This is a genomic window from Parasphingorhabdus sp. (genome assembly GCF_036963805.1).
Classification (GTDB): Bacteria; Pseudomonadota; Alphaproteobacteria; order Sphingomonadales; family Sphingomonadaceae; genus Parasphingorhabdus.
On the sequence record NZ_JBALUN010000006.1, the window covers coordinates 1 to 57,671 of the forward strand.

The following is a 57,671-nucleotide window of genomic DNA, read 5'->3' on the forward strand; positions in this document are numbered from 1 at the left end:
TACAGTCACTGCGATAAAACCAAAACACTCACTTATTTTATGCAACCAGTCTGTCTATTGAATGCTGACGGCGGACAGTCTGCGTTGGCGCAGGGCAAGCTCAGGCACCGCGTGAACGAAGATGTTACCGGGCCGCTTTCCCAGCTGCATCTCGACTATAACGAAGTATTACAAAAGCTCTTTCATACGATGCAAGAAATTATGGACGAATTCCATATCATCAAGAGTGGTTCTAACGAAATTGTTCATGCTTCATCGGACTTATCTGTACGCACAGAAAAACAGGCAAAATCGCTGGCTGATACAGCGATCACTCTAGAGAAATTTAGTCAATCTGTGCAAATCGCAGCGGACAATTCGAAGATCACGAGCTCCCGATTAACGCGCGCTCGCTCATCGGCAGAAAATGTCGATGAGACCGCAAAATGTGCCGTCGTAGCCATGCGAAACATCGCTTCTTCTTCTAAAGAAATGAATGAAATTATTACAACTATTGATGGACTAGCGTTTCAAACTAATCTCTTGGCACTCAACGCCGGGGTTGAAGCAGCCCGCGCAGGCGCATCAGGCGCTGGATTTGCAGTGGTTGCCAACGAAGTTCGCAGTCTTGCGCAACGTTCGGCCGAAGCTGCTAATTCCATTCGAGAACTAGTCTCAAAGTCTGATGCTATGATAAACAAAGGCGTTACTTTGGTTGAAAACAGCGGAGAAGCATTGCAGACGATCGTTTCGGAAGTTGGCGAAATATCTGATTTGATGGACGAGATAGCCGTGGCTGCTGCTGGGCAGGCCACCGGGATCTGCGAGATATCTGCCATGGTAGCGTCAATGGACAATACCACTCAACAGAATGCCGCAATGGTTGAACAGAGCACGGCCTGTTCGCAAAATCTTTCCAATGCAACAGAACGCTTGTTTAACCAGCTCTCCTTTTTCGATTTGGGTGGAGACAGATCAAATATCCGTTTATCGCTAGTTTCATAGCTCACGGGACCCGAACTATTTCAGATCGCTGTGTCCCGTGGTGCTATAAGCTGTCGATGGCCCATCATATTGGACAGGCTAACTGGCAAGTAAAAGACGCGCTCAATTCATTTTGCGTTCGTCTAGGCCCAGTCCGCGTCCGATGATTTCAAGCATGATCTCGCTGGTTCCGGCGAAAATCCGACTGATCCGTGCATCGGTATACATCCGACTGATCCGATATTCCTCCATATAGCCCGCACCGCCGTGGAACTGGACACATTGGTCCATGACACGGCCTTCCAGCTCGCTAGTCAGCAATTTGGCGGCGGAGGCATCCTCTGCAGAAAGCGCATTGTCGTTCAGAAGCAACACGCATTGATCGATATAAGTCTGTGCCATGTCCAACTCTGCACGCATTTGCGCCATCTTGAACCGTGTATTCTGAAAAGCACCGATGGGTTTGCCGAATGCTCGCCGTTCTTTTACATAATACAATGTCAGGTCGAAGGCCGTCTGCGCCGTTCCCAGAAAACAAATGGCTGCTATGAGCCGTTCCTGCGCGAGCATCTGGGCGAGATATTTGAACCCCTGCCCCGCTTCGCCAAGCAGATTGGCTTTGGGTATTTTCACGTCGTTGAAAAACAGCTCTGCTGTATCCTGACTTTTTAGTCCCATTTTTTCAAGCTTGCGACCGCGCTCAAACCCTTCCATTCCGCGCTCAACCAGAAACAGGCTGATCCCATGCGGTCGGTCGGGGTCGGTGCGCGCAGCGACCACAATCAAATCACCCAAAATGCCGTTGGAAATATAAGTCTTGGTTCCATTGAGTATCCAATGATCGCCTTTGTCCACTGCGCGGGTCTTCATGCCTGCGAGATCGCTGCCAGTACCCGGTTCGGTCATCGCTACCGCTAAGATCGTCTCACCGGAGACAATCCCCGGCATGAAGCGATCCTTTTGTTCGTCGTTGCCTAATTTGTGGATGTAGGGCGCGACCAGGTCGCTGTGCAGGTGGATATAAAAGCCAATATCACCGTGCCGCATATTCTCTTCGATAATGATCTGGTCGAAACGCACATCCTTGATTCCTGCGCCGCCATATTTCTCGTCCGCAAAGACGCACAGCAGGCCCTGTTCACCTGCCTTGAGGAATGTTTCGCGATCAACCATGCCCTCCTTGCGCCAGCGATCAGCGTGCGGCGCGACTTCGGCCTGCATGAAGCGCCGGACGCTGTCGCGAAACTGTTCGTGTTCTGGTTCAAAGATTGTGCGCTGCATAGAATTTAGACCTTTGCTGGAGCAGGATAGAAGGGTTCACCCTTTTTCGCTTTGGCTCGTAGCCATGCGGAGGGAGCGAAGCGCGCGCCATAAGCCTGCGCTAACCGATCAGATTCGCGAACAAATTCCTCGATCCCGACAGTATCGACAAAGCTCAGCGTGCCGCCAGTCCAGACTGGAAAGCCCCACCCCAAAATAGATCCGAGGTCGGCGTCTTCGACCGTTTCCAGCACACCTTCTTCCAGACATTGTGCCGTTTCATTCGCCTGCGAATAGAGAAAGCGCTTCTTGAGTTCTTCCTGATCGGGCTGTTCGTCGGACGAAGGAAATTCCTTCGTCAATCCGTCCCAAACATGTTTGCCGCCTTCGGCCGGGTAGTCATAAAATCCTCCGCCTGCCTTACGGCTGCCGCGACCGAGTTCGATCATCCGCGAAAGTACCTTCATGCCATTTTCAATTGTGTATGTGTTGCCTTCATGACCCTCGCCTTCCGCGATAATCTTGACCGGCAATTCCATGGTGACTTCGTCCAGCAACGCCAGCGGGCCAATCGGAAATCCAGCCGCCTTTGCTGCATTTTCGATCCGGGCAGGCTCGACGCCATCTTCCAGCATCGCCACACCTTCGAAAATGAACATGCGAAAAACACGGCTGGTATAAAATCCGCGCGCGTCATTGACAACGATTGGTGTTTTCCGGAGCTGTGCAATAAAATCGAGCGATTTGGCCAGCGTCTCGGGTGACGTTTCCTTACCCATGATCACTTCGACCAGACCCATCCGGTCAACGGGCGAGAAGAAATGCATGCCGATATATTGATCAGGCCGCACAGATGCCTTTGCGAGTTCGGATATTGGCAAACTCGAAGTGTTGGTTGCGAAAGTCGCTGTAGCCGGAATTACCGCCTCGGCTTTTTTCGTGGTTTCAGCTTTGATGCCTAAATCCTCAAACACCGCTTCGACAACAAGGTCGCAGCCTTCCAGCTTGGCGAAATCATCAGTTGGAGTGATTAGAGCAAGGATCGCATCCGCCTTGTCCTGTGTCATTTTGCCTTTCGCAACCAGTTTGCCAAAGCTCTTCTCACTATAGGCTTTGCCCTTTTCGGCAGTAGCCGTGTCACGGTCGATCAGGACCACTTCGACGCCGGCTTTAGCAGACACCAGAGCGATTCCCGCTCCCATCATGCCCGCACCCAGAACGCCCACTTTGGCTATTTTGGATTTAGGCACGCCAGCCGGACGCCTTGCGCCTTTTTCAGCAGCCTGTTTGGAAATGAAAGTCGTGCGAATGATATTGCGTGCTACGGGATCGGTCAGCAGCCGGGCAAAATATTTGCTCTCCACTGACAGTGCCTTGTCAAACGGCAGCTGTAACCCTTCAAAAACACAGGAAAGAATCGCCGTTGGCGCAGGATAATTATATCCCGATTTACCAACTACGGTTGCGACATTAATAGAATAGCCCAATGAAACTTCGGGTATGATCATGCCGCGCATTTCGGGCATGAAAAAACCTTTTTCATCCCATGCGCGCGTTGCAGATGGGCCGGAGGCGAGCCATTCGCGGGCCTTGGCGACGACTTGATCGGCTGGAGCGAGGACATCGACAATTTTAAGATCAACAGCCTCTTGCGGACCAACCGAACGGCCCGAAAGCAACAAGTCTAGCGCTTTTTTCGAACCAAGCATACGCCCTAAACGCTGAGTGCCTCCTGAACCGGGCAGCAAGCCAAGATTCACTTCCGGCAGACCAACGATCGCCCGGGGGTCATCCGCAAGCACACGGTAATGGCAAGCCAGTGCTAATTCAAATCCGCCGCCTAGCGCCAGACCGTTCATTGCGCAGGCCACCGGTTTACCCATCGTCTCCAGTGCTCGGTGCATCGCCGTGGCTGTTTGACTAAACGCATAGGCTTCGGTTCGCGTTAACCTGCCATAGCCTTCAACCATTTGCTTCAAATCTGCGCCAGCCATAAATGCAGGCTTACCGGAAGTGACGATCACCCCTGTAACAGCCGCATCATCCCGCAAATCAGCGATGGCGGTATTCATTTCCGCCAGCCAGTCATCGGAAACAACGTTCATGCTTTCATCGGCATTATCGAGGGTTAGAATTGCGACGCCGTCAGCGCCTTTGTCCAGTTTAATATGTCTCATGGTCTCGCTCATCGGGTTAGACCCGTTCAATAATAGTAGCAGTGCCAAGGCCGTTTCCGGCACAAAGCAGTGTCATGGCAGTGTTCAGGTCACGGCGTTCAAGTTCATCCAGAACGGTGCCGAGGATCATCGCGCCGGTCGCCCCAAGTGGATGGCCAAGCGCAATAGCGCCGCCCGCGACGTTTGTTTTAGCATGATCCACGCCAAGATGGTCCATGAACCGCAGCACCACACTCGCAAAGGCTTCGTTCAGCTCGTACAGATCAATGTCATCCTTCGACATACCGGCATTTTTCAGTGCTTTTTTTGCCACGGCTACTGGTGCCGTGAGCATGATAGTCGGCTCGGACCCGATGGAGGCCCAGGCCTTGATACGCGCACGAGGCTTGAGCCCGGCGGCTTTGCCGAATTCTTTACTGCCGAGCATCACAATCCCCGAACCATCAACAATGCCGCTGGAATTACCGCCCGTGTGAACATGTGCTAGTTCGTCGACTTGAGGATATCGTTCTTTCACGACCCGCGAAAAACCCAAATCAGCAAAACCAGGAAAGGCCGCTTTCAGACCTGAGAGCGATTCCAGCGTTGTCTGCGGACGGCGATATTCATCATTGTCGAGAAGGACTTCGCCCATCACGTCCTTAACCGGCACGATAGACTTGTCGAAATTGCCAGCATCCCATGAAGCAGCAGCGCGGCGCTGGCTTTCCACCGCATATTTGTCGACGTCTTCGCGGCTATACCCCTCCAACGTGGCAATGAGGTCCGCGCCAAGCCCCTGAGGGGTATAATAGTTATGTAGCGCTACGCTGGGATCTGCAACCCAGGCCCCACTGTCAGAGCCCATGAGCACACGGCTCATGCTTTCGACGCCTCCGCCGATCCCGGCGCTCGCCATGCCCGTCCCGATCTGCGCCGCAACATTGTTGACGGCTTCGAGACCGGATGCACAGAAGCGGTGTAACTGCTGGCCACCAACAGACTCAGCGTAATTGGCATTTAGAACCGCGCCGCGCGCAAGCACGCCGCCTTGTTCACCGACGGGCTGAGCACATCCGATTACAACATCATCAAGCAGACGGGTATCGAGCCCGTTCCGATCGCGGATCGTTTCAAGAAGCTGGGTCACCAGTTGAATCGCCGGAATTTCATGCAAGGAACCGTCCGGCCTGCCGCGGCCACGCGGTGTGCGGACATGGTCGTAGATAAAAACATCCTGCATTGCAGCGCATCTCCAAAAAAATTGAACCAGCCCCTAACCGACCGGATTGATATGGTCGCCCCTCCAACACCGAACCCCGCCTCAACACCTATCTGGTGGTAGGGTAATCACCTTCGCATGCGCCTCGAGCCTATCGACCCAGCGGCGATACCGATGAGAGGCAACATCGAAAGGCCATCTCCAGCGATCGGGATTTTAAACCACTGCCTTAAAAAGCTCGGCCAGAAGCATCCTCACCTGAGCGGATTATTTTAGAATATGGTAGCGAAGGATATTTTAGCCCTCCTGCCCAAGATTGCCTGTGTGTCTTTTTGGCAACGTTTGGACACAAGTTTATAAGCACTCTGCCTTCCCTACCCTTCGATAGGAATTTAATTTATGCGGCAAACTACAAAGACCCAAGCAAGTTCGCAAAAGCGGATGATGTGAGATTTCTGGACTCGAATGGTTCAGGGTCCAATTTGGGAGGATATATCAATGAATTCATTTAAATTAAAAGCAGCGCTAGCTACATCGGTAGCCGCAGCAACACTGTTTCCATCAGTCGGCTATGCGCAATCAACGACCGAGACTGCTAACGAGAATGATAATGTAATTATCGTTACTGCGCGCCGCACCGATGAAAATTTGCAGGACGTACCCGTCGCGATCACTGCATTCGATACCGGCGCGCTGGACCGCAGCACCATTCAGGAATTATCCGACGTGCGCACCATCGCAGCCGGTTTAAATTTCAACTCTGAAGGCGGCAAAAACACCATTAATGTTAGCTTGCGCGGCTTGGGCCAACTTCCAGTTGGTTTAGCTACGCCAGGCGTCGTAACCTATGTTAATAACGTCGCTATTCCTAGTCTGGGATCGAGTGTCCCGACTTTTGACATTAGCAACATTCAGGTTTTGAAGGGCCCACAAGGAACATTGTTCGGCAAGACCACTCTTGGCGGTGCGATCCTGATCAATACTGCGCCAGCCACCGACGAATTTGAAGGCTACGTAAAAGGCACCTACGGCCGCTTTGATTATCGCGCAATTGAAGGCGCGATCAACCTGCCGATTATTCAAGACACAGTGGCTCTGCGCGTTGCGGGTCAGGTTCGCCGTCAAGATTCGCGTACACCAGCGATTGACAATATCTTGTCCGACTCAACCCTGTATCCTGGTTTTGCTGGCGTCGCTGGCGTGAGTGCGGATTATCCAGGGTTTGACGACGTGCATCAGGATTCTGTCCGTGCAACACTGAAAATTTCACCTGGCGACCGGATAACCAACACCACTGTATTCGAATATTTCAAGGCAAACGAACTGGCTTCATCGCTATATGCCTTTGGGCGAGGCCCCGGTTTTGGCATTCTTGGATTTAGTCCGTCTGCTGTTGCGAACTTCACCCCAGTTTTCGGTGGATCCGCTGGCTTTAACCAATTTCTTGCCAACGGTGTTACGGCGCAAGAGGTTTCAGAAGCCAATCCCCGGGGAGCGTTTGACGGAGGAGTTAATGGTGGTCGGGCAAACCGAAAAACCGTTGGCGTTGTCAACACGTTCAAGTTTGAACTTAACGACAATCTCTCGTTCCGGAACATATTCGGCTATCGGAAAACAAAAAGCGACCAGCTCATTAATACGTCAGGACTGCCCTTCTTGGATAATGGCGGCATCGACCTCGATCCTCGGCCATCTCCGAATGATCTGATAACCCAACCTTTGGTAGTTTACTACGCATCGCAGGTTTATCGCCGGGATTATATCGATTCAGAATCCCAACTATTTTGGGAATCTGACGGTCTGAATGCGATATTGGGCTTTTATTATAGTGTTGATGGTCCTGATGGCGCTTCGGGCAGTGCGTTCACGCAATTTTCTCCATTCGGTCTGAACAACTTTACGACAGAACATGTGAAAAATCGCAATGTTGCAGTCTTTGGGCAGGTTGGCATTGATCTCACCGACAAGCTGACCCTCAATATTGGTGGACGATATAGTTGGGATAAACAGTCATTCTGCTATCTCCCCGCAAACGCTGCCGGTCCCTTCACATATGACGACTGTAAATCCGACGTTGCTGCGTCGAACCTTCTGCCAGGGGCAAATACAGATGCCAAGAGTGTCGGATCGATTAAAGACTCGGCACCAACATGGACAGTTGGCCTAGACTATAAAGTCCATGACGACCTGCTGGTTTATGTCACCAGTCGCCGCGGCTATCGTCCTCGGTTAACGAACTATCCGATCTATGAATCGCCTCAGGCGACTGGCTCGCCAACTGCTTGTGGTGGCTTCCAATGTGCTGATCTGCGGTCCTTCCAGACTGTGAAGCAAGAACGAGTAACCGATATTGAAATTGGCGAAAAGCTGAGTTTTGACCTGAGTGGCGCACGGGGACGGCTAAACGTTGCCGCATTCTACTCCAAATATGAGAATGCAACGCAATTTGTGTCGAACAGCAGCATTCCCGCTCTGAACTTCGCACCGGACAGATCACCAGCCGCCTTTATCGCTAATGCTGCTGATCTATCTATCTACGGTTTGGAAGTCGATTTCAGCGTTTCACCAACCCGCAACTTCACTTTCGGGTTTAACGCTGCTCTTACGAAAACCAAAGTCGATAAGCTGTTGCCAATTGATACAACCCTCCTTCCCGGCTTTGGTTCTTTTACAGAAGCCAGCGTGAACAAGTTGACGCCGACATTCTCAGGTACAGTCAGCGCATCATGGACATTGCCGGTTCGTCCAGCCGATGGCGATTTGGTCCTGAACAGCGACCTTTACATGACCGACGATTATGGTGGGCAGCAGGGCTTCCAATTGAAAGGCTATAAGTTGGCTAACGCACGTCTTGATTGGCAGGGTATTGCAGGAAGCGGACTTGACCTCGGTGTTTATGTCAAGAACCTGTTTAATGAACAGTATGAGTCAGGCGTTTCCATCCTTCTGCCTAACCAGCCGTTTAACTCTCTATATATCGGCGCTCCACGGACTTGGGGTGTGGAAGCAAAATACAGCTTCTAATCACAAGCGACGAACGTCGTTAATGGATAGCAAGAAAAAGGCCGGGCAGCGATGCCCGGCCTTTTTTCGTTGATATTATCAATTTTCGAACGCGGCTTCATCACCCTTCGATTATCCGGTAGGTAGTTTTCCAACCGATCTAAGTCCGGTCCGCAGGATTGCCTGCCATAATAGGATACTTGTCCTTCGGAATGCGAACACACATAAAATGAATCTGCGGAAGAATAGCGATTTTAACAACATAGTTGCAAAAAACAAAAAAGGGATTTGCTGTGAATACACGTCATCTGGTCGACCCGGATTTACTTCCCATAGTCGATAATTTCCCAGCCTTGGAAATGAATTCGGAATCGCTGCGAGCTATACGAAACATGTTCTCGGCCCAGCTTTCGGGACAGGAACTGCCGGACTTAGCTGTTCAATGCAGCGAAGTTCAAATTCCATCGGGTGAAGACAATCGGACCATTCGTTGCCTGATGATCCAGCCAAAATCCATGGCGCCATTATCACCGGCAATTCTACATTTCCACGGCGGTGGCCATGTGCTGGGGGCGCCGGAAATGAACCAATCGGAATTGATGCACTGGGCTGCAGAGCTTAGCTGCTTAGTCCTTTCTGTAGATTATCGATTGGCTCCCGAAACAGCGTTCCCCGGACCGATGGATGACGCCTATGTCGCGCTGCGCTGGTTAAATGAACAGGCCGAAACTCTTGGAATCGACCCTGACCGGATAGCGGTTGCAGGGGCAAGCGCAGGGGGCGCTATGGCCGCCTGCCTGTGCCTTATGGCCCGTGACCGCAATGAATATCGGATTGCCTTCCAGCTACTCGAAGCCCCGCGACTCGATGATAAGATTCAACAACAAGAGAGTGGAAACCCGTTTACCGGTGAATTCGTCTGGACGCGCGAAGCAAGCAGCTTTTGCTGGAACGCTTATCTACCCGGCGGTTCAACGTCACCCTATGCAACGGCCGCCCGGGCGAAAGACCTGTCGAACCTGCCGCCCGCTTTTATCGGGGTTGGTGCACTTGATCTTTTTGTAGACGAATGTCTTGAATATAGTACGCGTCTCATCCGTGCGGGCATATCGACTGAGCTGATCGTCTATCCGGGTTGCTTTCACGGCTTTCAAATGGCACGCGAAGCCGCCATCACCCGCCGTTCGCAAGCAGACAGTTTGCTAGCGCTTAGGAATGCATTGACCAAATGACTGATAATTTGAATATCGAAAAACTAATGGCCTATAAAATTCCGCAGGCACGGGATGATTATGATCCGCGCGACGCGATTCTCTATGCACTGGGCGTCGGCACCGGGCTGAGCGACAAGATTGACGAAACCAGCCTGTTGTTCGAGCGTGACCTGCAGGTGTTGCCGACGATGGCACTGGTTCTGGGCACTCCCGGTTTTTGGCCGATGGACCCCGGATCGGGGCTGGATTGGCTGAATATTCTCCACGGCGAACAGCGGCTGAAGATCTTCGATCCACTGGACCCCTTCGGAACAATGATTGGCGAAACGAAAGTCACAGATGTTGCCGACAAAGGCACGGGTAATGCTGCCTTGATACGGGCTGTAAAGGAGTTGCGAACCCCAAGCGGCCTGATCGTTGCAGAAGCCAGCGAAGTCTGGGTGGCTCGCGGCGCTGGTGGATTTGGCGGAGCACGTGATTTACCCGGCGATCCGCTACCGCCAGTTCCTGACCGCGATCCCGATTTCGAAGTATTATTGCCGACATCGCTTGCGCAGGCAGCGACGTATCGTCTGTCCGGTGACCGTAACCCGCTACATATTGATCCAGAGATCGCGCAAAGTGCGGGGTTTGGTCGCCCGATATTGCATGGGCTTTCAACCATGGGCCTTGTCGGACGGGCCTTAATTCATGCATGTTGTGGCAGTATCGCGAAAAACTTGCATGAAATCGGCGTACGCTTCACAGCACCCGTCTATCCCGGTGATACGATCCGAACCCATATTTGGCAGGATAATGACATCATCCAATTCCGCGCCGAAGCAATCGAACGCAAGCAGCCCGTCATTGATAACGGTCTGGCCAAAATTAGCACGGTGGCTGTTTGAAGCAATAGGCGCAGATCTTGTTACCATCAGGATCAAATAAATAGGCTCCAAAGGCATGCGGCACGGCTCCCCGGATTCCGGGTTTGCCGGCATCGCTGCCTCCAGCCGCCAGTCCGGCTGCATGAAATGCCGCAACCGCCTCCCGGTCTGGTGCTTTGAAGCCAATGGTTACACCGTTGCCCGGAGAAGCCCCCTCCCCGTCAACCGGTTGGAGGACCAGAAATTCGGCTGCCCTTGCACCATAGGAAAGCCCCTGATCGAGAAATTTCCCGAGCCGTCTTATGCCCAAAGGTGCCAGCGCGGCATCGTAAAATTTACCTGCTCGCTCCACGTCATTAGTTCCCACACAATTATGCGTAAAAATTCCCATCAGTCGCCCTTCGCTGGTTTTGGCATTTTCAGAAGCAGGATCGCAAAAATCGACAAGAGTGAACCGATCGAGATGATCGTTGAAACATCGTCCATATTCAGGCCGCGCGCAAACAAAATTCCCGCCAGTGCCGGTCCCATCGCGGCGCCTGCGCGTCCGAAGCCGATACCAAAGCCCGTCCCTGTCGCACGAACGCGTGAGGGAAAAGCCATTGCCAGCAGGGCATAAAAACCTACCGCTGCGGCATTAGAGAAAAATGCGGTGATCCCGGCAATCCAGCCCAGCATCGCGATATCTGCAGGTGCCCGGCCAAAGATATTGAGCATCACAAATGCGCCGGCCAATGAAATCACTGTAGCCTTTCGTATCCCGATTTTCAGCGAGACGACCCCTAGCAATCCACCGCCAATGGCTCCACCAAGCATCGCCAGTGTAAGCACGCCGCCGCCAGCGCTTGCATCGAAACCCATATCGACAACCAATTTTGGAATCCATTTCACGAAATAATAATAGGCCGTGACATGCGTAAGATAGGCCAGCGTCAACAATATCGTGCGCGTGAGCAAAGGCGGCTGCAAAATCTCCACCAGTGGCGCGCGGGCCTGTTTTTCCGGCGGATCTGGCAACTGCTTCAGTTGCAGCAAATCAAATCGCTGCAAAACCTTGTTAATTCGCTCAAGCGCTCGTTCGGGCCGCTTTTCATTGAGCCAATCGGGCGTTTCCGGAACTAACCATAGCGTTAGCGGTATGCATGCTATTGTCAGGGCGGCACCAAGGTAGAAGACTACCCGCCAATCACCACCAGCCAGCCAAACACTCGCGAGCATGCCGCCAAAAAATGCGCCGAGCGGATAACCGATCAGCATTAATGGCAAAACCAGATTGCGGTACCGCGCATTGGCAAATTCCGCAACGGTAGCATTTAATGCCGCAAGCATTCCGCCAATGCCCAAACCCGTCAGCAACCGCCACAGCGATAATTGCGTAACATCGGTCGACGACGGAGCCAGAAGCATGCCCGTGGTCATCACAACAAGACAGCCGATGATAGTCGGACGGCGGCCAAAGCGATCAGCCATACCGCCCAGCAGGATCGATCCTACAGCCATGCCGATCAATTCCATCGACAGCACCCAGCCGAGCACATCCTTAGGAACCGCCCATTCTTCGGCAATTCCGGGAGCGGCAAAGCTGATCGACATCACATCAAAGCCATCCAGCGCATTGAGCACAATCGTCATGGCCAAAGCAGCAATCTGCCACTTGCCTAAACGTCCTTCGTCAATAATATCACGCGGCGTTTTCGCCATTATTTTTCTCCCCCAACGCACTTTTCAGTGTCTTGATTTCCGGTCCTTAGCGGCTCTTTACATCGCCGTCTCATTAGCAATGTGTCGCACCGGCTCCATCTGAGCAAGGGGGATATAGCCCGTCGATGAATTCTTTTCCGTAATGATCAGGCAATCGCACGTGGCTTATGGTGCGATATCTGCCATCGTGCTTTTCTCTAGGAGCAGGTTTTTTAGCAAAACTGGAAAAGATTTTTTAGCCGTCGTCTTTCTGATCGACCGGCGTCATGTTGCTCATGAAGGCATAGAAATCCGGCCCAAGTTCAGGCAGTTCCATTTCCAACCTTTCGGCCAGATAAAGCGTCATGAAATTGGCATTGAGTGATTTATTTTCCGGCGGAATATTGCCGATACCAACCTGCCGGTCAAATGCCCCTACAGCAACCAGTGCCATACGTAGTGCTACAACAACGTCGTAATATTCCAGATGCTGTGCCTTGCGCCCGGTTTCGGCTTCCCAAATACCAATCGTCTCTTCTCGCGACGGCAAGCCTTCCAGCCGTTCAACGCCGAAACGGCGGCTGAACAAATCATCAAAATAGAGCCACCATGCAAGGTCGAGTTCCGACGGACCAAGCGCGGCCAATTCCCAATCGATCAGAGCATTGACACTGCCATCATCGGCGAACATCACATTGGATGGTGTACTGTCACCCCAAAGGACATTGACCTCTGTATTTTCCGGCTGTTGCACGCGAATATATTCGATGGCCCTATCGACATAGGGCATCACCCGGTCTTTGCGGCAGCCATGATACCACGCCTCAATATGGCCGAGATACTGATCTAGTCCTGGTGCGCCCCATTCGGCCCGCGCAAGGAACGAAAATCCATCGCTCTGCCAGTCAATCCGGCTCATCCTCGCATAGGCTTCGACGGCGTTCTTCCAGCTTTGTCCCCGCTGGGCCGGGCTCATTTCAGCCAACCAGCCTTTGGAATTATAGTTGGGATTCTGTGTCGCCGACTGCCCCTCTACTCGCCCCATCACCAGAAACGGCATATCGAGGATTGATGAGTCCAGTTCCATCCCAACCCATTCGGGCACCGGTGTTACCTGCAAACGATCCAGCGCTGCCATCATCCGGCCCTGTAATTCCAAACTCGACCCCAGCACAACTTCCAGATCACCCGGCTGTCGGCGAACAACCAAAGTGCGTGATTGCGATCCCGCTGTATCCTGAAAATCGACATTCACAAAAAATATCTCTGCGGAAAAACCCGAGCCTAGTGCAACTTCGAGCGGTCGAAGCTGAACGTCGGACCAACCTTCGACATTGGTTTCAAGCCAGTCGCGCAGACGGACCTGCACCTCAGCAGCGGACAATGTCATTAAAGCCCCCTTGCCGCCAGCGCGCGCTGCAATTCTGTGGTCAGCGGCCCCATGTCAAAGGGTGATGCGCCGTGCAGAAGTATTTCGTCAGCGCCGGCATCAAGATAGTGCATCAACTGGTCAGCACAGATAGCCGCAGTCCCGACAGCAGCCCCTTCATCAATCCATTGTTGCGGCAAAAGCTGCCCGACATCGACCAGTTCCTGACGAGTATAGGCCTGATCAGCCGGTTTTCCATTCAGGTTCGCAATCTTTGGATGGGCGCGGACTTTATCCAAAACACCCTTGTCCCATTCGTTAATCTCGACGATCAAATCCCCAAAGCCGGGCAATTCGAAATAGGTAATAGCCCGGCCGCGCACAACGGCATCTTCCTCGTCCTTTGGCAAATCGGGCGCGACAATGATATTGTGATAAATGCGTACCGACATCGGGTCGCGCCCCGCCTTTTCCGCAGCGTCCCGAACGATTTTCGTGCTGTTCCGAACTCCGGTGGGTGAAATGAACGGGTGAAGCAAAACGCCGTCGCAATGCGTTCCAGCAAAGGCGAGACTCTTCGGGCCAATCGCGGTAAAAATAATTGGTGGACGCGGACCATCGTGAAAATCAGTCAGCTTGAGCATCGGGAACTTACCCAAAATTCCATCATATTCGACGGCCTCACCGGCCCATAAACGTCGGAAAATGCTGATATAATCGGCAAGACGATCCATTGTAATTGCCGGTGCACCCATCATTTTCATATAAGCGGGAACCGCGCGGGCAAACATCACTCCAAAGCGATTGCCACTCATAGCCTGCATCATGTTAGCAACGCTCGCTGTGACCAACGGATGCCGCATCGTCGCGTAAAACGTGCCATTGATACGAATTTTCGAGGTCGCCTCGCTCACAGCACCGGCCAGAACCGCGGGCTCCTTCAATGCGAAACGTTCGGAAATCCAGATCGCGCCCAGTCCAATGCGCTCGGATTCCAGAGCTTCCTCGATACCGCGGCGTGGATCATCCACCCGGCCGGGCAAAATATAGGTTCCGAACCTGTCGAAAAGTGCCTGTGCGCCTGGCTCTTGCATTATTACGATTTCCCTCACCTAATCATCAGCATTGGTCGTCACAATCGGTTACCATGAGACGCGATCAACCTGCCAGAAGGCAGGGTGCCGCGAGTAGGGCGTTAAGGCAGAAAAACTGTTCAGGAGACAGATATGGATAGTTTGCAAAATTTTCAGGCCATTGAAGATATCCGCTTGGTGAAAGCCCGCTATTGCCGCTTCCTCGACACCAAGAACTGGGAAGGCTTCGCTTCCCTATTCACCTCTGACGCTGTGATGGATGTCCAAGAAGACACCGGCAATCCACCGATCACCGGCGTTGAATTGATCGTGGAACAAGTCAGATTTGCGGTTGAACATGCGGCATCAAGTCATCAGGTCCATACGCCCGAGATCACGCTGGACGGACCTAACACGGCGCAAGGCGTGTGGGCCATGCAGGACCGCGTTGTCTGGCAAGCAGGCAAATCACCAATAAAAGGCATCGCCTCGATTACCGGCTACGGCCAGTATCACGAAAATTATCGCCGTGAAGACGCCGTGTGGAAAATCGCCGCCTTGCGCCTGTCACGCTTCCACGTGGATATGCACTCGGCCTGACAAGTGAACTAGACATTTAGGCCGGGGACCAATCAGACATCCCATTCCATCTCAAGCTTCGGCACATGCAATATATTGCCCGCGTGATATTCGATTTGAAAACCTTCAGCCACGCGGAAGGGCGGCACGAGTGTGAGCCATTGTTCCAGCGCAGTATGCATTTCCATCCGGGCCAGATGCATGCCCAGACATTTGTGAATACCAAATCCGAGAGAAATATGCGGTGCCTTGCGGTCAAAACGGATTTCTTCGGGGCTATCATAATATTCAGGATCATAGCCTGCAATCGGAGTGGAAATACCGACATAGTCACCCGGCATGATTTTCTGCCCGTGAATCTCGATTTCTTTGGCCGCGATACGGAATACACTGACCGGAGCGAAAGCGCGCAAAAATTCTTCAACTGCCAATACAATTTTTTTCGGATCGTCACGCAACTCCTGCTGTTTGTCGGGATTTTTGGCAAGATAGGTAAAGATATTGCCGAGCATCGACGTCACCGTATCCAAACCGCCAATGAACAAGTTAAAGCAATGACCAAATACTTCCTTGTCATTCCATTTGCGACCTTCGACTTCATAGTCAAAAATTCCACTGACATAATCATCACCCGGATTGGCGCGCCGATCCGCAATCATCTCTCTAAGGTAATCCGCCACTTTGCGAACTGAACGCGAACGCAGATCAAAATCATTGGTGTGAAAAATATCTTTTTCCCACTGTAGGAATTCTGCCATCCGCTCCTGTGGCAAGCCGAGCAGATCGAGTACGATATAGATCGGGAATTTTGACGAAAAATCCTCGACAAATTCACAATGTCCACGGTCTTTAAATTCTTCAATTTGCCGGGTCGCGCGCTCCTGCAGTTCATCGCGCATTTTTGCGATTTTCTGCGGTGCAAAAAAGGGATTAAGCGCCTTGCGATATTCACCATGGATGGGCGGATCGGTTTCGGTTGGAATTACGAGCCAGTCTTCCCCTATCGACTGGGCAAATTTTCCCATCCCTTTTTTTGTGTAATTGTCGGGATCCCGCAAAACCGTGTGCATGTCGTCAACCTTGGTCAGCAACCAGCCGCCATGATCGCCCGGAAAAATATTGCTGCACCATGTAATGGGTCCAAGAGTGCGGTGAATCTCCGGGATCATGACTTCCTGCGGGCAGATATCGAAATTTTTGCGCGCAAAAAAATCAAGCCGGACGACTTTGTCAGCCGGAACATGAGCCGGAAGTTCTTTGGTCGGTGCAGAAGCCATTATCATTCTCCGAATTTTAGATATTATCTACTTACCAGATAATACGCATTTTCGCAGCCAGTCTGCGGTTGCGAAGCGCAATGGCGCGTTGCTGCGGACTGACCTACTTGGTTGACTCAGGCAAATGCTCCAAGACACCGGTCAGTTGGACCTTTCTTAAGGTAGGCAGTGATGCCAGATCACCAAAATCGATCTGACCCAATTGCGGATGATGTGCGGATGATGCTTGCATGTGCGCAATATAACCGCGCTCATTTGCGGCAATTTCCGCAAACCCGTCTCCCGGCAGGTGAGCGAACAGCGCCGCCAGCCAAACTAAACGCTTCAAGAAGGAACGGCATAAAATGAAATCAACCGACATGTGGCTAAATGTGACCCCCATGACTGGCTTGAGCCAAAAGACAGAAATTGCCGCCACACTGCACCTACCCGACGAGATACCGGAAAACGACTTGCAACTGATATTCGCCATTCATGGCGGCGGATATCGACGCCTTTACTGGCATCCGCCCTTTGCCGATGAAAGCTACAGCTTTGCACGCTGGTTTACAGGCCATGGCAAGGCGGTACTCGCCATCGACATGCTGGGCATGGGGGAAAGCAGCAAGCCGGAACCGGAAAGCCTTCTCAGCAGTGCCATTATTGCCGCCGCCCATGCCGACGCACTGGCCCAGGTGATTGCCAAGCTGGACCGCCCCGTTAGCGTGACGGGCCTAGGCCATTCCATGGGCGGCATGATGATCATTGCGCAGGCCACGGCCCATTCCGTATTTGACCGTGTCGCTGTGCTTGGCTGGGCGAATGAACCGATGGTGCTCGGCGACACCGATGTCGCCAGCCTGCAAGGGGACTTCATCCCCAGTGGTTATCTCCCCACGCCGCGCAAACCGATGCGTCAACTCTTTTACTGGCCCGATGTTCCATTAGAGTTGATTGAATCCGACGAAGCCCATGCGTCGACAACGCCTGCCACTTTAGGCCGCGATGCTCTAACGCCCGGTATCGTTCATGAAGCCGCCGCACGCATCGCCGTGCCGGTGCTCGTCGTGCAAAGCGAAATAGACACTAGCCCCGCCCCTGAAAAGGAACCGGCCTATTATAGCGCTTCGCTCGCGGCCGAATTGCAAATCGTAAAGGACGCTGCCCATTGTCAGAATTTCGCAGGCACGCGCAGCAAGCATTGGGGCGACCTCAATGACTGGATTGATCGAACCAGCTAAAAAGCCCGACCGCGCATTGCGGCCACCACGCCGTTAGTCATTGTGCGCGGCCATACCGTCATGGCCCGCCCCGACGATCACCGCATCATATATATCGCTCATTCAGCCGTCTCCTCAATCGCGGCAATTTCTCCGGCTATTGATCGCGCCGCGAACCAATAGCAATATATTGCGACCAGCAGGAACAGACCGAGCAGCAGCAAAGCCTGTTGCAGACCCGTACCCGCCGCCACGCTGCAAGTCGCGCCAACAGAAGTTTTTCCAGCGACGAGGCAATCATCGGCATAGGACGCCCCGTAATTTACTTTCGCTAGCCAATCGCTCATGAAACCAAGGAAAGCCGACCCTATACCAAGGCCGAAACATGTCTGCCCGAATGCATGGATCGCGGCGGCCGTCGCCCGCATTCTTGGCTCCACCAGCCGCTGTGTCACTGTCATGATTGTCGGCAAAAATGCGTAGAGACAAAAGGTGGCAGCGAAAATCAGGCCCGCCAACAAACGCCAGTCATCTTGATAGATTGCAGCAAGATAAAGCGGCAAAGCCAGCGATGTTGAGATGATCGGTAAAATGCCATAGCGCCGATGGTTATGGCTCGCGAAACGATCGGCTAGCATTCCGCCGATGACGCCGCCTGATGCAGTCGCAAGGCTAAACGCCAGTGCGAAGGTAAGTGCCGCCTCCCCTAGCGCGAAATCGAAACGCCGAATCAACAACGGGATCAAGAATATGTTTAGCCCGAAGCCAACCAGCGCGACCATCCCGCTACCGATGGTGAAACCGAGAAAAGCGCGCGAGTGCCGGACCGTGCGAATGACTTGAGCGAATGGTGGTGCCTTGGCCCCTGCATTTCGGCGTTCCGGTTCACTAACCGTTAGCCATAGCAACAAGGCCAGCAGCAATCCCGGGGCGCCCATCACCAGAAAGGCCATCCGCCAGCCATGCTCCTGCGCGATCCAGCCTCCACCCAATGCACCAATAGCGCCGCCAACGGAGACTCCCACGGCGATCATCGAAAACACCGTGGCCCGTTTTTCAGGCTCAAACCGGTCGGCAATCATCGACACCACTGGCGGAGTAAAGCCCGCTTCGCCGATGCCTACACCCATGCGCGCGAGCAGCAATTGACCATAGCCCATTGCCGCGCCCGACAGCATTGTCATCGCGGACCAGACAGCAGTCGCAGTCGCTATAATCCCCACACGGCTGATCCGCTCGGCCAGCCGTGCAATCGGAATACCGATCCCGCCATAGAAAATCGCGAAAGCCGCGCCGCCCATGATTCCGAGCTGAAAATCACTCAGCCCGAATTCCTGCCTTATCGGTTCTCCGACGACCGCAATGATCATCCGGTCGATAAAGTTAAACGCGTAAATTGTCCCCAGCAGAACAATGAACCACCAGTCTCGCCCGGAAAATCGCATCAGTCCTTTGAACCTTGTCGCAACGCCGCCATTTGCGCGATGACATGAATAGCGATCATGCACAGCACCATAGTCGCGGCCCCAGCGGCCCATGTCAGCGGCGTAGACCAAGCTGAGTTAAGCGCCAGCGATACAGGCGCTGTCGTCGACCCAAGAGTCGACGCATAGGTGAAGCTCGGTAAGATCAAAAGCCATAGGCGCTTGGAACCTTCCAAATAGGGCAACAGCTTTGCGAGCGCCGCGCCAAGCACAAAACCGCCTGTTGCATCGCAGAAGGAAAACCAAACAGGTGATCCGAAAATATGGAATGGCTGATTGCCGTAAAAAGCGCTTAATTCCATCCATTCACAAATCGAAACGGCGAGCCAATCGACCACGGCAGTGGCAAAAAACAATTGCCAGATTCGCCCTGCCGAGGCACCGGCGGCAATCACCCGCCAGACCAGATAGGCCGTACCGCCAAAGAACCAGGCATAGCCAAGCGGGACATACCAAGGGATCGTCCGTTCAAAACCGCGAAAAAAGGCCAGACTATTTTCATCGGGATACCAATAGAGCAGTGTATTGTCATAAATCGGTTCGATCATCACGGCCGACAAAGCGGTTCCGGCAAATACTAGCGGTAAAATCCAGCCGTGTCGCTTGCGCTCGCCGCCAAAGGCCCACCACAAAAGAATTGCTGTCATGATAATGGTTGTACCGACAAGAAAAATTGTTCCTGCGGGCTCGGGTGCGGGCATTACCGGCATAGATATTATGGTATTTTCCAACTAATCTCTCCCCTGATTCAACTGCAAGCGTTAATCACAGCCGTCAAGCTTGGACCTTCCAATCGGCAGGTCACCTCATTCGCTCATTGTTGCGATCAGCCAGATTGAAAGGACTTACACATGGCAAGACGACTCGAGGGCAAAATAGCATTGATTACCGGTGCCGCCGGCGGTATCGGCATGGCATCGGCAAAACGGCTTGCCGAGGATGGCGCAACCGTCGTGCTTGCAGATATTGATTTGGCCGGAGCCGAAGCGGCCTCGGAGCAGATCAAAGGCTCGGCCGCTTATAAAGTCGACTTGACCGATGAAACAGCCGTTAAGTCGCTTTGCGAAGCAGTGACAGCCCGTTTCGGCACAATCGATATCTTGCATAATAACGCTGCGATCCAGAATGATGCCCAGCGCCAGACCGATCTTGATGTCGTGAACCTCGACGTTGCGGCATGGGACATGGCCATGGCCGTCAATGTTCGCGGCGCTATGCTTATGACCAAATATGTTGTCCCGCATATGATCGCGGCAGGCGGTGGTTCAATTATCAACAGTGCGTCGGGCTTCGGCGTTCAGGGTGAAGCCACGCTGACCGCTTATGGCACGTCAAAAGCGGCATTGATCCAGCTTAACCGCATGATTGCGACGCAATATGGCAAGCAGAATGTGCGTTCCAATTGCATGGTGATCGGTTTTGTGCTGACCCCGATGGCAGTTGAATCTACGCCCGATATGGTAAAGGATATTTTGCTGTCCCATCATCTGACGCCTGAACTGGGCCAGCCTGAGGATATCGCAAATCTCGTTGCTTTTCTTGCTAGCGATGAAAGCAAATTCATCACCGGCGCAGCGATCCCGATTGACGGCGGCGTTACCGCGCACCAACCTAGCTATGCCGATTTCCAGAAAATGTTTGCCGCAATGGGCAGCGGAAAGCTCTAGCCAGCGAGTTCCGGCAACCGGTCAATGCCGCGTACGGGGTCGGTAACGCCGTCCCACTCGGCATGGGCTTTTTCCATCAGCGCAAGCGAACCCATTATGGCGTCCGACATTTCCATCAATTCGGTATAATAGCCATGAGCCGCAAAGGTATCGAACAGGCAAAAGCGCTCACCCGATGGCATCTGCCCGCTATAGGCGACGGGGAACCCCGCTTTGATCAACCGCGCATGGCCCGATTCAAAGTCGGTACGCGGCATGACATGATGCAGCCCCGGTCCTCTATCGGCCAGAAAATCGAGAAAGGGCGATTTACCCTCATTGGTCTGGGCGAGCAATTCGATCAACTGACCGCCGGAAAAACCAAAACCAACTTTCAGCGCGACCTCGGTTGGCTCGCCATAATAAAGCTGCCCGGGCAGGACGGGCACATCGAACACAAAAAAAGGCCCCGCCCCCAGATCGCGGGTCCAATGTTCAACTGCCGCGTCGAAATCCTCGACTACATGGCATAGTTCAATAATTGACCCGTCAGGTTGCATCGTCCCACCCTTCCTTACTCGTCCGTTGGGCAAAGGAGCGCGCCCGCGTCGCAATTTGCGCACGGCGGCCCGTGAGATCAACCCGTGGAATATCATCCGGAATATTGTCTATTTTCACTAGACGTACATTGCGGATCATCTGGTCTATCGGCGGCCCCTCCGGTACGCCCTGCCAGCGGGTGAGCATCCAGCCTTCCTGTAGCCCGCATGTATCGATCCAGTTGGCAACGCCCGGATCGGCAAGCGCTATCGCATAGGTTACCGTGCCGTCGGCATTGGGCGTCACCTGCCCCTTGTTCAGGCTCGCCAGCCGCAACATGGGATCCGGCGCGATGGTCCAAGGATCGGTAATTTGAAATCCTGTATAATAGCTGCCCACCGGATCAAGAGTTACCAGCACCACCTCGTCATCGGCCAGTGCGAAACGCCCTCCCGCAAGATATCCCCAATTGCCATCGCGGCCATTTGGTCCGACAAGTTTATTGGGTTCGGGAAAGCCGAGAAAATCATCCTTGAACCCGCGCCAAAAGCCGACCCACGCAGGCATATCGGTAATGATCGTGGCGGCAATCTTATCCTCGGTTCGCGGTTTCCACCCGGCGGGTGGATCGAGCCGGCGCACATGAACCTCGGCGGGCGACTGGTCCCAATCCACCTGACTATCGCGCGTGTAAATTTGAATCCGGCCCGGTTCTGATTGGAGGTGGAGCGCACCGCCTGCGGCTGGCCCGACCGTGACTGTCACCCGGCCCTCCGCATCGCAGTGCGGGAGCAAATCCTGCAATGTCAGCGCACCAATATTGCGCCCCAGCCCGGCATGATGCTCCGGCTCCATTTCAATCACCACGCTGAATTGTGGCGGATTTTTGGAAAAGCGCAAATCAATCTCGTAATTTCCCACGCCATCAATCGGAATTTCCCGGTTGAAATTGTCAGGATTGTCCACCGCCACCGCAGCACCATGATAGACATGACCAAACCAGTTTCGCGGCGGGTTAGACACGTTCCATGCCACGCGAGGGTCAGCGGTATCACCATTGGCCTCGCGCATCGCCAGTGCCAGTACCCACTGGTCAAGCGCATAGTCCAGTCCCAAATTACCATCTACACTCGCCGCCGCAGAATCCTTGAGCATACCGAGGCGTGCCTGTTCCCGCGCTGTGCGGATATCCGCTCGCTCGATCAGGCGCAGCGCAAGTTTTTCGGCCGCTTCCTGATCCTGAGTATAGAGCGGATTGGTCATGAGATTGTACCTACCCGTCCGCCTTCAACAAATATCGTGCTGCCCGTCGTATAGCTGGACGCGTCACTGGCGAGCAGGATTGCTGCACCTACTGCTTCATCCGCCGCACCGAAACGCTTGATCGCGTTGCGTTCAGCCAAGCCGAGACCTTTATGAATTTCCGCCTCCTGCCCATCAGGACTCATTGAACCTACGCACAGCGCATTGACGCGGGTATGGGGAGCGAGAGCCTTAGCAAGCGAACGGGTGAGAAAAGCTAGCGCGGCCTTGCTCACCCCATAGGCCACAGCAGGCGGAATAGGTGTGAATCCGCCGCAGCTTTGCACGGAGATGATCACGCCCTTACCATGCGCCTCCATATCCGCCGTGGTCAGTTCCGTCAGCCGCCATGTCGCCAAAACATTGACGTCCATCGCGGTTTTCCACACTTCATCCGTATTTGCCCAAAGTCCACCATCATGGGAATAGACGACGCCCGCAGCGGCATTGTTGAAGATAATATGGATTGGCCCAAAGGCCTCACGCGCTTTGTCTACCAGGTTTTCAAGATCAGCTTTCTCGCCGGCATCCGTCGTCACCGCCAGCGCCCTGCCGCCGCCTGCCGCGTTAATCTCTGCCGCTATCCGCTCAAGACGATCCGGCGAACGCGCCGAAATCACCACATTGGCTCCCAGTTCAGCATAGGCTTTGGCGACATGCTCCCCCACGCCAGGACCAACGCCGGTCAAAATAGCGGTCCGGCCATCCAGCCGGAAACGGTCAAGGATACTCATGGATTCACTCCTATATCGGGCCTGCCCAGTAAATGGCCGAAACGTTCATAATAATCGGACATCCGGCTGCGCACTTCATCGATATCGATGCCATATTGTTCAGGTGAATGTTTGTGTTTACCCAACCGTTTTGCTGCGGGATTTTCGATCAGAAATCTGTCGATCCTTGTTTTATGTTCGTCCGAAAAGTCCAACCCAAATTTGTCGTAAATACGCTGGACCGCGCCCTTTGGATCGGCGACCACATCTTTATGCGCAAGGTCAATTATCCGTCCTTCAATCGCCGGATCGGCTCTTGCCGCAAGTGCCCGGTTCATCCCGGCCATCCATGTTTCGACAACATCCCGTCCAATCGCAGTCTTGTCCTTGTCGCCGCCAAAGGCCGCCAGAAAGCCTGCGATCATGCTCGACAGCGAAGAGAATGTAAGCGCCGGGTCACGGTGAGTCCACACCAGCATAGCACCGGGATAAGCCTCCAGCAGCGCTGGCAAATCGAATAGATGCTGCGGGGATTTCAATGTCCAGCGGCCCTTTGGTCCCTTCCACTGGAAATTCTGAAGCATGCGTTTGTGAGAAATATATTGCCCGGACGCTTCACTGCCACGTAGCCATTCGGCATAGTCGGGAACGCCAAGTTCTGCAGGGAAATTGGTGCTGGCAAAATGATATTGCATGCCGTGATTACATTCGCCCGGCTGGGTGCAATCGAAGCGCTGAATGTCCAGCAATTGCGGGGCATGCTCCAGCCAATTGTCATACATTGTCGTGACTTGGGCAATGCGCGGGTCACTGTCAAAACTCGCCTCTTCTGGCGGAGGCCAAGGGATATACCATTCCCACTCACGCGGAGCGCGGGCCTCTGGATCGAGGCAGAGCAGGTCATAGCAGATCGTCGTGCCGGTGCGCGGTAAGCCGATCACGATTAGCGGGTCGCCAATATCTTGCTTGGCAATTTCAGGGTGCTGTTTGTCATCCTCTACAAAGCGCAGTCGCGTTGAAAGTTGGCCCACAATATTTTGCGTTGCGAGATGCCCTAATTGGTCATTCGGTTCCATCGCCTCGACCGCTGCAACGAGACGCTCAAAACCTTCGCGCCATCCCGTGTCAGGCCCGAAATCATCCAGTCCTGTTGCTTCGCGTGCTGCCGTTTCCAATCCTGTGACGGTCAGCGGTTCGGTCATGACAGATGTTCCCCCATCAAATCCAGCAAATCGGCATAATGCGGTTGGTGCGAAAGGCCTCCACCCGAAATCGAGATATTCTCGCCTGTGATATAGCGGCTTTCATCCGATGCGAGAAAAGCCACCAAAGCAGCGATATCATCGGGCGTGCCGAATTCCGGCGTCAATATGTGGCGCTGGATAATTTCCTTGAGGCCCGGTGCCGTTGCATCCAGCGCATCGGTCAAAACGACCCCGGGTGCGACCGAATTGCAGCGAATATTTTGCTTGCCATATTGGGTCGCGATATATTTGGAGAGCGTAATAATGCCGCCCTTCGACGTACCATAAGCAATGCGTGCCAAATCACCTGCTGTCCCGCTATTCGATGCAGTGTTGACGATCGACCCTCCCCCGCCGGCAATCATATGCGGAATGGCATATTTGCAGCCGAGCAAATAGCCGCGCAGGTTTATGTCAATAATCTCGTCCCATATTTCGATCGGGATATCGACCGCCGTGCTGTCTAGCGGATGCTTGGCGGGGTCGGTCATGGCTGCATTATTGTGCAATATGTCGAGCCTGCCAAAATGGGCAACTGTGGCCGCAACCATGGCTTCTATTGAAGCCGGATCAGCCGCGTCAAACTGCACCGCCAATGCGGCATCACCCAGCGGATCGGCCGCCGCACGAGCGCTATCCTCGAACAAGTCGGCAATTGCGACCTTTGCCCCTTCGGCAACGAACCTGCGCGCAACAGCGGAACCTATTCCGCCGCCGCCGCCGGTAACAATCGCGATCTTTCCATCTAGTCTACCCATCGCCGTCATCCTCCGGTAAAAGTCTTGTTGAATTCGACAAAGCCGGCCAATCGATCCTTGCGGTCTGCCAGAACTTGCGGCAGCTTTTCTTGTCCCGGGCCGTCTGGCACGATCTGAATTGGTTCGCCCGCCAGCAAACCGGCTAGCGCATTATGGGTGACATCGGCCGGGTCATAAACATCGGATACATCGAAGCCTTCCGGCACGGTGCGCAGCAGCATAGGTGTTCGCATAATCGGAGCGGCAATCGCTATCACGTCAACCCCGCGCTCATGATATTCTGCCCATAAGGATTCCGCGAAATTAAGTTCAAACGCCTTGGTCGCCGAATACATCACAAGATTGGGTTGTCCGCCCAACCCTGCCCCGGATGCCATGACTATGATCCCGCCCTTTCCTCGCTCAAGAAAAGCCTTGCCGAATCCATTGGTTGCATCGATCAACGTAGAGATATTCATCCGCACCAGCCGATGAGCGGCATCGGTGCTATCCTCGAAGAAACTGCCAAAACCGTCCGCGCCGGCATTGGAAATATAGAGCCCGACATCAAGCCTATCTGCCGCTTCGACAATACGCAAACCGGCATCTTGCTCGGTCAGGTCTTGAGCTACAGCGCGATATTCAATGCCGTGCGCAGCCTTCAACTTCTCACCCAAAGCTTTAAGCGCAGGGAGGCGGCGGGAGACGAGGACCAGATTGATTCCCATTGCAGCCAATTCGCGGGCATAGCATTCGCCCGTACCTTCTGAAGCCCCGGCAATAACGGCCCAAGGACCATATTTGGCGCTGAAAGCGACGCTATCGAGGGGTTCTCTTATGAGCTCGCGCATCCCCTATTTCGCCTTTTTCATTTCCGCGACACGCGCTTTTGCCGCCTCAATACCCCGAAATACCGCAGTAGTGTTGCCCGCACCGGCATAAAACAGCAAAAAGACCGGGATTTGTTCCAACTGTTCGTCAGTGAATTCCTCGTTCACCAGCGCGCCGGTCATTTGAATTTCAACGAGATCCTGCCGCCCCAGCATAGCCGTTGCTCCGAGCACCATTAGCCGTTTGTCACGGATCGAGAAGGCATCATTGCCCCATGTATTGGCAAATTGATTGCCCACAATTTCCTGATTAAACGGTGTATCCTTAAACGGTTTGACCATTTCCGATGCGCCCGGTCCGTAGACAGCGTCAAACACGTCCAGCCCTTTTTTCCACTGCTCGTCGTTCATGATTAAGTCCTTTATAAATAAAAATTAAAGCGGCTGACCCATCGGATATTCAAGGCCCGATGTAGACAAAGCATTGTCACGGATCATTTCAACCATCGGCAAGCGCGCACCAAATTTTGCAGCCTCTTCGATGGCAACTTCAAGATCCTTGACCATCAAATTCATGAAATAGTTGCGGACCCCGGTTTCCTGCTCGTTGCCTGCCGCGTCGGGCCGTAACGCCATTGAAAGTGCGCCTTCAAGGCCCCCACCAGCATTGGGATCACCAGCTAGGGCCATCCGCATCTGCTCCAGATCGACGCCGTAATTGCGCGCGATAACGGCACCTTCATAGCCCGCTCTTATACAACCGAAAAAGGTCGTATTACGCGCGATTTTGGCCGCCATCCCCGTGCCTGGACCACCCATATGGATCACTGAACCGGCAAATCCATCAAAAATTGGTTTTGCCGCTGCCATGTCCGCATCACTGCCACCGGCCAGACAGATCAAGCCGTTCTCGGCTGACTTGGGGCCATTGGTGACGCCGCAATCAATCAATGTCACACCCGCATCAGCGCATAATTTTTGCGAAGTGGCGAGGTCCGTCATCGAAATGGTCGACAACAGGATCACCGTCTGTCCTGGCTTGCTCGCTGCAAGTACGCCGTCGGGACCAGACAATACCGCAATCGTCTGCTCACCATTCAAGACGGCAATAAGCACGCAATCCGATATTGCGGACAGTTCGCGGGGGTTGGTCGATACAGCCGGTCCACCTGGAATCTGCTCTGCTGCCTCAGGGCGAACATCATAAACCGCCGCCAATTGACCCGAGCGTTGCAGGCATTGTGCAACACCGCCACCAATCCCGCCTAATCCAATCACTCCACCTGTCTTCATTATAATAATCCCTTCATTCATCTGTTCAATTTCATTCGATTAGCATCGCACAAATTGCCTCACGCATATTTTGGTCCACGCCCGCATCTTCAAAATAGTTATCCAGCCCGTTCCATTGCTTATCTACCTCGGTCCAGGCTGCTTCCAGATAGTCGGCGTGCACGCCGACAAGCGCATCAATTTGACCGGGGCTTGGCAGGAAGCCGTAACTGTTCATGAAACCGGCTTCGATAGTACCCGCCCGCACCATATTTTCGCCGAACACGCTAGATTTCAGATAATCCTGCAAAATGTTTTCGCGGGAGACGCCCACGGATTCTAGGAGGAGAGCAACCGCAACCCCCGTGCGATCTTTGCCGGCCGTACAATTGATCAAAGCTGGCACACGATCGATCACAAGAGTTTCCACGATCGCCGGCCAATGACATGCAAGCGAACCTGGAATGGAACGATAGGTATCCTTCATCGTCTCGACGGCGATCTCGGGGTCCGTACCTTGCATTAATCGCTCTCGCCCTTCGGGGCCAAAAACCCGCAGGTCCGCGTCGACTTCTAAGCCAAGCCATTGGCAACTCGGCTGATGCCATTGGTGGGGCACCTCTTCACGCTCTTGCCCGGAACGAAGATCAATGATCGTCCGGATTTGGAATGCCTGTAATTCCTCAATCTGAGTTGCGGTAAAATTGCGTGGACCTTCGCTACGAAAGAGTTTGCCAGAAGCAGTCACTCCTTGCCCGGCCGGAAGGCCGCCAAGATCGCGAAAATTCAGGTGGGTGATCGGTTCAGTCATTCAGTCCTCTGGGTATCTGGAAATGGCATCACTGCCAGCGCAAGCTAAACCTTCGGCGGATCCAAAAACTAAGCCAACATTAGCGCCTGCCACCAGTACTACCTTGCCGTGCAGATCAAACAGATTTTCGGCCTTGGCCACGTTAAAATTATCTCCATGGATTTTTCTGCGATCTTCTAGCTACGCCCTTCAAAGCGCTGCCCCCCATATCTTTAGGTAGGGCAAGGTTTGAATTTCTACTCTTCTAACCACGGTTGAAGAAACAGACGCAAAATGGAGCGAGACCAATGGCGCATTCTGCGACCAAGGGCAAAATATTCGAAATAGCCGACATGCGCGAAGATATATCCCTTTCACCGGTCGGTCATACCCTATTATGGATAATGCCAACTCTGGCGGGAAGCTGGCCCAAGCAAGCTGGGAACGGCGGAAGGCAATGATGCCGCTTTTCAAATATATGCGGGAATTTTCTCCTGATCCTATCAGCGAAGATATCGAACTTCTTACAAATTACGGAGAAAATTATGCCAACAATAAATGTGATTGATCGTGCTGGAACCAGTAAAGCTGTGGAGGCCGCAGACGGCCTATCACTGATGGAAGTCATTCGTGACCATGGATTTGATGAATTGCTCGCCCTTTGCGGTGGCTGCTGTTCTTGCGCGACCTGCCATGTTCATGTTGATCCAGCCTTTTCCAGCAACTTACCGGAAATGACTGAAGATGAAAGCGATCTGCTCGACAGTTCCGACCATCGTGATGAAAATTCGCGTTTGGCCTGCCAAATCAATATAACGAAAGACCTTGATGGCATGACAGTTACAATTGCCGAGGAGGACTGATCATGGGCACCCCTCTTTCAGAAGTTCTCGCCTTTTTTGACGAATGGAAACCAACGCTGGGCGATATGCTTTCATCGATGGAAAAACGGTTTACCGACGAGACCATCTGGGAAAATGTCGGCATGTCCAAAACAACTGGTTTTGCGGAAGCAAAAGCCTTTATGGATAATTTTGCAGAAATGCTCCCCATTGAAAGCGGCGAAGTGATTGTTCATCACGCCTCGGCCAACGGCAATGTCGTGCTGACCGAGCGCACCGATAATTTTTATGACAAGGACGGCAAGCAGATTGTCTCGATAAAACTCATGGGTGTGTTCGAAATGGACGGGCCAAGAATCTTAGCGTGGCGTGACTATTTTGATACCGCCAAAGGTTTTGGGTGATGCTCGCAAACAAGCCGGTTTGGGCCGAACTGCCGGTGCTCCCGGCCAAGGAGCTCGTGCCATTGGTCCAACGCCTTGAAGCAGCTGGCGTCGAAGGCGTCTGGGCACCGCAGATATTTGGTGCACCGTTTACAACATTGGCGGCAGCAGCAGCCGTCACCACACGCATTAAGCTCGGCACCGGTATTGCGCTGGCCTTTACCCGGAGCCCACTTGAAACGGCTTGTAGCGCAATCGATCTGGATCATATCAGTGACGGGCGCACCGTATTAGGACTCGGTTCTAGCGCCCAAAGCCAGATCGAAGGCAGTTTTGGCATGACATATGGCAAGCCGCTTGCCCATATGAGAGAAGTTGTGGCGCAAGTACGAGCAGTGGTCGAAGAAGGCCATAGCGGTGAACTCGGGCAACTTGACGGTGAATATACGACGCTTGATCTGTCCCATTTTCGGCTGATCCGTCCAGCCCGGAGATCCGCTATCCCGATCTACCTACCCGCCATCTTTGAAAAAGCATGCGAACAGGCAGGCGCCATTGCTGACGGTTTGCTTGGTCATCCGCTTTGGACCACCAATTGGATCCGCAACAAAGTTAGCACGCATCTACAACTTAGCCTCGACAATGCGGGGCGTAAACGGTCAGAATTGGATCTGAACCTGATGATGTTTACGGTCATCAACGACAACCGTGCAGAGGCTATAAATGATGCGCGCGCCAATATCGCTTTCTATACCCAATCCCCGCAATATCTTCGCTATTTCGAAGCCATAGGATTTGGGAAGGAAGCCAAAGCGATACAAGCCGCCTTCGCCGCTCAGGATTATGTCGCAATGGCGAAATCCTGTCCCGACGAAATGGTCACTGCTATAACAATATTGGGATCTGCCGATGACGTTCGATCCCAAGTAGTTGAGCGGATGGAGTTTGCCGATTCATTCACCCCGGTTGTGCCGCAATTCGGAATCGAACCTGACAAGGCCGCCCAATATCGACAGCGTATCGCCGATCTATTTTATCCATAATTCAGCGAACTTCACTCGGAATATCTGGTCCGTCTGAAACGGAAGACAAAATTCACAATTCTGTCTTCCTGTCCTTCCACGGGACTTGGGTATACCATCACTATTTGCTGCTTCTACTTGCCAGCAAACAATCCCATCAACAAAAATTCGGCCATAGCATCCGCCTCCTGATCAATCGACGATGCTTCGACCGTGGATTGATCAGGCAACAATTTTTCTTGCAGCGGCCTAAGTGCAAAATAAGAGCCGACACCATGGACCAAAAGCGCGAGTAACCCACCCGATCCTATCGGCGTCAATTGTCGCTCCAAAGCAACATCGGCAAGCAATTGCTGTAAACGTATTTGAAAAGGCAGAATAAAATGCTTTGCGAGATAATCCAGTCGCCAGCTATCCTGCTGCCCCTCTTGGTAACTGATCGCGACAATGTCAGAGTTTATGATCGCCCAGTGACAGAAACGATGAACCAAATCACGCAACCTGCCTTCCGGCTCATCCCGTTCTGTGAAAGCCGGTTCAACGCCGCGCGCCGCTTCGGCCAAGCGCCAATCTACCGCAGCCTTCCATAAATCCGATTTGCGACCGAAGCGAACATTAAGAAGATTGTGGCTGACATCCAATTCGCGCGCCATTGCCCGCATCGTGGATGCTTCATATCCATGCGCTGCGAACATGGAGAAGGCAACCTCCAGTAGCCGCGCCTCATCAATTGATGCATTTGTATCGGCCCGCGGACGCCCCCGCTTTCTTTCATTGGTTTGGTCAAGCTTACCTTTTTCGGAACGCTTTAAATCTAGCGAGGCTTCAGAATAGTTCATAGATGTTAGTTGACAATTAAATTGTCACCTGTCAATTTAATTGTCAACTAGAGGATGGGAAGGTTACGAGTCGCGTATGACGGAACCAATTTGGTGGGCGGTTGCCCGCTCTGAAGAAATAAATAGCGAAAAACCCGTCAATGTAGATATTGGCGACCAACCAGTCGTGCTGTGGCGCGACAACGTAGGAGTAGTCCGAGCGTTAGAAGATCGCTGCCCCCATCGCCGCGCGCCGCTCTCTCTGGGCTGCGTGCTGGGCAACGGCATGATCCAGTGCGGCTATCATGGCTGGACATATGACGGTGCCACCGGCCACCTTGAGGATATCCCAAACCTAAAGAACAATCAGAAATTCCCGAAATTATATCGTGCACAAGCTTTTACGGTATCCGAAAGCAGCGGGTTTATACGCGTCTGCCTCGATCCAAAGGCTCAGCCATCTGCCCCACGGGACGAAATTCTACCATTGTCGGGCAGCGAGAATGTCGCACTGGGCCATGAACATTATATCAACGCGCTGTTCGACAACCCTGCATTGCTCATCAATATTCGGGGTGTGCGTTTCACGCCCTATTTGATGACCGAATTATCCGAACAGGATGGACGCTTGGTGTTGGAACGATCCTGTCAATGGGCCTCTCCGCATTGGCCAGCGCCTTTTTCCTCAGATTTTCCAATTACCTTGAGGATTTCGACCGACGCGGCTTCCGGTGAAAGCGAACTGCTGCTGCGCGATGACCAGTTTAATCCGTTGCTAAGCGCAATACTTGCCCCGGTCCCTGCCGCAAGAGGGGTCACGCAAGTCCGCTGGCGCGCAAAACTGGAACCAAGGCGTCCTGGACTGATGGCGAAAACAATGGGTCTGGGAACTCCTTTGCAAATCTATTCGCATGTTGATGGCGCGGCTTTGCGAGAGTTGAAACCTTCGGCATCAATCCATGCGGCGGAACTACGTCAGGAAATCGCCGGACGAACCGAACGTCAGGATGCTGCGGCCTGACCGTAGTTCCGAACAATCAGAGGAAATGACCATGCTCGACATTCAAGACACACCCCAGAGCCCTGATAATGAAGATCCCATCAGTTCTGACCCAAGGGAATTTGCCGCCAAGGTTAATTCATGGGTACCCCATGACATCGTACTCAAGGATGCATGGTTTCCATTGGCACATAGTTTTGCGGTCACCAAAAAGCCGATAAGGCGCGCGGTCTATTCGCACCCCTTCTTTCTCTGGCGTGAAGGCAGTAAAGCAATCGCTTCGGAATTTCACCCGGCAGAGGGAGCCGTCGCATCAAAAAGCGACTATTCCGATGCCACCGGCCATTATCCGGTTATCGAGAAATATGGCTTCGTCTGGGGATGGTTCGGCAATCCAGCCAATGCTGCGCCTGAACATATACCGAGCCTGCCTTATCTACCCGAAGAAGGCGGCTTGCCAGAACATATGCTGGGCACCGTAAGGTTCGATTGCTGCGCCCCGCTAAGCCTCGAAAACCTGATCGATCTCACCCATGCCGATTTTCTGCATGCCGATGTCGTTGGCGATGAAAAAATGGACAAGGAAACGGTCGAGGTATTCCACGATAGTGAAACCATCACTATGGTACGGACTTGTGTAAACAAATCAGTCGCGCCGATCATGAAAATGTTTGGCGGCGTGCGGGACGATGTCCAACAAGTCCGTCAGGTCATTCGTATCTACCTGCGCAGCCATGCGGCAATCGCCTATGGTCGGTTCAGTCCGGGGGACAATGTTCAATTGTTTCACCCCTGCGTGCCCGAAACGCGCGACCGTACCCGGCTTGACTATGTGATGAACACTTCGAATGTGAAGAAACGCAATCCGTTCCGTTACATAATGCCCAAAGCGAGTTACAAGGTTTCCCGTCAGGACAGCTATATGACCTCGCCGCAAAGCCCGCGCTACATGCGGCCAGAGACGCGCAAGGACCTGCACTCACCATTAGACGAAGCCGGACAGAAATACCGGGTTCTGATGCTAGCGCTTGCCGAAAGACAGGCGCGGGGCGACTTCGAATATCGTGACAATGTCAGCGCTGATTGTAGCAAGATCATAGGATATGAAAAAGCATGACCAATTTGACCAATGCAACTGGTGGCGCACGCAAATGGTGGGGCGTGATGCCGATCCTCCCTGCCCCCGTAATGGGCGGAATGGCCAAGCAGATGGAACAGGTCGGCTTTGAAGGCTGTTTTTCATTGCAAATTTACGGCCCTCCATTTGTACCAATGGCGGCGGTCGCAGCGATGACGGACACATTGAAGGTCTCGACCGGCATCGCAGTAGCCGGAACCCGCAGCCCAACCGAAACCGCATTTGCCGCGATGGAACTCGACACGATCAGCCAAGGGCGTTTCATCCTTGGGCTGGGCACGTCGCTCCACAGTGCGTTGTCCGGAATTTATGGCGAACCGAAACGGAAGTTACTCACCCATTTGCGTGAAGTCGTGAAGGTCGTGCGTTATATCAACGCCAATGCCCACAAGGGCATGGAGCCGATCCACGGCGAATATTTTAACGCCGAATGGACAGAGATGATGATGACCGCCCCACCTGTGCGGGAGGAAATTCCGATCTGGATTGCGGCGCTTAAAGACAAGCTTACGAGCATGACTTTGGAGATTGCCGACGGGCTTATGGTGCATGCGCTTTGGACAGTCGACTACACGCTGCAGAAAAAGCCGTTCATCGAGGCAGAACTAGCGCGTTTCGGCCGCAAGCGTAGCGATATCGAGATCAACGCGTGGCCATGGGTCGCCATCAACGACGACAAGCAACAAGCAATTGAGGACAGCCGCGCAACCGTGGCTGGCTATATTGGTTATAAGGAATATGAGCCGTTTTTTGACGCGTTGGGGTTTGGCGATCTTGCGCGTTCCTGCCAACTTTCGGCAGGCGAACATGGCGACCCTTCGGGCGTGATCGACAATGTCAGTGACGAAGTGGTTGAAGCTTTTGTCAAATGCGGCCCGGTCGATGAAGTGCTCGAAAAAATCGAACCCTTCTGGGATGTTGTCGACTCACTATGCCCAATGACACCCTATCGGAACCTGTCGATGGAGAAATTGACCTCTTATAATGAAGGCCTGTTCAAAATGGTCGCGGAGGCAAAGCGCCGGGAAGGTTGAACGGAGCGACAAGACTGACAGTCGCAACTAGAACCCTTCTCGCCGCCATGAATAATCTGTGTGCGGCAAATAATATATTCAGATACTCTAATGCCCGTCGCGACTTGCTGACATATCAAGTCCGGCGAGCAATTCCTCGCTTATCTTCCAAAGTCTTGCAGCCCCTTCCTCACTTTTGGCGGCGGGGGTCAGGCTGACGATTTTACGTTTGGCAAAATACTCCCCTGTAGCTTCGGGCGCTCCGCCTTGTGCAAGCCACAATATCGTATCGGCTCCCTGTTCCGGGCTCAGTGAAAAGGGCTTGCTGAGCAGATACATAAGCTTGACCACGATACCGCCGTGGCTGTCGAAATTGGTCTGCACCAGCCCGGGATGGACAGCATTGACCCGGATGCCATCGGCCTGAATGCGCGGCGCCAGTGCTCGGGTGAAAAGAATATTGGCAAGTTTCGATTGTGTATAGGCATCGCTGACATTGAATGTCTCGGCCTGCTGCAAATCATCCCATTTCATATCCTTGATGAACTTGTGGGCGACCGAAGCGGTGTTGATGATCTGCGCGCCCGGTCCCGCAGCTTTGAGCAGAGGCAACAGCAGATTGGTCAGCAGGAAAGGCGCCATATGATTGGCCGCAAAACATTGTTCCATGCCGTCGATGGTTTCTACTCTGGCGGCGGGTGTGAAACCGGCATTGTTGACGAGCAGATTAATATTATCGGTCCGCCCGCCGATATCTGCAGCAAATTTCCGGACCTTCGCCATTTCCGACAAGTCGGCCAAAATCATTTCCACTTCGGCTTCCGGTGCGGCGGCGCGGATATTTTTCAACGCGGCTTCGGCGCGTCCGGCATTACGGCCATGCGCAATCACCCGCCAGCCGCTTCGTGCTAGTTCGCGTGCTACGACTAGCCCAATGCCCGAACTGGCTCCTGTCACGACTGCCGTTTTTATGATGAGATACTCCTGCCAGCTATAAATCCGGTCACCATCGCCGGACCTATATTACAGCCATGGGCGGGAGATTTTCCCTGCCAAATAGAATTAGCATCAAGGCCGGCAGCCCACAACCCGGCAATCGGGCCTCCACTTTCGCCCGTAACACGGCATTGATCGTCAATTTTCAAACCGACTGTTGTTGATCCATCGCCGGGGAAAATCTCAATGGCGTAATAAGGCCCGTCACCAACCGGACCGAAACAAGGATTGGGTTCGTGTTTCGGATCGCCAATTTCCCTGTCGATTTGCGTATCGCCTTTGCCAAAGGCGCTGTCTTTACCACTGGCGGCATCAGCATTTACCTTGGCTACGCTCGCCTTCAGCCCAGCTGCATCTACTCCGATTTTACCCGCCAATTCGGTTAAAGTTGCGCCGCTTTTCATATAGCCGCAGGCGACCATTTCCTTGATCTTGCCGCCGCCCGGCAACACCAGCCCCATGCCGTATTTCTTCACGAACTTTGCATTGGCGATAATGTGCGCGGGCACTGTTCCCGTCGCATGCATCGCCTCGACAAAATGCACGCTGGCTTCATTGGCAAAGCGTTTGCCCGCTGCATCAACCGCGATACAGCCCGGTTTCGACATATCAATGAGATGAGCATAGCGTTCAACATATCCGTCATCACGGGTGCGTTTGGAAGCCACTGCCCACACGGCATTTGCATGATTTTCCGCGCCCATCGCCGCGCCTGCCGAGGTACCCGCCGCAATGCCATCGCCCATATTGTCATAAGGTAAGATCGAAACATGTTTTTCCGCAAAGGGAATATAGGCCTTTCGCATTTCGGCATTGGCGGAAAAGCCACCAGAGGCGAGTATAACACCGTCGGCGGCTCTGATTTCGGTAGAGACACTCTTTAGGTTGGCGCGCACACCAACAACCCTGCCGCCTTCGGTCAGCAATTCTTCGACCGGACTATTTTCAAACAAGTCGACACCTGCTTCGATGACAGAATGAAGCAACCGGCCCGCAAGGGCTGTGCCCATTGTCAGCCGCGACCCGCGGCCCAGTTTTTTCTTGTCCATAGCAAACCGGATGGCGATTTTCGCCATATGCCAAAGCGCGCCGGGTGCAGGCAACCGGGCGATATATGGTAAGTCGAACAGATCGATCATCATCCCGCCCGGCGCATTAAATTCCTCGCGCGGTTTTGAAAGCCGGTCAAAATTCTGATCCAGATTGCGTCCGTCATATTCGGCAGGAGCCAACAGCCGGCCATCGTCAACCGCACCGGCGACATCAGGATACCAGTCGCTCGAAGGGGGGGAGAGCAGAAAATGGACTCGGCTGTTGCTTTCAAGCCATTCCACCATTTCTGGGCCATTGTCCAAATAGGCGTTGATCAATGCCCGTTCTGCCCGGTTTCCAACCACGGCCAGGGCATAATCGCGGGCGGTTTCCACGCTGTCTTCCACGCCTGCCGCTTGTGCCTGCGGGCTTCCCGGAATCCAGATACCACCGCCCGAAATAGCTGTAGTTCCACCAAAATGACCGGCACGTTCGAGTAACGCAACTTTCTTCCCCGCCTTGGCCGCGACCAATGCCGCCGTCATGCCTGCGGCACCAGAACCCATCACCACTACATCATATTGCATTGTCATTTCCTTCACGCGCCCATTATGGCGCGCATCGCCTTGTCATCTATTCCCAACTGGCCTGCACAATCGAGCGCATCCCAATATTCACGCCACCAGACAATCTTGCCCTGCGCATCCAGATCAAACACACCGACGACATTGGTGGTGGTTTTTTGTCCATTGGCAAGCTGACGCACGGTATCGACCCGCTCTGTAAACACGGTGCTGCCGGTTACCGCGACATGCAATATGTCACAAGCGCACTCGTCATAGAGTTGATATTGCCGCTCCATCTCCCCGCAAATGGCGTCCGCGCCTTGCCGGATAGGGGCTATCGGTACCACCGGTTGATAGCGGGCATCATCCGCCAGCATCGAACGCAAGGCGGTCACATCCAACTTCTGCGTATGAAACAGCGCCAAAAAATCGCGTATGATCTGTTCCTGATTCATCGATCAACCTTTCTGTGGGCCAAAAAAGGCCTCGACTTTACTGGTGTCAAAATATTCCCGGCCATGGATGATCTGCCTATCGCGCAGAACGAACAGGTCGTGATATTCATTGGCATAGACCCGATCTCCGAAATGCATTTCGGAACGAACTTCTACAGCCACGCTATCACCTTCGGCCATAATTCCGATGATTTCCACTTTGCGGGGAGAAGCATTGAGCAGCATCCCTTTCACCGCTTCTGTATAGGTTTCGCGCGTTATATCGCCGCCGCCAATCACCCACCAGGTGCAGTCGGGCGCCTGTAACGCTTCAATGGTGTCAACATCTCCTGATTCCACTGCACCGAGAAAACGGCGCACTATCATCTTATTGGCTTCTGCTTGATCCATCCAGCATTCCTCCTCTTCTGCAGAATTGTCCTGTATCTCAATCGCAGCCGCCCCTTTCCTTTGGCAGGTTGAGATTCCCGCCTCTCTGCAATGCAAATGCAAAGTTGATGACGGAGAGAGGAATCAAGTGACGACCAGCGCACCACCTACTACCTATCGCTGGTATGTTCTTGCCGTATTAACGGTTGCGCAAACCTGCCACGGCATAGACCGGGCCGTCATCGGGCTAGTGCTCAAGCCGCTGGGCATGGAATTCAATCTATCTGGCGAACAGCTCGGTCTCTTGGCTGGCATTGCTTATGGCATTCCTTTTGCCTTGGCTGCGATCCCGTTTGGCTATGCAGTCGACCGTTTTAATCGCAAAAATTTGATGACCTTTGCACTGGCAGCATGGAGCGGTGCGACGGCGCTGTGCGGAGCGGCAACCGGTTTCTGGTCATTGCTGGCCGGGAGGGCGGGCGTAGGCGTCGCAGAGGCCGGAGGATCGCCCACCGGCATGTCGCTACTTTCCGACTATTTTGGCACTGACAAGCGATCAACCGCTATCGGTATCTGGTATCTGAGCAGCGGTATCGGCTTTGCCATAGCTTTTTTCGTGGGCGGCTGGATTGTCGAAGAATATGGATGGCGCTGGGCCTTTATAGCGGCCGGCATCCCCGGACTAATGCTTACCCCAATTTTATTTACGACCGTGCGGGAACCTGTGCGCGGTCAACAGGACGCACCGCAAGTGCATTGCGACGCTGGTCTCAGGGTACGCCTTGCTCAGCTGTTCGCTCGCCCGGGCATCGCTTATGCCATCGCGGCAATCACCTGCATCGCTACCGGCATTTACGGCATGAGCATCTGGCTCGCCACATTTCTTATCGACAGCCATGCATTTTCGATATCCCGATCCGGGCTTATCGTTGCCATTGCCTACGGCATTTTGGGATCGGTGGGCGGATTGGTCGCAGGCTGGGGCGCGGACCGCATCAACGCACGGCGCGGCGGCTTTGATCCTGCACATACGGCATTGCTGGGATCTATAATCCCGCTGCTGACCGCCATTAGCGGATTGCTAGCCGTCGGCGTTGAAAATACGAACCTTGCCCTTGCCTTTGTCATGGCGGCCGGTTTTTTCAGCGCATCCTATAACGGGCCGATTTATGCCGTCATCGTAACCGTCGCCGGGCCGCAATTGCGCGGGCTGGCAGTATCTTTTGTCCAGATGAGTGCGAACCTGATCGGGGTTGGCCTCGGTGCATGGTTGATCGGTAAAGTCAGCGATGTTGTGGGCGGCAAGGATGGTGTTGCCTGGGGCATCGGCGCTGCCATGCTCTTCTGCATTGCAGGCGGCCTGCTGCTCGTGATGGCCAGCCGTCAAATAAAAGTTTCAAATCAAAAAGGAGTGGAATATGGATCCGCAAGCCCCCGCGCAATATAAGAATTTAATTGTTGACCCCAATTGCGTTCCCCGCCCTTATCCGGCGCGAACCGATCATATCCCAACTTCGATGGACGGCATTGATGCCGCGTGGCTGAGCCGCATGATGGGCTATAAATATCCCGGCGTTGTCGCAAAATCGATGGAAACGGTGGAACTGCTCAACAGCCACACGACCAAATGGCGGATCAAGGTCGACTGGAATGATGCAGGTATTGCAGCAGGCTTACCTGCCAATCTATGCATGAAGGCCAATTGGTCGGGCTCCTTCGACAATGTCGACATCCATGCGCTGGAGGCACGTTTCTATCATTTCATGGTGGAGGAAATGAAAGTGCCCACCGCCAAATGCTACTATGCCGACTGGGATGATGATGGCAGCGCGCACGGTTTCATCGTGCTCGAAGACCTGAATGATCGTGGTGGAAAATTCGGTCACAGTACGCAGGATAACGGCATCGATATGATCATGGAAAACCTGAACGGCCTCGCCAAGCTGCACGGCAGCCTTTGGGACAGCGACAAAATCAGCCCGGAAAATGCACCCTGGCTGCAGACCCAAATGGATACTCCGGTTGATAGCGATCAGGTTCGGATCATGTGGCAATGGATCGAACTCAATCTCAAGGAACCCGGTTTTTGCGCGATAGCACCGCAGCATTTTCTCGATGATCCGCGCAAAGTGGAGCGCGCGTTTGACCGGCTGGGCGAGATCGAGCGCGCATATGATGCGCCGCATTGCATCGCGCTGGGTGATTGCCATCAGGGCAATACCTATATCCTGCCGGAAGGCGAAAGACTGTGGCTCGACTGGCAACTGGTGCGGCGCGGCCGGCCCTGGCGCGACCTTACCTATTTCGTAGTCGGCGCGCTCACTATTGAAGAGCGCCGCAAACACCATAAGGATATGGTCAGGCAATATCGAGAATATCTGATCGCCACGGGCGCACAAGGCGTTCCCAGCTTTGAAGAAGCATGGGAGCAAACCCGTTTGTTCGTGATGTACGGGCTGCAGGCATGGGTCGCAAATCTCGACGAATGGGGTCAAAATGGTATCCCGATGAATGAACGCTTTTTCACAGCTGCTGAAGATTATGGCACCTGGGGTCTGTTAGGAGAATGAACATGGGACTGGTCGATAGTAAAGTAGCAATTGTCACAGGCGGCGGCGCTAATATTGGCGAGGCCTGTGCTAAAATGCTCGCCGCGCAAGGTGCGAAGGTCGTAGTTGCGGATATCAATCTCGAAGGCGCAGAGCGCGTTGCGAATGAAATTACCAAGAGCGGCGGAACCGCCATTGCTCAGACCGTTGATCTCGGAGACGAGTCCACCATCGCCGCACTGGTGACTGCTGTGATGGAGAAATTTGGACGGATTGACATACTCCACAATAACGCCGCTAATACCGGCGCAGCGCAGATGACCCGTGATGCTGCCCTGACTGACATGGAAGCGGAAGTGTGGGATGCAGCGTTTGACGTAAACACGCGCGGAACAATGTTGATGACCAAGCATGTTGCGCCGCATATGATTGCGGGCGGCGGCGGATCGATCATCAACACCAGCTCCGGTGTATCGCTACTGGGCGATATTCTGAATCCCGCCTATAGCGCGTCCAAAGCGGCGGTAAATGCACTGACCCGTAATACTGCAGCACAATTCGGCCGCGCAAATATTCGCTGCAATGCAGTGTTGCCGGGTCTGGTTCTCAGCCCCGTCGCACGAGCACAGATGAGCGAGGCGCAGCTCGACATGATCCAGCGCCATGTTTTACTGCCGCGCGAAAGCGTCGCCGATGATATTGCAGGAGCCGTGCTGTGGCTTGCATCTGATATGGCAGGCTTTGTTACCGGACAGATTATATCCGTCGATGGCGGCATCTGTCACCACCAACCGCATTATGCCGATATGATGGATATGATGGCAGCGGCGGGATAAGAAGTAGCAGGCTCGGGGAACACTCCCCGAGCAAAACTGCTTAAATGGCTGGCATAATCTCTTCCGCTACCCATTGCTGGCGATCAATCCACGCCTGCGCGTCCTTCAGACCAGGTGGCAGCGGAACGATAGTTTCAGTGATGCCCAATTCCTTTAGCCAGCCGATCTGATCGATGATTTTTTGCTTGTCGCCGGTTCCCGGCGCACGCGGATCATCAAGGATTTCATGGTGCGCACCAACATTCAGCATTTCCAGCGCGAAGAAGAAGTGCAGCGGACGTCCATCATATTCGGGCTGTGATTTGATCAGATCAATGCAGGCCGGGAAGGTTTCCGGAGGTGTACGGAATGGCGACCAGCCATCACCGAATTTCGCCACACGCTTCAGCACCGGTTCGGCATCGCCGCCAAACCAGATTGGAATGCGCGGTTGCTGAATTGGCTTCGGAGCAAAACCACAATTTTTGAAATTCACGAACTCGCCTTCAAATTCGGGATCGTCCTTTGTCCACAGCTCAATTATTGCGGCAACATATTCATCCGCCATACGACCGCGCTTCTTGAAGGGCACGCCAAGCATGTCGAATTCTTCCTTCAGCCAGCCTACTCCGAACAAGGCTTCTGCACGCCCGCCGGTCAACCAGTCGAGCGTGGACCAGCCCTTGGCCTGAACAATCGGATTTTGCAACGGCAGGATCGAAACGGACGATGACAAACGCAAGTTCTTCGTCTGCCCGCCAATATAGCCCAGTGCGACAACCGTGTGAAAATACCAGTCGCCAGACAGTTCAATATGCTCCTTGGGAATGATAAAATGTTCCCCCAGCATGCATTTATTGAATCCCATCGCATCTACAGCCCCCATCAGGCGGCCAACATCAGTGCCATTCAGCTTGTCTTCCCATGGCTGCACCATGGCTGCCACCTTCATGCTTTTGGGCACGCCAACATTGAGCTTCATATCTTGCTCTCCTGGTTTGTTTCTTTCGCCTTATAGTGCGAAGGAAAAAGCACCAGCAAACCTTCCCAAAGGCAGGGATGCTCAGACCGCGAACCCGCGTGCATTGACAAATTTTGCATCATCCGGCGTATCCAGGTCGGCCATCAATCCGTCCCGTCGAAGTACGGACATCTGCGGATATTGGCGGCAATGTAGGGAGAGGCTTTCCGCTCCAAAGCAAAAAGTGAACGGCCGCCCATCTATAATAGCCAATGCGTTTGTGCCCTGCCCCGCGCGATCCGTCGCGATTGCCGCGCCGTCCTTGGCAGTGTCCACAATCGCCTGCACATCTTCTTCCCTCAGCAACGGCAGATCGGCATGTATGATGAGAATTGCTGCATTCCCCTGAACCCCGCGCCAAGCTGTCAATTCCGCGTTCAGACCGCGCCCCTGATCCTGCGACCATCCACCTTTCCAGCCATTAGGGCGGCAGGGTGAGAGAATAGTGATTTGCGACGGGTCAAAACATGTTCGTAAAACCCCCAGCACATGCTCTGCCATTCGCTTGGCAAGGTCAGATCGAGCATCGGGGTCCATCATCGAACCTAGCCGCGATTTGCTGTCCTTCCCCTGCTTGATGGGCACAAGCACACGCCAATCGATCATGTGTTGCGGCCCGCCGCCAGCGCCAGAGCAGCGCGGGCCACCCGTTCCCGGTCGTCAGGTGATTTCATCAGCGTATCCGTACGCGCTATCGTTAAGGCTTGCGGTGCTTCATCCTTGTTGTGCACGACTAATCCGTCCAGTAGTTTGCCGTAATGGGTTGCAATGCTGTAGTTCGTTACTTCCAGTCCCAATTCGCCCATAAGTTTAGCGGTCGGCCCCTTCACCGCTTTGCCTTCAATCAATGGAGAAATAGCGATCACGGGGGCTTTGGTTGTTTCCAGAGCTTTCCTGATCGGTGGGATAGCGAGCAAGGGGTCAACGCTCAGCCACGGATTGGATGGTGCAACAAAGACGGCATCACTTTCCATGATCGCAGCGATAACGCCTGGCGCAGGGATAGCATCTACCGCGCCTTCAAAACGCACAGCCCGCACTTTGGGCGCGCATTGCCGCTCCACGAAATAGCGTTGAAAGGGTAGCAACCCTTCGTCAGTATCCACCCAGGTGGCGACTGCATCGTCCGTCATCGGCAGAATGGAAAGTTGCAATTCCCATGTCTTGGCAAAGCGGGCAATAATCTTAGACAAAGGCTCACCCGCCGACAGCGCCATGCCGCGCATCACATGCAGAGCCAAATCGCCGTCGCCGAGATTAAACCAGTCTTCCCCGCCCAATGATTTTAGCGCGGCCATGAAATTCCACGTCTCACCTTCGCGCCCCCAGCCCAGCACCTGATTGGATTTGCCCGAAAGCGTGTAGAGCAAAGTATCAATATCAGGAGAAATCGGCAGGCCGAAATGGCAGAAATCATCGCCAGTATTAACAATTGCGGTCAGGCTATTTTGCGGCAAAATGCGGTAAAGCCCGTCGACCAGCTTTGCCCCGCCAACACCGCCTGTCAGTACGGTGAAGCGCGCACTCATCGAAAAAGATCCTCAGCTACGGGTCGCACTATTGCATGACTAGTCTGCGCCTCGCCCCGCAAAGCCAGTCCGCGCACGATGCAAGCCGCTATGCCTTCTGCACCTTCTCCCATCGCCAACCCGGCGGCCCCGGCCACGGCATCAGCAACCGCGACGTTCGTCACTTGCATTGTCCTTCCGTCACGATCCACATCGCCGCGCTGATCCAGCATCGCAGGCATACCGGCAACACCTATGGCTACATTGACCGTGCCCATCCGCCACGGACGTCCGAAGCTGTCCGAAATTACCACGGCAGGAGAAAAACCCAATACCGCTTCGCATGCGTCAGCAATCTGCTGCGCACTAGCATCCGGGTCTTTTGGTAACAGCAGCAGTCTATCGCCGTTCCCTGCGCCAATATTGGATGCGTCAATCCCGGCATTGGCCATCACATGACCAAGACGGTGACGCGTAATCAGGATACCCGGTCCCTTGCGCACAACCGCGCTGGATTCCCGCAGCACAAGCTCCACCAGTGCAGCATCCTTGCCCACTTCCCCGGCGAGGGCAATCGCTTCCGGCGACGCGCTAATGCTCGCGGGATCGACAAATCGATCCTCCGCCTTGGACACGATTTTTTGCGTTACCACAAGCACATCGCCGGGCAGAAGCCGGGTATCATTCTCCATGCACCGCGACGCCAGCATCTGCGACAATGGGTCGCCTGGCCGAATTTCAGGCAGACCTGCGATGGGAAGTATCTGGATCATATAGCGCTTAATCTACGGGCCCAAATTCACCTGTAATTTTCACGCCGGCACCATCCACTTGATAAAATTTATTGATGAAGATCAGCAACGAGGTCATCGCTTCTGCCGCCGCTGAATTGACCAGCGCGCCCGCATGAATACCGCGCAAACCGATGGCATCGGCCAAAGCAACCACTTCGGTACGGGCCGCTTTTTCGTCGCCAAATATCAATATGTCACATTCTACGTCGACATCCTGGGCCAGCTTGTGCGCGGCAACATTGTGGAAGCCGGAAACCAGCCGTACATCTTCGCCCAATATTGCAGCTGCCTTCGCCGCTGCCGATCCTTCCGGCGGCAACTGCACGCGCATCACCTTGGGAGGGACCAAAGGTACACTGGTATCCACGACAATCTTGCCGGTAACATGCGGTTTAATATCCTCAAGCGTTGCCGCCTGCGCGCCAAAGGGCACTGTGACAATCACCAAGTCAGCTGCGGCAGCAGCATCCGCGTTGGTCATGCCTGTCAGCCCGTGCCCAAGTTCAGCGGCTTTCTCCGCCGCACTGTCAGCTGTACGTGATCCGATTATCACATCGCGTCCCGCTCGCGCGAGCCGCCACGCCAATGCGCTGCCCAGATTTCCTGTTCCGCCAATGACGGCAATTTTACTGCTCATATTTTTTTCCTAACTTTAGTCTGCAAGGGCCAATTGCCCAGAGCGCTGGCCATAAACGGTGCTGCGTTCGCGCAAAGGACGGCCAAGCCCATCGGCCAGCAACTGCATTTGCGGAACATCAAAAATCTGTCCATTCGCTCCACCAGCCGCACGCGTGATGGATTCATCCATAAGTGTACCGCCCAGATCATTCGCGCCGGATTCCAGCATGGCTGCCGCGCCGTCTGGACCCAGCTTTACCCAGCTTGTTTGGATATTCGATATCGCACCATCCAGTGCAATCCGGCTTACTGCATGCATCAACACGGTTTCGCGCCAGGTCGGCCCCGAACGGGTTTCCCCTCTGCGCCAATTGGGTGCTTCCATATGGACGAATGGCAGCGGTACAAATTCGGTGAAACCGCCTGTTTCCTGCTGAAGCGTCCGCAGTTGCAACAAATGTTCGGCCCAATGATCATAGGTTTCGACATGGCCAAACATGATCGTCGCTGTAGATTGAAGACCAACCTTGTGCGCCGCACGCATGACCGACAGCCACTCCTGCGTATTCACCTTGTCCGCACAGATGATCGCGCGGATATCGTCGGACAGAATTTCGGCGGCCGTTCCCGGCAAAGTCGCCAGCCCAGCCTGTTGCAAATCGACCAGATAGTCTTCGTAAGACAGGCCCAATGTCGTTGCGCCATGATGCACTTCCAAAGGCGAAAAAGCATGAACATGCATCTGCGGTACGGCTGCCTTCACGGCTTCCACTATGCCGCGATAGGTGCGCCCATCATAGCTTGGGTGGATGCCGCCCTGCAGACAAACCTCGCTTGCCCCGCGCTCCCATGCTTCCACGGTGCGGCGGGCGATTTCTTCATGGTCAATATTATAGGCAGGCCCCCGTTCGCTACGCGTGCTGCCCTTTGAAAAGGCACAAAAGCCGCAACGATAGAGACATATATTGGTATAATTTATGTTGCGGTTAACGACATGGGTAATTGCCTCTCCCACCCGGTCCTCGCGCAATTCATTGGCAAAGGCCCGGACATGCTCAAAATCACGGCCTTCGGCGGTAAACAGCCTCGCAATTTGAGCCTTGTTCAGCTCTTCACCCTGCGCGACCAACCCCAAAGAGACCGCAATTTGCGGGTCACGTCCGGTGACGATCGACGCCATCACATGAGGCGCTTCATTGCCCGCGCCTGCGTGCCAACCATTTTCTCGCACCAAACCGCGCGTATCGACAGCACGGCGGATCGCAGTTTGCAACCCGGGGTCGGCCCATCGCGTCACGTCACCTGCAAAAGCGGGGCCGATGGCGAGGCGCTGACGCAAGTGGCGTCCCGCCGCCTCGGTTTCCGTTTCCAGTTTCTCCAGATGCGGCCACGGCGCTTCCGGATTCACATGATCCGGCGTAACCGGAGAAACCCCTCCCCAGTCATTCACGCCTGCGCGGACGAGCTGGGATAGGGAGCCGTCCCGCAAGTTGGGTGGCGCCTGTATCGTCATATCTGGTCCAAGGATGAGGCGTGCGGCTACGATGGTCCATAAATGCTCATCCAGCGGCAAATCGGGCGTATCTCGCATCAACGTATCGGCCTTTGACCGGAAATTCTGGATGATCACTTCTTGAATATGGCCGTAGCGCTCCTGCAAATCCCGAATCGCCAGCAATGCTTCTATTCTCTCCAGCCGCGTTTCGCCAATCCCGATGAGCAGTCCAGTTGTAAAGGGAACTTCTGCCTCTCCCGCAAGGCGGATAGATTCCAGCCGAACGGAAGGAAGTTTGTCCGGCGATCCAAAATGCGGCATCCCCTTTGCACACAGCCTCTCGGAGCTGCTTTCCAGCATCAATCCCATCGAAGCCGATAGTGGACGCAATATGGCATAGTCCTGAGCGTCCATGATACCAGGATTGAAATGCGGCAAAAGACTGGTTTCTTTCAATACCAGCGCGGCCACATGCGCCAGATAGTCGAGCGTGCTGGCAAAGCCGCGATCCGCAAGCCAGTTACGCGCGGCGGAATAGCGAGCCTCCGGCCTGTCGCCTAGCGTAAACAGCGCCTCCCGGCATCCTTGCGCTTCGCCGGCGCGTGCGATTTCCAGAACTTCCCCGGGTTCAAGAAAAGGTGCGGACAGCTCCGAAGGGCGATGCGCAAATGTGCAATAATGGCAAACGTCTCGGCACAATTTGGTTAACGGAATGAAGACCTTACGGGAATAAGTTACGATCGTTCCATGTCCTGAAACCGTCATCATTTCAGCGCGGGACAGAAGATCAGGCATTGAAACAGCATCCAGATGTTTCAGCCAGTCGCTTGCGTTGTGAGAGTTCCAAGTCTTTGTCATATCAGCTTACCTATCGTATCTTTGTCCAAATACAACCGGTCAAAGGATCGGAAGCCAGATGATCGACAAATCATTGTATAGCTATTAAAAAGCTTGCGGAAGGGATGGCCTAGAAATCGAGCGAGAAACCGCTGCCACGTCGACGCCCTAACGGACGTCACCGGCCTTCCAGATAACCCCCGCTAAAACACGGACTTCGTCCGATCGTCGCAGGCGCCCCGGCAGCATTGCCTCCCCAATAATTGTGATCAACGAATATCAAATATTAGTCCGATCCCCACCTTTGAGATGCAAAATCTCGCGCGCTTCATCCGGCGTTGCAACGGAAAGGCCCATGTTCTCTATTATACCACGTGCCATTTTCACCTGTTCAGCATTTGTTTCTGCAAGTTTTCCGCGGCCTGCCCATAATGAATCCTCCAGCCCGACGCGAACATTTCCTCCCATTGAAGCCGCCATCGCGACAATACTCATTTGTCTTGCGCCTGCGCCCAGCACAGACCATTCATATTGATCTCCAAACAACCGGTCAGCTGTCCGCTTCATATGCATCACATCATCAGCGTGACTGCCAATCCCACCCAATATGCCAAAGCAAGTCTGGATGAACAACGGTGCCTTAACTAGGCCACGGTCAAGGAAATGAGCCAGATTATAAAGATGGCTGGTATCATAGCATTCAAATTCAAACCGCGTACCCAAAGGTGTTAGCAGCGCCAGTAAGTCTTCAATATCCTTGTATGTATTCTTGAAAACCAGATCTCGCGAAGCTTCGAGCGTGGCTGGCTCCCATTCATGTTTCCAATCCGTATAGCGATCGAGCATCGGAAACAGGCCAAAACCCATCGTCCCCATATTCAGAGAAGCCACTTCCGGTTGAAAAGTCGTTGCCGGACGGAGCCGCTCCTGCAACGCCATAGAAGGATGGCCACCAGTTGTCAGATTGATTACGGCATCGCACCGCTGCTTGATCACTTTCAGGAAAGGCTCAAACAGTTCCGGATTCTGATCAGGACGCCCATCCACTGGATTGCGAGCATGAAGGTGGATGATTGCCGCCCCTGCCTCGGCTGCACCGATCGCAGCTTCCCCGATTTCTTCCGCCGATATCGGCAGATATGGCGACATCGAGGGCGTGTGGATCGCCCCGGTTACCGCACAACTTATGATGACTTTGCCTTTTGCCATTTGCTACTCCCGCAATTTTTGTGACTATGGAGAGGCTAGAAGGAAATGGCCGCTTCGCTATCTTTCCTTCGATAGGGTACCGTCTCAGATGTCAGGGCAATATCCCCATTTGCCTCGCTCTTATGACAGCCTGTGGCCTGCGTCGAACGCCTAATTTATCATATATTTGCTGCATATACCATTTAACCGTACCTTCGGTGAGGCCAAGCCGGTCACCAATCTCTCGGTTGCGTAGGCCGCCACTGACCATGGTCAGAATTTCGACTTCGCGCACAGAAAGGCTACTTCCCAGTCCAAATTCTTCCTCGTCGTCCCCACTCATCTTCGGCGTACCTCTCAGGACGGACACCAGTTCGGCGGCGAACCTGTCTACGGGCGTATCCAGCGCAGGGCCATCGGCATAAGACTCCACTAACAGTGACGAAATTGCTTCTCCTTCATCGACAAAAGGGCGGATCCAGCCCCCTGGCTCCGCCAGTTCGACAGCGGCTCGCACAGATCGCCGCGCTTCCGAACGATTTCCAGCCAACACTGCAATTTCGGCCAGCAGCAGTTCGAAACTAACGGCAGAACGGATGGCCCCGCGCCTGCGGACGAACTCCAGCCAGCGCTTTGCGATTTTGCGCGAACGAACCAGCCGAAAACGGTGCATCTCCAGTCGTAACCAAGCAATAGCCATCCACTCGTTAAGGCGTGTTGGGTTGAGGGTCGGCACAGGCTCGCCCTCTACCGTCAGATCGCTTGAGTGAAAGAGCCGTTCCGCTTGATCCAGTTTCCCGGATTTTACCAGCATCCGCACCTGTTCCGAGAGTATAAGTGCCCGCAACCGCTCAAGTCCGCATTCTATCGCAATAAGCTGAGCTTCTTCCAAGCCGGACAAGGCACTCGCCATATCCCCTTCGGCGGCTGCCAGACGTGCACGAACCAAATAGCCGGATGCCAGCTGATCGACAAAACCCCACTGACGGATGGACGGCAGACAGTCCTCAACCAGCAGAGCAGCTTCTTTCAATTCTCCACATTCATAATGCAGTTCGGCGAGCGGAAGGCCAGGAAGAGCAGCAATTCCGAAATTATCTCCTTCGATTCCTACCGCCAGATTATGGGCTTCTGTAAGATACTGGCGCGCCATCTGGGTTTTACCTTGCGCAACGAGCGTCGGTGCAACCGACGATTTAAGCGCGATAGATGCAAAGTCGGAACCCGGACGGCCGAGGGCTTTACGTAATTCCGCCTCCAACTTCAACATGTCGTGAAAATGATAAAGTTCTCTCCTAGCGGACAGCAATTGTGCGATGAGCGTACAGCTCAAATAGGGATGGTCATCCCCAAGGTCTTCAAGCAACAACTCCGATTCACGTTCGACGAACGGCATATTGTCACGTGCGGCCTCCAACATTATCTTTCGGTGACGGACCCGAAAATCCATTTGCCTGACTTCATATTCATCTATAGCGCCACATTGCGACGCAGATTCAATGGCTGCTTCAGCTGCGACGATGAGACGTTCGGCTGACTTGAAAGCTAGCCTACGACTGCATCGCCACGACATGGCAAGCAGCAGTGATGGACAATCTTGCAGCAAATCCCAAGGCAATTCACTGGCCATTTCATCCACACGGTAGAGCAAGCCATTATAAGTCATCTGCTCGGCGAGCAGGTCAAGTTGCTGAGCGAGAAAAGCCTGGTCCCCGCTCTTTTCCGCGTGCTCCAAAGCGTTTTGAAAGTCGTCGGATTCTGAAAAAAAACTACTTGCCCTGCGATGCAGTTCTGCTGCTCTTTCGGGCGCCCGCATCATCAGGCGACCATAGATCATTTCCCGGAACAGGGTGTAATAGCGATAACGACTACGCTCGCGGTCGATTTCTGTCAGGAACAGACCACGATTGAACACATCTTCGAGAAGGAATCGTGCGTTTTCCGATTGTACTACTGCAGCGCAGCCCGAGGGCGTCAACTCTTCCAGAATAGAGGTGTTCACAATGAAGTCCCGAATATTCTGTGGCAGCCCAGCCAAGACTTCTTCATGGAAATAACTTGCAAATTCATTGCGCAGACCAGTTGTTCCTCCTTCCGGTGGATGACCCTCTGCCTTATCACGCTGCCACGCTCCCACCGCGAGTACCAGTCCAGTTGCCCATCCTTGGGTATCTACTACCATTTTCTGGATTTCATCACTTGGGATTGGCGTCTCACTCTCTTGCAGAATGAGCCGTGTCGCTTCATCAGTGTCGAAACACAAATGTCGTACCCGGACTTCCACCAGATACCCCAGTGCTCGCATGCGAGCTAAGTTTATTCCACTTTCGCCGCGTGAAGCAAGAATCGTTGTCAAACCGTCGCGAGCACTCGCGATCAACTGTTCAATAAATTCATGAATTTCCGGCGCTAGCAACTGGGCATCGTCGATGCAAAGTACGGGCCGCGGACCGGACTGGGCAGACAAATTAGCCAGCCAGCTACGAGGTCCTCCAACATCAATTCCGCTATTCGGCACCAAACCAGCGGAAACACTTGCCGATTTTAGCGCATCAAGGAATGTTTCAAGCGAATCTATTCCGGCCCGAGCAGCAATCCAGATTATCGGGCGGCCAGTTGTACCGAGGATATCTGCCCAGCGCAGCATGGCTGTAGTCTTGCCAAAACCGGCAGGAGTGCTGATAGTTGCGATACGCGCTGCACCCACGGTTTCCGCCAGTTCTTCAATGACGACTCGCTTCACATAGCGATGTGCCGCCCGCGGTGGAACAATAGTTGTTGGCACCACTCCCATATTAAACATCCTCTTTCTTTTGGGCGGGCGATAACTCATCCGCTCTCTTGTCCTTGCCGACCATTATCCGTCAGAAATAAGCGAAGCACAAGCCTCAATTCCTATCGGCAGATAGGTGGCCACCTCCTACCGTTAGACCAATGCACCATAAAACCCAATTGGGATTCCGAGATTAATAATAGAAGGCTAGTCAAATAAATGGATTTTGAACTTCCCGAGGAACATCGTTCATTTCGCGATATGGTTCGACGCTGGGTCGATGCTGAATGCCCGAAAGACTGGGCCCGCAAGTTGGAGATGGATGAGCATAATTATCCTCACGAGCTTTGGACCAAGTTCAGTGAGGCTGGTTTCCACGGCGTTGGCATTTCCGAGGATTTCGGCGGGCAAGGCGGCGACGTACTGATGCAAATGCTGCTCGCGCGGGAGCTAGCTCGTTCGCTTGGCGGTCTTGCCTGGATCTGGGGCATTACTTCTTTCGCTGGGTCCAAGTCTATCGGGCTTTATGGTTCGCCTGAGCAACAAGCAAAATATCTACCGGAAATCGCAGCAGGCCGTTTGAAAGCCGCTATCTCTTTTACGGAGCCAGGCGGCGGCACCGATTTGCTTGGCAACCTCTCCACTATGGCAGAAAAAGTCGATGGCGGATGGGTCATTAATGGCGAAAAAATCTGGAGCTCCTCGGCGCATGTTGCCGATTATTTGTTGTGCATCGCCCGCACTGACAAAAATGTGGAGAAGAAACATCAGGGCCTAACGCTATTCTGGGTTCCAGCCAATGCGGAAGGTATCAAAATCACGCCACTGCCAAAGCTGGGCATGCGCTCCATGGGCAGTTGTACGGTGGTTTATGACAATGTGTTCGTTACGGACGAAAACGTCCTCGCAGAGCCGAACCGCGCTTGGTACACTTTGCTTCCGACGCTCAATAATGAACGCATTATGGTTGGTGCGTTCTGCCTTGGCGTAATTGACGGCGTATTGGAAGATGCTCTTGCTTACGTCATGCAGCGCAAGGCATTTGGTAAATATATCGGTCAGTTTCAGATCTTGCAGCACTATCTCGCTGATATCGCGACGATGCAGCAAACCACTGAATTGCTTCTTCATTTCTGCGCAGACAAACAGGCGCGCGGAGAAGACGTCGGTACACAGGCCAATATGCTAAAACTGTTCGCTTCTGAAAATGCGAACAAGGCCGCCGACATGGGCATCCAGATATTGGGCGGCATGGGCTATTCAGCGGAAACCGATATGCAGCGATACTGGCGCGACAGCCGCTTATGGCGGATCGGCCCGGTTACCAATGAAATGGTCAAAAACGGCATAGCCGAATCACTCGGCCTACCCCGCTCATTCTAAAACCCAGGAAAGTTAGAGACATGAAAGCTTTATTACAGGAAACCTCTGAAGGCCCTGAAGCCGTCCGCGTAGCAGACGTCGAAACCCCCATGCCAAAATCAGGCGAAGTGCGCGTTGCTATCAAGGCTGCATCGATCAATCACCGCGAAATGTGGATCGCACGAGGCCTATATCCGGGTATGAGCCTGCCGACGACGATGGGCTGTGATGGAGCCGGCGTGGTTGACATGCTGGGCGAGGGTGTATCGGACGTATCCATTGGCGATGAAGTCGTAATCTATCCAGGTCTGGATTGGGGTCCAAACCGCCACGCACCAACTCCGGAATTTGGCCTGCTCGGTATGCCGCATGGCGGCACAATTGCAGAATATATCTGTGTACCTGCTGAAAACCTCGCTCCTAAACCGGCATTCATGAGCTGGGAAGAAGCCGCAGCAACAGTGCTCACCGGTCTGACGGCTTGGCGCGCACTGATGTTCAAGGGACAGCTTCAGCCTAGCGATACATTGCTGATCAGCGGTGTTGGCGGCGGCGTGGCCACCTTTGGGCTGGCCTTTGCCGTGGCGCTAGGTGCCAAGGTCTATGTAACGGGTGAAAGTGAGGAAGTTCTCGCCCGGGCGAAGGAAATGGGCGCACTCGGTGGTCTGCTCTTTACCGATCCCGAATGGCGCAAACAGGTTGGCAAGTTGACCGGCGGTATTGATGTGGTACTGGATGGCGCACCCGCGCCGAGCTATGCCAATTATGTCCGCGCCATTAATCCCGGTGCACGGATCGTTATCTACGGATCAACCGCTGGCGACAAATTTGAAATAACGGCGACAGGCATCTTCCTGAAAAGCGCTAGCATCGTAGGCAGCCAAGTCGGAGATCCACAGGATTTCCGTGACATGCTGGCTTTTGTAAACAAGCACCAGATCAAACCAATCATCGAGAAAAGTTTTCCTCTTGCACAAGCAAAAGAGGCATTGATCTATCTTGAGAAGCAGCACAGCTTTGGTAAGGTGGTGGTGACGGTATGAGCAATCCGTTTGATCTTGCAGGAAAAACAGCTCTGGTGACCGGCGGTGCACAAGGGTTGGGCCGGATGATTGCAGAGGGATTGATGGGCGCTGGCGCACGCGTGGTTATCACATCTCGCTCTGCGGAAAAAGCAGCCGAAGCGGCCAAGGAAATCTCCACCACGGGAATGTGCATCGGCCTTGGTGCCGACCTGTCTACGCCTCAGGCTGCTGTCGACCTGGCAAAGGAATTCCGCAAAATCGTTGGGGATGAGTTACATGTTCTGGTCAACAACGCAGGTCAATCCTGGGGCGCGAATATTGATGATTTTCCTGACGAAGCATGGGGCAATGTCCTCGCGGTCAACCTCCAGATGCCCTTTACGCTGGTTCGCGAATTTCTTCCCGAACTGGAAAAAGCGGGCCATGCGGAAGACCCTGCACGGATATTGAATATCGGTTCGATTGCCGGTGCAACTGCATTGCGGTTGAGAGCTTATAGCTATTCGAGCAGCAAGGCCGCGATCCATCAGTTGACCAGAGATCTTGCAGGTGATCTGGTGAAACGGAATATTACCGCGAATGCTATTTTGCCGGGATATTTTCCGACGGGGATGACCGCCCACCTGCGCGATGCCGAGGAGGAAGTAAATCCGAAGTTGTTGAAGACAATTCCAATGAAACGGATGGGGAAACCCGATGAAATCGCTGCTTTGGCAGTATTTTTGTCGTGCAAATCCAGCGCCTATATTACCGGGGCCGCGATACCAATGGACGGCGGAATTGTCGGTTGCGGTTAAATCTGTGAAAGCGAGAACAACCTATCCTCCGAAAGGGTCTATATTTGCAATGGATTGCATTGGATTTTAGCTGAGCATTTATGACTATTTACAAGTCCCTTACGGAGAAAATATTGGTGTCTGACAAGAGCGAAAATTCCGCCCGCATGCGGATCAGCGTCAGCCCGCTGGCAGATATGCTTTTGAAGGCTTGGGATATATCTCCAGAAAAGGAAGCTTTTGTCTTCCCGGACGCACGCAAAAGCTATGATACCGTGGTGCAATCAGTTTTCCAGCGAGCACGCGGTCTTATCGGCCTTGGTATAAAGCCAGGCGATCATGTCGGCATCCTGTTGCCGTCGGGTATCGAGTTTGTTGAAACTCTCTTTGCCGTTGCCATGGTAGGCGGTGTTTCTGTGCTGATGAACTCCCGCTATCGTGCGCCAGAAGTGGCCTATGTCACTGAAAATGCGGACTTAGTGGCTATTATCACAAACAGCGAAGCAGATGAATTCGTTGATTTTGTCGCCCGCTTGAGCGAGGCTTTCCCTGAATTGGCGAGCGTGAAAGATCCAATGGATTTGTCGCTAGCAGCCGTACCGAAGCTCTCCAGACTGGTTCTGCATGGCGGTAAGAAAGCCGCCGGTTTTATTGATCAGGCCGGGTTTGATAACGCTGCACAGGCCGCAAGCGAAGATGCGGTTCATGCGACAAGGCTAGGCGTCCGCCTGCGCGATACGTGCATGATCCTTTATACGTCGGGTACCTCGGCCAATCCCAAAGGCTGCCTTCTTAGCCACGAAGCTATCTGCCGCGAAGCCAGTAATCTGGCGCGCAATCGCTGGGCCTTTTCGTCTGATGAGCGGGTCTGGTCCCCCATGCCCTTGTTCCACATCGCTGCCATGCTGAGCATGATTGGCGCCATTGAGGTCGGCGGCACCTTTATCGGCCAACCTCATTTTGATGCTGGCGAGAGCCTTCGCCAGATAGAGGCGGAAAAGGCCAGTATGTTATTTCTGCCCTTTGTCACCTTCCATCAAGCGATGATTGCTCACCCTGATTGGGACAAGACTGACATGAGTTCGGTCCGGCTTATGAATAGTTGTTTTAGCCAGATGCCCAAAGAAGTCGGCAATGCCTATCGCGCCAAAGCACCGGATGCGCTACAAGTGGGTACATACGGTATGACGGAGGCAAGCGGAATTGTGACCACTGGTGGCTATGATATGGATCCGGAAATGGGTTTCCAGGCACTGGGCTACCCGATGGCTGGTGTCAGCATAAATATAGTCGATCTAGAGAACGGTCAAATTCTACCGGCTGGAGAGCGCGGCGAAATCTGGATCAAGGGCTATTGTCTGCTTGATCGCTATTACCGCGACCCTGAAAAAACCGCCGAAGCGCTTAATGAGGACGGCTGGTACCGCAGCGGCGACATCGGCTCGATCGAGCAGAATGGGCATCTGCTCTTCCATGGCCGTTTCAAGGATATGCTGAAAGTGGGCGGCGAAAATGTCGCCGCTGCCGAAGTGGAGGCCGTACTAGCTGCCCATGAAGGCGTTCAGCTTGCGCAGGTTGTTGGACTTCCTGATGCGCGGCTGGCTGAAATACCGGCTGCGTTTATAGAACGCAGCGGCAAATGCGACGTGAGCGAAGAGGAACTGCTCGGCTTTGTAAAAGAACGGATTGCTTCATTCAAAGTACCCCGCCACATTCGGTTCGTTGACGAATGGCCGATGTCGGCATCAAAAATTCAGAAGTTCAAGCTTCGGCAGCAGCTGATGACCGAACTTGATCTTGCCGATTGAGGAACTGCACATGCGCGTTATCATCACCGGAGCCGCGAGCGGAATTGGACGTGCCGTAGCTGAACAGCTGGCCGCTGGCGTCATTATTCCGGGACCACACCAGTTCCTACTCACGGATCGCGATGCGGAGGGCCTGAAGTTGGTGGCCAACGGCATTGGTCCCACTGCCGCAACCTGCGTGGCAGATCTTTCTGCCCCCGATTGCGGAGATACGATTATTGCTGCGGCCTTAGCCCATATGGATGGTGTCGATGCCGTGATCAGCAACGCCGGTATCATTGCCGCTGGCGCTCTGGTGGACATGACAGCAGATGATTTTGATCGGATTTATTCCATCAATACGCGGGCGACTTGGGCACTGGCAAAAGCCGCTCATTCGTATCTTGCTGCCAGCAAGGGCGCGTTTGTTGCAACAGCCTCCATGTCAGCGACACAGGCGACACCGGGACTAGGCTTTTATTCCTCCAGCAAAGCGGCTTTGCTGATGCTGATCCGCCAACTCGCGCTGGAATGGGGTGGTGATGGCATAAGGTGCAATACCGTTTCCCCCGGACCAACATACACACCAATGACACAGGCCGGCTATGACGACAAAGAGCGCCGCGTTCAGCGTGAATCGATGATCCCACTCGGGAAGCTGGGCATGGCAGAAGATGTCGCTAACGCGATCCTGTTCCTGATTAGCCCCCTAGCCAGCCATGTGACCGGTATAGATGTTCTGGTTGATGGTGGAATGAGCAATAACCTAATGCCCGCGACCGGCGGTGGAACCGGTCAAAAAGCTAGCAATTAACAAAACAAACGGAGAAGATCATGCGCCTCGCACGAGTAACAAAAGACGGAAAAATCGGCCTTGCGGCCAAAACGGGAGACAAAGTCACCCTCGCCTATGGCGCGGATATCGCTGATCTGGATGCTCATATCGCAGCCGGAACGCTGGATACTGCTGGCGCAAAAGCTGCGGCGGGCGAAGCCGTCGATGAAGCGGCTTTGACCTTCCTGCCCCCGCTGGCGAAAGCCGGCAAGGTCATCTGTCTTGGTTTGAACTA

General features: G+C 53.7%; 56 protein-coding genes (1 of these 56 running past the window's edge). 23 read left to right on the top strand and 33 right to left on the bottom strand.

Annotation, left to right across the window (positions count from 1 at the left end; genetic code table 11):
• Positions 1–984, top strand: a 984-nt coding sequence (locus tag V7676_RS13750) for a methyl-accepting chemotaxis protein (RefSeq protein WP_335660277.1), incomplete at its 5' end; no start/stop codon positions are given.
• A gap of 102 nt (positions 985–1,086) precedes the next feature.
• Here V7676_RS13750 and V7676_RS13755 read toward each other — a convergent pair.
• Genes V7676_RS13755 through V7676_RS13765 form a run of 3 tightly spaced genes read right to left on the bottom strand, consistent with a single transcriptional unit; the run spans position 1,087 to position 5,622 of the window.
• The gene (locus V7676_RS13755; protein ID WP_335660278.1) at positions 1,087–2,244 is read right to left on the bottom strand and encodes an acyl-CoA dehydrogenase family protein; all 1,158 of its coding nucleotides are present in this window, start codon (positions 2,242–2,244) and stop codon (positions 1,087–1,089) included.
• 5 nt (positions 2,245–2,249) lie between these two features.
• A complete protein-coding gene (locus V7676_RS13760) occupies positions 2,250–4,400 on the bottom strand; it encodes a 3-hydroxyacyl-CoA dehydrogenase NAD-binding domain-containing protein (RefSeq protein ID WP_335660279.1) in 2,151 nt (716 codons plus the stop codon).
• A 16-nt stretch (positions 4,401–4,416) separates the two neighbouring features.
• Entirely contained in the window at positions 4,417–5,622 is a 1,206-nt protein-coding gene (locus tag V7676_RS13765; RefSeq protein WP_335660280.1) for an acetyl-CoA C-acetyltransferase, read from the bottom strand.
• Between the two features lie 477 nt (positions 5,623–6,099).
• On the opposite strand from V7676_RS13765, the gene V7676_RS13770 reads away from it, so the two are divergent.
• From V7676_RS13770 to V7676_RS13780, 3 genes are all read left to right on the top strand, one after another.
• Positions 6,100–8,625, top strand: a complete 2,526-nt coding sequence (locus tag V7676_RS13770) for a TonB-dependent receptor (protein ID WP_335660281.1) — start codon at positions 6,100–6,102, stop codon at positions 8,623–8,625.
• A 272-nt stretch (positions 8,626–8,897) separates the two neighbouring features.
• On the top strand, positions 8,898–9,836 hold the full coding sequence (locus tag V7676_RS13775) for an alpha/beta hydrolase (protein ID WP_335660282.1): 939 nt from the start codon (positions 8,898–8,900) through the stop codon (positions 9,834–9,836).
• Entirely contained in the window at positions 9,833–10,705 is an 873-nt protein-coding gene (locus tag V7676_RS13780) for a MaoC family dehydratase (protein WP_335660283.1), read from the top strand. The genes V7676_RS13775 and V7676_RS13780 overlap by 4 nt, the downstream gene beginning before the upstream one ends.
• On the opposite strand, the gene V7676_RS13785 is transcribed toward V7676_RS13780, so the two are convergent.
• The 4 genes from V7676_RS13785 to V7676_RS13800 all read right to left on the bottom strand — a co-directional run bounded on the left by V7676_RS13785 (position 10,686) and on the right by V7676_RS13800 (position 14,827).
• Complete coding sequence (locus V7676_RS13785; RefSeq protein ID WP_335660284.1) at positions 10,686–11,075, bottom strand: VOC family protein; 390 nt, start codon at positions 11,073–11,075, stop codon at positions 10,686–10,688. The two genes, V7676_RS13780 and V7676_RS13785, sit on opposite strands and share 20 nt — an antisense overlap.
• A complete protein-coding gene (locus V7676_RS13790) occupies positions 11,075–12,385 on the bottom strand; it encodes an MFS transporter (RefSeq protein ID WP_335660285.1) in 1,311 nt (436 codons plus the stop codon). The genes V7676_RS13785 and V7676_RS13790 overlap by 1 nt, the downstream gene beginning before the upstream one ends.
• A 235-nt stretch (positions 12,386–12,620) precedes the next feature.
• The gene (locus tag V7676_RS13795; protein ID WP_335660286.1) at positions 12,621–13,754 is read right to left on the bottom strand and encodes a phosphotransferase family protein; all 1,134 of its coding nucleotides are present in this window, start codon (positions 13,752–13,754) and stop codon (positions 12,621–12,623) included.
• Entirely contained in the window at positions 13,754–14,827 is a 1,074-nt protein-coding gene (locus V7676_RS13800) for a TIGR03857 family LLM class F420-dependent oxidoreductase (RefSeq protein ID WP_335660287.1), read from the bottom strand. The genes V7676_RS13795 and V7676_RS13800 overlap by 1 nt, the downstream gene beginning before the upstream one ends.
• Before the next feature lie 132 nt (positions 14,828–14,959).
• Here V7676_RS13800 and V7676_RS13805 point away from each other — a divergent pair, with 132 nt between their 5' ends.
• Positions 14,960–15,406: a nuclear transport factor 2 family protein gene (locus V7676_RS13805; protein ID WP_335660288.1), complete on the top strand. Its 447-nt coding sequence runs from the start codon at positions 14,960–14,962 to the stop codon at positions 15,404–15,406.
• Positions 15,407–15,438: 32 nt separating this feature from the next.
• Here the strand turns inward: V7676_RS13805 and V7676_RS13810 are convergent, their stop codons facing one another.
• Together V7676_RS13810 and V7676_RS13815 are read right to left on the bottom strand one after the other, a co-directional pair.
• A complete protein-coding gene (locus V7676_RS13810; RefSeq protein WP_335660289.1) occupies positions 15,439–16,662 on the bottom strand; it encodes a cytochrome P450 in 1,224 nt (407 codons plus the stop codon).
• 103 nt (positions 16,663–16,765) lie between these two features.
• A complete protein-coding gene (locus V7676_RS13815; RefSeq protein WP_335660290.1) occupies positions 16,766–16,990 on the bottom strand; it encodes a hypothetical protein in 225 nt (74 codons plus the stop codon).
• Positions 16,991–17,006: 16 nt separating this feature from the next.
• Between V7676_RS13815 and V7676_RS13820 the strand changes: the two genes are divergently transcribed.
• Positions 17,007–17,882: an alpha/beta hydrolase gene (locus V7676_RS13820; protein ID WP_335660291.1), complete on the top strand. Its 876-nt coding sequence runs from the start codon at positions 17,007–17,009 to the stop codon at positions 17,880–17,882.
• A 98-nt stretch (positions 17,883–17,980) separates the two neighbouring features.
• Here the strand turns inward: V7676_RS13820 and V7676_RS13825 are convergent, their stop codons facing one another.
• Together V7676_RS13825 and V7676_RS13830 are read right to left on the bottom strand one after the other, a co-directional pair.
• Positions 17,981–19,399 carry a spinster family MFS transporter gene (locus V7676_RS13825; RefSeq protein WP_335660292.1) on the bottom strand — a complete coding sequence of 473 codons (1,419 nt, stop codon included), beginning with the start codon at positions 19,397–19,399 and terminating at the stop codon, positions 17,981–17,983.
• Positions 19,306–20,076: a hypothetical protein gene (locus V7676_RS13830; protein ID WP_335660293.1), complete on the bottom strand. Its 771-nt coding sequence runs from the start codon at positions 20,074–20,076 to the stop codon at positions 19,306–19,308. The genes V7676_RS13825 and V7676_RS13830 overlap by 94 nt, the downstream gene beginning before the upstream one ends.
• A 120-nt stretch (positions 20,077–20,196) precedes the next feature.
• Between V7676_RS13830 and V7676_RS13835 the strand changes: the two genes are divergently transcribed.
• Positions 20,197–21,012 (top strand): SDR family NAD(P)-dependent oxidoreductase, encoded by an 816-nt coding sequence (locus tag V7676_RS13835; RefSeq protein ID WP_335660294.1) that lies wholly within the window; start codon positions 20,197–20,199, stop codon positions 21,010–21,012.
• On the opposite strand, the gene V7676_RS13840 is transcribed toward V7676_RS13835, so the two are convergent.
• Genes V7676_RS13840 through V7676_RS13880 form a run of 9 tightly spaced genes read right to left on the bottom strand, consistent with a single transcriptional unit; the run spans position 21,009 to position 28,440 of the window.
• Positions 21,009–21,551 (bottom strand): VOC family protein, encoded by a 543-nt coding sequence (locus V7676_RS13840; RefSeq protein WP_335660295.1) that lies wholly within the window; start codon positions 21,549–21,551, stop codon positions 21,009–21,011. The genes V7676_RS13835 and V7676_RS13840 overlap by 4 nt on opposite strands.
• On the bottom strand, positions 21,541–22,794 hold the full coding sequence (locus V7676_RS13845; protein ID WP_335660296.1) for a hypothetical protein: 1,254 nt from the start codon (positions 22,792–22,794) through the stop codon (positions 21,541–21,543). The genes V7676_RS13840 and V7676_RS13845 overlap by 11 nt, the downstream gene beginning before the upstream one ends.
• The gene (locus V7676_RS13850; protein ID WP_335660297.1) at positions 22,791–23,567 is read right to left on the bottom strand and encodes an SDR family NAD(P)-dependent oxidoreductase; all 777 of its coding nucleotides are present in this window, start codon (positions 23,565–23,567) and stop codon (positions 22,791–22,793) included. Before V7676_RS13850 ends, V7676_RS13845 begins: the two co-directional genes overlap by 4 nt.
• Positions 23,564–24,748 (bottom strand): sulfotransferase family protein, encoded by a 1,185-nt coding sequence (locus V7676_RS13855; protein ID WP_335660298.1) that lies wholly within the window; start codon positions 24,746–24,748, stop codon positions 23,564–23,566. The genes V7676_RS13850 and V7676_RS13855 overlap by 4 nt, the downstream gene beginning before the upstream one ends.
• Positions 24,745–25,548 (bottom strand): SDR family NAD(P)-dependent oxidoreductase, encoded by an 804-nt coding sequence (locus tag V7676_RS13860; protein ID WP_335660299.1) that lies wholly within the window; start codon positions 25,546–25,548, stop codon positions 24,745–24,747. Before V7676_RS13860 ends, V7676_RS13855 begins: the two co-directional genes overlap by 4 nt.
• Before the next feature lie 5 nt (positions 25,549–25,553).
• A complete protein-coding gene (locus V7676_RS13865) occupies positions 25,554–26,378 on the bottom strand; it encodes an SDR family NAD(P)-dependent oxidoreductase (RefSeq protein WP_335660300.1) in 825 nt (274 codons plus the stop codon).
• A 3-nt stretch (positions 26,379–26,381) separates the two neighbouring features.
• Positions 26,382–26,768, bottom strand: a complete 387-nt coding sequence (locus V7676_RS13870) for a carboxymuconolactone decarboxylase family protein (RefSeq protein WP_335660301.1) — start codon at positions 26,766–26,768, stop codon at positions 26,382–26,384.
• A 24-nt stretch (positions 26,769–26,792) separates the two neighbouring features.
• Entirely contained in the window at positions 26,793–27,650 is an 858-nt protein-coding gene (locus V7676_RS13875) for an NAD(P)-dependent oxidoreductase (RefSeq protein ID WP_335660302.1), read from the bottom strand.
• Positions 27,651–27,681: 31 nt separating this feature from the next.
• The gene (locus V7676_RS13880) at positions 27,682–28,440 is read right to left on the bottom strand and encodes a tyrosine-protein phosphatase (RefSeq protein WP_335660303.1); all 759 of its coding nucleotides are present in this window, start codon (positions 28,438–28,440) and stop codon (positions 27,682–27,684) included.
• Between the two features lie 287 nt (positions 28,441–28,727).
• On the opposite strand from V7676_RS13880, the gene V7676_RS13885 reads away from it, so the two are divergent.
• The 4 genes from V7676_RS13885 to V7676_RS13900 all read left to right on the top strand — a co-directional run bounded on the left by V7676_RS13885 (position 28,728) and on the right by V7676_RS13900 (position 30,687).
• On the top strand, positions 28,728–28,880 hold the full coding sequence (locus tag V7676_RS13885) for a hypothetical protein (protein WP_335660304.1): 153 nt from the start codon (positions 28,728–28,730) through the stop codon (positions 28,878–28,880).
• Between the two features lie 84 nt (positions 28,881–28,964).
• Positions 28,965–29,282 (top strand): 2Fe-2S iron-sulfur cluster-binding protein, encoded by a 318-nt coding sequence (locus V7676_RS13890; protein ID WP_335660305.1) that lies wholly within the window; start codon positions 28,965–28,967, stop codon positions 29,280–29,282.
• Between the two features lie 2 nt (positions 29,283–29,284).
• Entirely contained in the window at positions 29,285–29,665 is a 381-nt protein-coding gene (locus V7676_RS13895; RefSeq protein ID WP_335660306.1) for a limonene-1,2-epoxide hydrolase family protein, read from the top strand.
• Positions 29,665–30,687 (top strand): LLM class flavin-dependent oxidoreductase, encoded by a 1,023-nt coding sequence (locus V7676_RS13900; RefSeq protein ID WP_335660307.1) that lies wholly within the window; start codon positions 29,665–29,667, stop codon positions 30,685–30,687. Before V7676_RS13895 ends, V7676_RS13900 begins: the two co-directional genes overlap by 1 nt.
• 113 nt (positions 30,688–30,800) lie before the next feature.
• Here the strand turns inward: V7676_RS13900 and V7676_RS13905 are convergent, their stop codons facing one another.
• Positions 30,801–31,505, bottom strand: a complete 705-nt coding sequence (locus tag V7676_RS13905) for a TetR/AcrR family transcriptional regulator (protein ID WP_335660308.1) — start codon at positions 31,503–31,505, stop codon at positions 30,801–30,803.
• Between the two features lie 76 nt (positions 31,506–31,581).
• Between V7676_RS13905 and V7676_RS13910 the strand changes: the two genes are divergently transcribed.
• The 3 genes from V7676_RS13910 to V7676_RS13920 are packed head-to-tail and all read left to right on the top strand — an operon-like array spanning position 31,582 to position 34,656.
• Entirely contained in the window at positions 31,582–32,505 is a 924-nt protein-coding gene (locus V7676_RS13910) for a Rieske (2Fe-2S) protein (RefSeq protein ID WP_335660309.1), read from the top strand.
• Between the two features lie 31 nt (positions 32,506–32,536).
• Positions 32,537–33,601 carry an oxygenase gene (locus tag V7676_RS13915; protein WP_335660310.1) on the top strand — a complete coding sequence of 355 codons (1,065 nt, stop codon included), beginning with the start codon at positions 32,537–32,539 and terminating at the stop codon, positions 33,599–33,601.
• A complete protein-coding gene (locus V7676_RS13920; RefSeq protein ID WP_335660311.1) occupies positions 33,598–34,656 on the top strand; it encodes an LLM class flavin-dependent oxidoreductase in 1,059 nt (352 codons plus the stop codon). Before V7676_RS13915 ends, V7676_RS13920 begins: the two co-directional genes overlap by 4 nt.
• Before the next feature lie 87 nt (positions 34,657–34,743).
• Here V7676_RS13920 and V7676_RS13925 read toward each other — a convergent pair whose 3' ends face one another.
• The 4 genes from V7676_RS13925 to V7676_RS13940 are packed head-to-tail and all read right to left on the bottom strand — an operon-like array spanning position 34,744 to position 38,074.
• Positions 34,744–35,592 carry an SDR family NAD(P)-dependent oxidoreductase gene (locus tag V7676_RS13925; protein ID WP_335660312.1) on the bottom strand — a complete coding sequence of 283 codons (849 nt, stop codon included), beginning with the start codon at positions 35,590–35,592 and terminating at the stop codon, positions 34,744–34,746.
• An 11-nt stretch (positions 35,593–35,603) separates the two neighbouring features.
• The gene (locus V7676_RS13930; RefSeq protein WP_335660313.1) at positions 35,604–37,250 is read right to left on the bottom strand and encodes an FAD-dependent oxidoreductase; all 1,647 of its coding nucleotides are present in this window, start codon (positions 37,248–37,250) and stop codon (positions 35,604–35,606) included.
• A gap of 11 nt (positions 37,251–37,261) precedes the next feature.
• Entirely contained in the window at positions 37,262–37,684 is a 423-nt protein-coding gene (locus tag V7676_RS13935) for a limonene-1,2-epoxide hydrolase family protein (protein WP_335660314.1), read from the bottom strand.
• A 3-nt stretch (positions 37,685–37,687) separates the two neighbouring features.
• On the bottom strand, positions 37,688–38,074 hold the full coding sequence (locus V7676_RS13940; RefSeq protein ID WP_335660315.1) for a nuclear transport factor 2 family protein: 387 nt from the start codon (positions 38,072–38,074) through the stop codon (positions 37,688–37,690).
• A gap of 127 nt (positions 38,075–38,201) precedes the next feature.
• Between V7676_RS13940 and V7676_RS13945 the strand changes: the two genes are divergently transcribed.
• From V7676_RS13945 to V7676_RS13955, 3 genes are read left to right on the top strand one after another with little or no spacing between them, the layout of a single operon-like run.
• The gene (locus tag V7676_RS13945; protein WP_335660316.1) at positions 38,202–39,500 is read left to right on the top strand and encodes a spinster family MFS transporter; all 1,299 of its coding nucleotides are present in this window, start codon (positions 38,202–38,204) and stop codon (positions 39,498–39,500) included.
• The gene (locus V7676_RS13950) at positions 39,472–40,623 is read left to right on the top strand and encodes an oxidoreductase family protein (RefSeq protein ID WP_335660317.1); all 1,152 of its coding nucleotides are present in this window, start codon (positions 39,472–39,474) and stop codon (positions 40,621–40,623) included. Before V7676_RS13945 ends, V7676_RS13950 begins: the two co-directional genes overlap by 29 nt.
• 2 nt (positions 40,624–40,625) lie before the next feature.
• Complete coding sequence (locus tag V7676_RS13955; protein ID WP_335660318.1) at positions 40,626–41,438, top strand: SDR family NAD(P)-dependent oxidoreductase; 813 nt, start codon at positions 40,626–40,628, stop codon at positions 41,436–41,438.
• A 40-nt stretch (positions 41,439–41,478) separates the two neighbouring features.
• Here the strand turns inward: V7676_RS13955 and V7676_RS13960 are convergent, their stop codons facing one another.
• From V7676_RS13960 to V7676_RS13995, 8 genes are all read right to left on the bottom strand, one after another.
• Positions 41,479–42,399 (bottom strand): TIGR03619 family F420-dependent LLM class oxidoreductase, encoded by a 921-nt coding sequence (locus V7676_RS13960; RefSeq protein ID WP_335660319.1) that lies wholly within the window; start codon positions 42,397–42,399, stop codon positions 41,479–41,481.
• A gap of 81 nt (positions 42,400–42,480) precedes the next feature.
• Complete coding sequence (gene cofC / locus V7676_RS13965) at positions 42,481–43,044, bottom strand: 2-phospho-L-lactate guanylyltransferase (protein ID WP_335660320.1); 564 nt, start codon at positions 43,042–43,044, stop codon at positions 42,481–42,483.
• Positions 43,041–43,967 carry a 2-phospho-L-lactate transferase gene (cofD, locus tag V7676_RS13970; protein WP_335660321.1) on the bottom strand — a complete coding sequence of 309 codons (927 nt, stop codon included), beginning with the start codon at positions 43,965–43,967 and terminating at the stop codon, positions 43,041–43,043. The genes cofC and cofD overlap by 4 nt, the downstream gene beginning before the upstream one ends.
• A complete protein-coding gene (cofE, locus tag V7676_RS13975) occupies positions 43,964–44,719 on the bottom strand; it encodes a coenzyme F420-0:L-glutamate ligase (protein WP_335660322.1) in 756 nt (251 codons plus the stop codon). Before cofE ends, cofD begins: the two co-directional genes overlap by 4 nt.
• A 7-nt stretch (positions 44,720–44,726) precedes the next feature.
• Entirely contained in the window at positions 44,727–45,377 is a 651-nt protein-coding gene (gene npdG / locus V7676_RS13980; protein ID WP_335660323.1) for an NADPH-dependent F420 reductase, read from the bottom strand.
• A gap of 15 nt (positions 45,378–45,392) precedes the next feature.
• Positions 45,393–47,711, bottom strand: a complete 2,319-nt coding sequence (cofH, locus tag V7676_RS13985; protein WP_335660324.1) for a 5-amino-6-(D-ribitylamino)uracil--L-tyrosine 4-hydroxyphenyl transferase CofH — start codon at positions 47,709–47,711, stop codon at positions 45,393–45,395.
• Between the two features lie 258 nt (positions 47,712–47,969).
• Positions 47,970–48,899, bottom strand: coding sequence for a 3-keto-5-aminohexanoate cleavage protein (locus tag V7676_RS13990; protein ID WP_335660325.1), 930 nt, complete (start codon positions 48,897–48,899; stop codon positions 47,970–47,972).
• A 91-nt stretch (positions 48,900–48,990) separates the two neighbouring features.
• Positions 48,991–51,681 carry a LuxR C-terminal-related transcriptional regulator gene (locus tag V7676_RS13995; protein ID WP_335660326.1) on the bottom strand — a complete coding sequence of 897 codons (2,691 nt, stop codon included), beginning with the start codon at positions 51,679–51,681 and terminating at the stop codon, positions 48,991–48,993.
• A gap of 189 nt (positions 51,682–51,870) precedes the next feature.
• Between V7676_RS13995 and V7676_RS14000 the strand changes: the two genes are divergently transcribed.
• The 6 genes from V7676_RS14000 to V7676_RS14025 form a co-directional block, all read left to right on the top strand.
• Positions 51,871–53,034, top strand: a complete 1,164-nt coding sequence (locus V7676_RS14000) for an acyl-CoA dehydrogenase family protein (protein WP_335660327.1) — start codon at positions 51,871–51,873, stop codon at positions 53,032–53,034.
• A gap of 20 nt (positions 53,035–53,054) precedes the next feature.
• The gene (locus tag V7676_RS14005; RefSeq protein WP_335660328.1) at positions 53,055–54,056 is read left to right on the top strand and encodes a quinone oxidoreductase family protein; all 1,002 of its coding nucleotides are present in this window, start codon (positions 53,055–53,057) and stop codon (positions 54,054–54,056) included.
• Positions 54,053–54,835 carry an SDR family oxidoreductase gene (locus tag V7676_RS14010; RefSeq protein ID WP_335660329.1) on the top strand — a complete coding sequence of 261 codons (783 nt, stop codon included), beginning with the start codon at positions 54,053–54,055 and terminating at the stop codon, positions 54,833–54,835. The genes V7676_RS14005 and V7676_RS14010 overlap by 4 nt, the downstream gene beginning before the upstream one ends.
• Before the next feature lie 80 nt (positions 54,836–54,915).
• Positions 54,916–56,622, top strand: a complete 1,707-nt coding sequence (locus V7676_RS14015) for a class I adenylate-forming enzyme family protein (RefSeq protein ID WP_335660330.1) — start codon at positions 54,916–54,918, stop codon at positions 56,620–56,622.
• A gap of 10 nt (positions 56,623–56,632) precedes the next feature.
• Complete coding sequence (locus V7676_RS14020; RefSeq protein WP_335660331.1) at positions 56,633–57,415, top strand: SDR family NAD(P)-dependent oxidoreductase; 783 nt, start codon at positions 56,633–56,635, stop codon at positions 57,413–57,415.
• A 20-nt stretch (positions 57,416–57,435) separates the two neighbouring features.
• Positions 57,436–57,671, top strand: partial view of a fumarylacetoacetate hydrolase family protein gene (locus V7676_RS14025; RefSeq protein WP_335660332.1) — the 5' portion only. Its footprint extends 604 nt past the window's final position; 236 of the gene's 840 nt are visible here — the first part of the coding sequence; the start codon lies at positions 57,436–57,438; its stop codon lies off the right edge, out of view.

Coding starts and splice junctions, on each gene's coding strand:
- V7676_RS13755 (WP_335660278.1), bottom strand. CDS start 2,244: ATGCAGCGCACAATCTTTGAACCAGAACACGAACAGTTTCGCGACAGC.
- V7676_RS13760 (WP_335660279.1), bottom strand. CDS start 4,400: ATGAGACATATTAAACTGGACAAAGGCGCTGACGGCGTCGCAATTCTA.
- V7676_RS13765 (WP_335660280.1), bottom strand. CDS start 5,622: ATGCAGGATGTTTTTATCTACGACCATGTCCGCACACCGCGTGGCCGC.
- V7676_RS13770 (WP_335660281.1), top strand. CDS start 6,100: ATGAATTCATTTAAATTAAAAGCAGCGCTAGCTACATCGGTAGCCGCA.
- V7676_RS13780 (WP_335660283.1), top strand. CDS start 9,833: ATGACTGATAATTTGAATATCGAAAAACTAATGGCCTATAAAATTCCG.
- V7676_RS13785 (WP_335660284.1), bottom strand. CDS start 11,075: ATGGGAATTTTTACGCATAATTGTGTGGGAACTAATGACGTGGAGCGA.
- V7676_RS13790 (WP_335660285.1), bottom strand. CDS start 12,385: ATGGCGAAAACGCCGCGTGATATTATTGACGAAGGACGTTTAGGCAAG.
- V7676_RS13795 (WP_335660286.1), bottom strand. CDS start 13,754: ATGACATTGTCCGCTGCTGAGGTGCAGGTCCGTCTGCGCGACTGGCTT.
- V7676_RS13800 (WP_335660287.1), bottom strand. CDS start 14,827: ATGCAAGAGCCAGGCGCACAGGCACTTTTCGACAGGTTCGGAACCTAT.
- V7676_RS13805 (WP_335660288.1), top strand. CDS start 14,960: ATGGATAGTTTGCAAAATTTTCAGGCCATTGAAGATATCCGCTTGGTG.
- V7676_RS13810 (WP_335660289.1), bottom strand. CDS start 16,662: ATGGCTTCTGCACCGACCAAAGAACTTCCGGCTCATGTTCCGGCTGAC.
- V7676_RS13820 (WP_335660291.1), top strand. CDS start 17,007: ATGAAATCAACCGACATGTGGCTAAATGTGACCCCCATGACTGGCTTG.
- V7676_RS13825 (WP_335660292.1), bottom strand. CDS start 19,399: ATGGGCCGCTGGGGCCGCGACTATGGTGCTGTGCATGATCGCTATTCA.
- V7676_RS13835 (WP_335660294.1), top strand. CDS start 20,197: ATGGCAAGACGACTCGAGGGCAAAATAGCATTGATTACCGGTGCCGCC.
- V7676_RS13840 (WP_335660295.1), bottom strand. CDS start 21,551: ATGCAACCTGACGGGTCAATTATTGAACTATGCCATGTAGTCGAGGAT.
- V7676_RS13845 (WP_335660296.1), bottom strand. CDS start 22,794: ATGACCAATCCGCTCTATACTCAGGATCAGGAAGCGGCCGAAAAACTT.
- V7676_RS13850 (WP_335660297.1), bottom strand. CDS start 23,567: ATGAGTATCCTTGACCGTTTCCGGCTGGATGGCCGGACCGCTATTTTG.
- V7676_RS13855 (WP_335660298.1), bottom strand. CDS start 24,748: ATGACCGAACCGCTGACCGTCACAGGATTGGAAACGGCAGCACGCGAA.
- V7676_RS13860 (WP_335660299.1), bottom strand. CDS start 25,548: ATGGGTAGACTAGATGGAAAGATCGCGATTGTTACCGGCGGCGGCGGC.
- V7676_RS13865 (WP_335660300.1), bottom strand. CDS start 26,378: ATGCGCGAGCTCATAAGAGAACCCCTCGATAGCGTCGCTTTCAGCGCC.
- V7676_RS13870 (WP_335660301.1), bottom strand. CDS start 26,768: ATGAACGACGAGCAGTGGAAAAAAGGGCTGGACGTGTTTGACGCTGTC.
- V7676_RS13875 (WP_335660302.1), bottom strand. CDS start 27,650: ATGAAGACAGGTGGAGTGATTGGATTAGGCGGGATTGGTGGCGGTGTT.
- V7676_RS13880 (WP_335660303.1), bottom strand. CDS start 28,440: ATGACTGAACCGATCACCCACCTGAATTTTCGCGATCTTGGCGGCCTT.
- V7676_RS13885 (WP_335660304.1), top strand. CDS start 28,728: ATGGCGCATTCTGCGACCAAGGGCAAAATATTCGAAATAGCCGACATG.
- V7676_RS13890 (WP_335660305.1), top strand. CDS start 28,965: ATGCCAACAATAAATGTGATTGATCGTGCTGGAACCAGTAAAGCTGTG.
- V7676_RS13895 (WP_335660306.1), top strand. CDS start 29,285: ATGGGCACCCCTCTTTCAGAAGTTCTCGCCTTTTTTGACGAATGGAAA.
- V7676_RS13900 (WP_335660307.1), top strand. CDS start 29,665: ATGCTCGCAAACAAGCCGGTTTGGGCCGAACTGCCGGTGCTCCCGGCC.
- V7676_RS13905 (WP_335660308.1), bottom strand. CDS start 31,505: ATGAACTATTCTGAAGCCTCGCTAGATTTAAAGCGTTCCGAAAAAGGT.
- V7676_RS13910 (WP_335660309.1), top strand. CDS start 31,582: ATGACGGAACCAATTTGGTGGGCGGTTGCCCGCTCTGAAGAAATAAAT.
- V7676_RS13915 (WP_335660310.1), top strand. CDS start 32,537: ATGCTCGACATTCAAGACACACCCCAGAGCCCTGATAATGAAGATCCC.
- V7676_RS13920 (WP_335660311.1), top strand. CDS start 33,598: ATGACCAATTTGACCAATGCAACTGGTGGCGCACGCAAATGGTGGGGC.
- V7676_RS13930 (WP_335660313.1), bottom strand. CDS start 37,250: ATGCAATATGATGTAGTGGTGATGGGTTCTGGTGCCGCAGGCATGACG.
- V7676_RS13935 (WP_335660314.1), bottom strand. CDS start 37,684: ATGAATCAGGAACAGATCATACGCGATTTTTTGGCGCTGTTTCATACG.
- V7676_RS13940 (WP_335660315.1), bottom strand. CDS start 38,074: ATGGATCAAGCAGAAGCCAATAAGATGATAGTGCGCCGTTTTCTCGGT.
- V7676_RS13950 (WP_335660317.1), top strand. CDS start 39,472: ATGGATCCGCAAGCCCCCGCGCAATATAAGAATTTAATTGTTGACCCC.
- V7676_RS13955 (WP_335660318.1), top strand. CDS start 40,626: ATGGGACTGGTCGATAGTAAAGTAGCAATTGTCACAGGCGGCGGCGCT.
- V7676_RS13960 (WP_335660319.1), bottom strand. CDS start 42,399: ATGAAGCTCAATGTTGGCGTGCCCAAAAGCATGAAGGTGGCAGCCATG.
- cofC (WP_335660320.1), bottom strand. CDS start 43,044: ATGATCGATTGGCGTGTGCTTGTGCCCATCAAGCAGGGGAAGGACAGC.
- cofD (WP_335660321.1), bottom strand. CDS start 43,967: ATGAGTGCGCGCTTCACCGTACTGACAGGCGGTGTTGGCGGGGCAAAG.
- cofE (WP_335660322.1), bottom strand. CDS start 44,719: ATGATCCAGATACTTCCCATCGCAGGTCTGCCTGAAATTCGGCCAGGC.
- npdG (WP_335660323.1), bottom strand. CDS start 45,377: ATGAGCAGTAAAATTGCCGTCATTGGCGGAACAGGAAATCTGGGCAGC.
- cofH (WP_335660324.1), bottom strand. CDS start 47,711: ATGACAAAGACTTGGAACTCTCACAACGCAAGCGACTGGCTGAAACAT.
- V7676_RS13990 (WP_335660325.1), bottom strand. CDS start 48,899: ATGGCAAAAGGCAAAGTCATCATAAGTTGTGCGGTAACCGGGGCGATC.
- V7676_RS13995 (WP_335660326.1), bottom strand. CDS start 51,681: ATGTTTAATATGGGAGTGGTGCCAACAACTATTGTTCCACCGCGGGCG.
- V7676_RS14000 (WP_335660327.1), top strand. CDS start 51,871: ATGGATTTTGAACTTCCCGAGGAACATCGTTCATTTCGCGATATGGTT.
- V7676_RS14005 (WP_335660328.1), top strand. CDS start 53,055: ATGAAAGCTTTATTACAGGAAACCTCTGAAGGCCCTGAAGCCGTCCGC.
- V7676_RS14010 (WP_335660329.1), top strand. CDS start 54,053: ATGAGCAATCCGTTTGATCTTGCAGGAAAAACAGCTCTGGTGACCGGC.
- V7676_RS14015 (WP_335660330.1), top strand. CDS start 54,916: ATGACTATTTACAAGTCCCTTACGGAGAAAATATTGGTGTCTGACAAG.
- V7676_RS14020 (WP_335660331.1), top strand. CDS start 56,633: ATGCGCGTTATCATCACCGGAGCCGCGAGCGGAATTGGACGTGCCGTA.